This window comes from Streptomyces sp. SM11 (assembly GCF_002910905.1).
Taxonomy (GTDB): Bacteria; Actinomycetota; Actinomycetes; order Streptomycetales; family Streptomycetaceae; genus Streptomyces.
Genome location: NZ_NEUE01000158.1, coordinates 24846 through 67417, shown reverse-complemented (window position 1 = coordinate 67417; position 42572 = coordinate 24846). Strand labels below are relative to the sequence as shown.

40 protein-coding genes and 2 pseudogenes (1 of these 42 only partly in view) are annotated in these 42572 nt (G+C 70.8%); 19 read left to right on the top strand and 23 right to left on the bottom strand.

The window, feature by feature from the left end:
- From B9S58_RS14030 to B9S58_RS13995, 8 genes and pseudogenes are all read right to left on the bottom strand, one after another.
- Nucleotides 1–159 (bottom strand): annotated as a pseudogene (locus tag B9S58_RS14030) (PfkB family carbohydrate kinase) (it extends 772 nt beyond the left edge of the window).
- Nucleotides 156–1145, bottom strand: a complete 990-nt coding sequence (locus B9S58_RS14025; RefSeq protein WP_103532446.1) for a zinc-dependent alcohol dehydrogenase family protein — start codon at nt 1143–1145, stop codon at nt 156–158. Before B9S58_RS14025 ends, B9S58_RS14030 begins: the two are co-directional and overlap by 4 nt.
- A complete protein-coding gene (locus B9S58_RS14020) occupies nt 1142–2032 on the bottom strand; it encodes a carbohydrate ABC transporter permease (protein WP_103532445.1) in 891 nt (296 codons plus the stop codon). The genes B9S58_RS14025 and B9S58_RS14020 overlap by 4 nt, the downstream gene beginning before the upstream one ends.
- The gene (locus B9S58_RS14015) at nt 2029–2991 is read right to left on the bottom strand and encodes a carbohydrate ABC transporter permease (RefSeq protein ID WP_103532444.1); all 963 of its coding nucleotides are present in this window, start codon (nt 2989–2991) and stop codon (nt 2029–2031) included. The genes B9S58_RS14020 and B9S58_RS14015 overlap by 4 nt, the downstream gene beginning before the upstream one ends.
- On the bottom strand, nt 2988–4355 hold the full coding sequence (locus B9S58_RS14010; RefSeq protein WP_103532443.1) for a sugar ABC transporter substrate-binding protein: 1368 nt from the start codon (nt 4353–4355) through the stop codon (nt 2988–2990). Before B9S58_RS14010 ends, B9S58_RS14015 begins: the two co-directional genes overlap by 4 nt.
- 135 nt (nt 4356–4490) lie before the next feature.
- Nucleotides 4491–5252: a DeoR/GlpR family DNA-binding transcription regulator gene (locus B9S58_RS14005; protein ID WP_103532442.1), complete on the bottom strand. Its 762-nt coding sequence runs from the start codon at nt 5250–5252 to the stop codon at nt 4491–4493.
- Between the two features lie 347 nt (nt 5253–5599).
- Nucleotides 5600–6172: pseudogene (locus B9S58_RS14000) on the bottom strand ((2Fe-2S)-binding protein); the annotation flags it as partial.
- A 115-nt stretch (nt 6173–6287) separates the two neighbouring features.
- Nucleotides 6288–7490 (bottom strand): erythromycin esterase family protein, encoded by a 1203-nt coding sequence (locus B9S58_RS13995; RefSeq protein ID WP_103532441.1) that lies wholly within the window; start codon nt 7488–7490, stop codon nt 6288–6290.
- Between the two features lie 58 nt (nt 7491–7548).
- Here B9S58_RS13995 and B9S58_RS13990 point away from each other — a divergent pair, with 58 nt between their 5' ends.
- The gene (locus B9S58_RS13990) at nt 7549–8328 is read left to right on the top strand and encodes a TioE family transcriptional regulator (protein WP_103532462.1); all 780 of its coding nucleotides are present in this window, start codon (nt 7549–7551) and stop codon (nt 8326–8328) included.
- Between the two features lie 9 nt (nt 8329–8337).
- Here the strand turns inward: B9S58_RS13990 and B9S58_RS13985 are convergent, their stop codons facing one another.
- Together B9S58_RS13985 and B9S58_RS13980 are read right to left on the bottom strand one after the other, a co-directional pair.
- Nucleotides 8338–9996 (bottom strand): acyl-CoA dehydrogenase family protein, encoded by a 1659-nt coding sequence (locus B9S58_RS13985; RefSeq protein WP_103532440.1) that lies wholly within the window; start codon nt 9994–9996, stop codon nt 8338–8340.
- Nucleotides 9997–10069: 73 nt separating this feature from the next.
- Nucleotides 10070–10675, bottom strand: coding sequence for a TetR/AcrR family transcriptional regulator (locus tag B9S58_RS13980; protein ID WP_103532439.1), 606 nt, complete (start codon nt 10673–10675; stop codon nt 10070–10072).
- Between the two features lie 73 nt (nt 10676–10748).
- On the opposite strand from B9S58_RS13980, the gene B9S58_RS13975 reads away from it, so the two are divergent.
- Together B9S58_RS13975 and B9S58_RS39055 are read left to right on the top strand one after the other, a co-directional pair.
- Entirely contained in the window at nt 10749–12266 is a 1518-nt protein-coding gene (locus tag B9S58_RS13975) for a class I adenylate-forming enzyme family protein (RefSeq protein ID WP_103532438.1), read from the top strand.
- A gap of 384 nt (nt 12267–12650) precedes the next feature.
- Nucleotides 12651–12863, top strand: a complete 213-nt coding sequence (locus tag B9S58_RS39055; protein ID WP_258044485.1) for a hypothetical protein — start codon at nt 12651–12653, stop codon at nt 12861–12863.
- A gap of 22 nt (nt 12864–12885) precedes the next feature.
- Here the strand turns inward: B9S58_RS39055 and B9S58_RS13965 are convergent, their stop codons facing one another.
- Nucleotides 12886–13431: a GNAT family N-acetyltransferase gene (locus B9S58_RS13965; protein WP_103532437.1), complete on the bottom strand. Its 546-nt coding sequence runs from the start codon at nt 13429–13431 to the stop codon at nt 12886–12888.
- Between the two features lie 196 nt (nt 13432–13627).
- On the opposite strand from B9S58_RS13965, the gene B9S58_RS13960 reads away from it, so the two are divergent.
- From B9S58_RS13960 to B9S58_RS13915, 10 genes are all read left to right on the top strand, one after another.
- A complete protein-coding gene (locus tag B9S58_RS13960) occupies nt 13628–14884 on the top strand; it encodes an ATP-grasp domain-containing protein (RefSeq protein ID WP_103532436.1) in 1257 nt (418 codons plus the stop codon).
- Nucleotides 14881–15714: a Rossmann-like domain-containing protein gene (locus B9S58_RS13955; RefSeq protein ID WP_103532435.1), complete on the top strand. Its 834-nt coding sequence runs from the start codon at nt 14881–14883 to the stop codon at nt 15712–15714. Before B9S58_RS13960 ends, B9S58_RS13955 begins: the two co-directional genes overlap by 4 nt.
- Nucleotides 15711–16826 carry a PLP-dependent cysteine synthase family protein gene (locus B9S58_RS13950; protein ID WP_374935675.1) on the top strand — a complete coding sequence of 372 codons (1116 nt, stop codon included), beginning with the start codon at nt 15711–15713 and terminating at the stop codon, nt 16824–16826. Before B9S58_RS13955 ends, B9S58_RS13950 begins: the two co-directional genes overlap by 4 nt.
- Entirely contained in the window at nt 16823–17881 is a 1059-nt protein-coding gene (locus B9S58_RS13945; RefSeq protein ID WP_103532434.1) for a dipeptide epimerase, read from the top strand. Before B9S58_RS13950 ends, B9S58_RS13945 begins: the two co-directional genes overlap by 4 nt.
- A complete protein-coding gene (locus B9S58_RS13940; protein WP_103532433.1) occupies nt 17878–19143 on the top strand; it encodes an MFS transporter in 1266 nt (421 codons plus the stop codon). The genes B9S58_RS13945 and B9S58_RS13940 overlap by 4 nt, the downstream gene beginning before the upstream one ends.
- 14 nt (nt 19144–19157) lie before the next feature.
- On the top strand, nt 19158–19961 hold the full coding sequence (locus tag B9S58_RS13935; protein ID WP_103532432.1) for a bifunctional 2-polyprenyl-6-hydroxyphenol methylase/3-demethylubiquinol 3-O-methyltransferase UbiG: 804 nt from the start codon (nt 19158–19160) through the stop codon (nt 19959–19961).
- A 63-nt stretch (nt 19962–20024) separates the two neighbouring features.
- Complete coding sequence (locus tag B9S58_RS13930) at nt 20025–21632, top strand: ABC transporter substrate-binding protein (protein WP_181009305.1); 1608 nt, start codon at nt 20025–20027, stop codon at nt 21630–21632.
- Nucleotides 21629–22582 (top strand): ABC transporter permease, encoded by a 954-nt coding sequence (locus tag B9S58_RS13925; protein ID WP_103532431.1) that lies wholly within the window; start codon nt 21629–21631, stop codon nt 22580–22582. The genes B9S58_RS13930 and B9S58_RS13925 overlap by 4 nt, the downstream gene beginning before the upstream one ends.
- Nucleotides 22579–23364 (top strand): ABC transporter permease, encoded by a 786-nt coding sequence (locus tag B9S58_RS39050; RefSeq protein WP_107494937.1) that lies wholly within the window; start codon nt 22579–22581, stop codon nt 23362–23364. The genes B9S58_RS13925 and B9S58_RS39050 overlap by 4 nt, the downstream gene beginning before the upstream one ends.
- Nucleotides 23361–24878 (top strand): ABC transporter ATP-binding protein, encoded by a 1518-nt coding sequence (locus B9S58_RS13915; protein WP_103532430.1) that lies wholly within the window; start codon nt 23361–23363, stop codon nt 24876–24878. Before B9S58_RS39050 ends, B9S58_RS13915 begins: the two co-directional genes overlap by 4 nt.
- Nucleotides 24879–25183: 305 nt before the next feature.
- Here B9S58_RS13915 and B9S58_RS13910 read toward each other — a convergent pair whose 3' ends face one another.
- The 3 genes from B9S58_RS13910 to B9S58_RS13905 form a co-directional block, all read right to left on the bottom strand.
- Entirely contained in the window at nt 25184–25624 is a 441-nt protein-coding gene (locus B9S58_RS13910) for a hypothetical protein (RefSeq protein ID WP_103532429.1), read from the bottom strand.
- Nucleotides 25621–25824 carry a hypothetical protein gene (locus B9S58_RS37495; RefSeq protein WP_181009303.1) on the bottom strand — a complete coding sequence of 68 codons (204 nt, stop codon included), beginning with the start codon at nt 25822–25824 and terminating at the stop codon, nt 25621–25623. Before B9S58_RS37495 ends, B9S58_RS13910 begins: the two co-directional genes overlap by 4 nt.
- A gap of 125 nt (nt 25825–25949) precedes the next feature.
- The gene (locus B9S58_RS13905) at nt 25950–26882 is read right to left on the bottom strand and encodes an alpha/beta hydrolase family protein (RefSeq protein WP_374935674.1); all 933 of its coding nucleotides are present in this window, start codon (nt 26880–26882) and stop codon (nt 25950–25952) included.
- 81 nt (nt 26883–26963) lie between these two features.
- Between B9S58_RS13905 and B9S58_RS13900 the strand changes: the two genes are divergently transcribed.
- From B9S58_RS13900 to B9S58_RS13885, 3 genes are all read left to right on the top strand, one after another.
- Complete coding sequence (locus B9S58_RS13900; protein WP_103532427.1) at nt 26964–27533, top strand: TetR/AcrR family transcriptional regulator; 570 nt, start codon at nt 26964–26966, stop codon at nt 27531–27533.
- A gap of 522 nt (nt 27534–28055) precedes the next feature.
- Nucleotides 28056–28436 carry a MerR family transcriptional regulator gene (locus B9S58_RS13890; RefSeq protein ID WP_308457903.1) on the top strand — a complete coding sequence of 127 codons (381 nt, stop codon included), beginning with the start codon at nt 28056–28058 and terminating at the stop codon, nt 28434–28436.
- Nucleotides 28433–30034, top strand: coding sequence for a peptide chain release factor 3 (locus tag B9S58_RS13885; protein ID WP_103532425.1), 1602 nt, complete (start codon nt 28433–28435; stop codon nt 30032–30034). The genes B9S58_RS13890 and B9S58_RS13885 overlap by 4 nt, the downstream gene beginning before the upstream one ends.
- A 302-nt stretch (nt 30035–30336) precedes the next feature.
- On the opposite strand, the gene B9S58_RS13880 is transcribed toward B9S58_RS13885, so the two are convergent.
- The 3 genes from B9S58_RS13880 to B9S58_RS13865 all read right to left on the bottom strand — a co-directional run bounded on the left by B9S58_RS13880 (nt 30337) and on the right by B9S58_RS13865 (nt 34007).
- Entirely contained in the window at nt 30337–31077 is a 741-nt protein-coding gene (locus tag B9S58_RS13880; RefSeq protein ID WP_103532424.1) for a spermidine synthase, read from the bottom strand.
- A 41-nt stretch (nt 31078–31118) separates the two neighbouring features.
- Nucleotides 31119–32804, bottom strand: coding sequence for a ribonuclease J (locus tag B9S58_RS13875; RefSeq protein ID WP_103532423.1), 1686 nt, complete (start codon nt 32802–32804; stop codon nt 31119–31121).
- An 801-nt stretch (nt 32805–33605) separates the two neighbouring features.
- Nucleotides 33606–34007, bottom strand: coding sequence for a MerR family transcriptional regulator (locus B9S58_RS13865; RefSeq protein WP_103532422.1), 402 nt, complete (start codon nt 34005–34007; stop codon nt 33606–33608).
- 380 nt (nt 34008–34387) lie between these two features.
- Between B9S58_RS13865 and B9S58_RS13860 the strand changes: the two genes are divergently transcribed.
- The gene (locus B9S58_RS13860) at nt 34388–35890 is read left to right on the top strand and encodes a SulP family inorganic anion transporter (protein WP_103532421.1); all 1503 of its coding nucleotides are present in this window, start codon (nt 34388–34390) and stop codon (nt 35888–35890) included.
- Nucleotides 35891–35910: 20 nt separating this feature from the next.
- Here B9S58_RS13860 and B9S58_RS13855 read toward each other — a convergent pair whose 3' ends face one another.
- Entirely contained in the window at nt 35911–37767 is a 1857-nt protein-coding gene (locus B9S58_RS13855) for a KedN5 family methylcobalamin-dependent radical SAM C-methyltransferase (RefSeq protein WP_146063502.1), read from the bottom strand.
- A 302-nt stretch (nt 37768–38069) separates the two neighbouring features.
- Entirely contained in the window at nt 38070–38297 is a 228-nt protein-coding gene (locus B9S58_RS13850; protein WP_103532419.1) for an MbtH family protein, read from the bottom strand.
- Nucleotides 38298–38383: 86 nt separating this feature from the next.
- Between B9S58_RS13850 and B9S58_RS40190 the strand changes: the two genes are divergently transcribed.
- Complete coding sequence (locus tag B9S58_RS40190; RefSeq protein ID WP_103532418.1) at nt 38384–38596, top strand: adenylyl-sulfate kinase; 213 nt, start codon at nt 38384–38386, stop codon at nt 38594–38596.
- A gap of 363 nt (nt 38597–38959) precedes the next feature.
- Here B9S58_RS40190 and B9S58_RS39045 read toward each other — a convergent pair whose 3' ends face one another.
- Nucleotides 38960–39091, bottom strand: coding sequence for a hypothetical protein (locus B9S58_RS39045; protein ID WP_018955476.1), 132 nt, complete (start codon nt 39089–39091; stop codon nt 38960–38962).
- Between the two features lie 74 nt (nt 39092–39165).
- On the opposite strand from B9S58_RS39045, the gene B9S58_RS13840 reads away from it, so the two are divergent.
- Nucleotides 39166–39576 carry a DUF6027 family protein gene (locus tag B9S58_RS13840; RefSeq protein WP_103532417.1) on the top strand — a complete coding sequence of 137 codons (411 nt, stop codon included), beginning with the start codon at nt 39166–39168 and terminating at the stop codon, nt 39574–39576.
- A 19-nt stretch (nt 39577–39595) separates the two neighbouring features.
- Here the strand turns inward: B9S58_RS13840 and B9S58_RS13835 are convergent, their stop codons facing one another.
- The 3 genes from B9S58_RS13835 to B9S58_RS39040 form a co-directional block, all read right to left on the bottom strand.
- Nucleotides 39596–40474 carry a dimethylarginine dimethylaminohydrolase family protein gene (locus B9S58_RS13835; protein ID WP_258044483.1) on the bottom strand — a complete coding sequence of 293 codons (879 nt, stop codon included), beginning with the start codon at nt 40472–40474 and terminating at the stop codon, nt 39596–39598.
- A 49-nt stretch (nt 40475–40523) separates the two neighbouring features.
- Nucleotides 40524–41777, bottom strand: a complete 1254-nt coding sequence (locus tag B9S58_RS13830; protein ID WP_103532415.1) for a sulfotransferase — start codon at nt 41775–41777, stop codon at nt 40524–40526.
- The coding region (locus B9S58_RS39040; RefSeq protein ID WP_258044482.1) for a class I SAM-dependent methyltransferase at nt 41770–42572 on the bottom strand (803 nt) is incomplete at its 5' end. The genes B9S58_RS39040 and B9S58_RS13830, both read right to left, overlap by 8 nt.

Genomic DNA, 42572 nt, shown 5'->3' with positions numbered 1-42572 from the left:
CCGCCCGCCGAGCCGGGCCAGACCCACCGCGACGTTCGCGGGCGCGCCGCCCGGCCGGGCCGCCAGGACCCCGGCGTCACCGCCGGCCGGCACCAGGTCCATCAGCGCCTCGCCGAGCACGAGGACGGAGCCGGGTCCTGAAGGGGACGTGTCCGTCACGACTCCACCACGATCTTGCGGCCGATCCCCGCCCGGAAGCGCTCGGTCGCCTGCGGGTACTGCTCCAGCGGCAGCCGGTCGCTGATGAACACCGAGGCGTCCAGCACCCCGCTCGCGAAGAGCGCGGCGGCCCGCTCGTAACTGTGGAGCACTGCCATCGAACCGGTGATGGTGATCTCCTGGTTGTAGATCCGGTACGGCTCGATCACCGCGGTCGTGGCGTAGTCGGAGACCCCGAACTGAAGGAACGTGCCGCCCTTGGCGACCCTCCCCAGACCGTCCTGGATCGCCCCGGCGTTGCCCGTGGCGTCGATGACGACGTCCCACCCGCCCGGCCGGTCCAGCTCCTCGGCACGGGCGGCCGAGCCGGTGCAGCCGAGCGTCGTCGCGGTGGCCAGCCGCTGGGCGTTGACGTCCAGCATGTCCACCGACGCGGCGCCGGTGCGCTTTGCCAGCTCCAGCATCATCAGCCCCATGGTCCCGGATCCGTAGATCAGCACCTGGGCCCCGAGATTGCCGCTGAGTACGTCGTAGCCCCGCACCGCGCAGGACAGCGGCTCGATCAACGCCGCGTCCCGGACGTCGATGTGCTCCGGCAGACGTACGCAGTTGGCGACCGGCGCCACCGCGAACTCGGCCGCGCCCCCGGGCACGGTGACGCCGATCGCCGCCCAGTTGTCACAGAGGTTGCCGCGGCCCGAACGGCAGTAGCGGCACTCGTGGCAGTGCAGCGAGGGGTCCACGGCCACCCTGTCGCCGATGGACAGCTCGGTGACGTCCGCACCGAGGCCGACGACCTCCCCGGCGAACTCGTGACCGGGCACGATCGGCAGGGTCGGCGCGAACTCTCCCTGAAGGATGTGGAGATCGGTACCGCACAGCCCGCACGACGCCACCTCGACGACCACGTCGCGGGGACCGGGCGTGGGGTCCGGGACGGTGGTCACGGAGACCTTGCCGGGCGCTTCGACGACGGCTGCCCTCATTTGACTGCTCCCAGGGAGAGGCCCTGGACGAGTTTGTCCTGGGCGGCGTAGCCGGCGACGAGCACCGGCAGGGACACGACCACCGACGCCGCGCACAGCTGGGCGAGGAAGAGGCCCTGGGTGGTGACGAAGGTGGTCAGATGGACGGGTGCGGTCCCGGCGACCACGCCGGTCAGCACCCGGGCGAACAACAGCTCGTTCCAGCTGAAGATGAAGCAGATCAGGGCGGTCGCGGCGATACCGGGACCGGCGACCGGGGCGACGACCCGGCGCAGCACCGTCGGCAGCCGGGCCCCGTCGACCTGCGCCGCCTCGATGATGGAGACGGGCACGTCCGCGAGGAAGGACTGCATCATCCACACCGCGATCGGCAGGTTCATCGAGGTGTAGAGCAGGACCAGCAGCCAGATGTTGTCCAGCAGCCCCGTGTTCTTCGCGAACAGGTACACCGGCAGCAGCCCGGCGACCACCGGCAGCATCTTGGTGGACAGGAAGAAGAACATCACGTCCGTCCACTTGCGCACCCGCCGGATGGACAGCGCGTACGCGGCCGGAAGCGCGAGCAGCAGCACCAGCACGGTCGAGAAGAACGAGGCCGCCAGCGAGTTGACCAGCGGGGGCCACGGCGTCGGGCCGCCTCCGCCGCCGAAGAACGTGCGGTAGCCCTCCAGCGTCAGCGCGGCGGCGAGCGACGGCGGGTTGGTCGCCGCGTCGGCCTCCGCGTGGAAGGACGTCAGCACCATCCACAGGGCGGGCAGACAGAAACCGATCCCCACGACCCAGGCGACGATGCCCAGGGCGGCCGAACGCCGACGGGCCTTGCGCGTCGATGCGTTGACGGATGCGGACGCGGATGCGGATGCGGATGTCACGGTCGAGGCGCTCATGCGCGGCTCGCCTCCTCACGGAAGAGGGAGGAGACCACCCGGAGCGCGAAGGTGGCGATGATGATCGTGCCGATCACCACGACCACACCCGCGGCGGACGCCAGCCCGTACTCATGGGCCCGGTAGAAGGTCTCGTAGACGGTGTACGGGAGATTGGCGGTGCCGAGACCGCCGGAGGTGATCGTGAACACCGCGTCGAAGTTCTGCACGATGTACACCGACCCGAGCAGGATGCCGAGTTCGAGGTAGCGGCGCAGATGCGGCAGGGTCAGGTAGCGGAACATCTGCCAGGGTCCGGCCCCGTCCAGCCGTGCGGCCTCCATGATCTCGGCCGGCCGGCTCTGCAGCCCGGCCAGCAGGATCAGCATCATGAACGGCGTCCACTGCCACACGAGCGAAGCCTCGATGGCGATCAGCGGCATCTCGGACGTCCACTCCGGCTGCGCGATGCTCTCGATGCCGAACAGCTCGCCGAACCAGGTGAGCGCCCCGTTGAACAGTCCGTACTCGGGGTTGTAGAGGGCGTGCTTCCACAGCAGCGCGGCCGAGACCGGCACCAGCAGGAAAGGAGTGATCAGCAGGGTGCGCACGAACCCCCGGCCGAAGAAGGCGCGGTCCAGCAGCAGGGCGAAGACGAGCCCCAGCGCGACACTGACGATCACGACGGACGCGGTCAGGACGACGGTCGTCACGACCGATTCGCGCAACGCCTCATCGGTGAACACCGACGTGTAATTGGAGAAACCGGTGAAGTGGCGCTTCTCCGGCTTGAGGGAGTTCCAGTCGAAGAGCGAGATCACCAGGGTTGCCACGAACGGCAGTTGGGTGACGGCGATCAGGAAGATGAGCGCGGGCAGCAGGGGTGCGCGGGTCGCCCAGGCGCGCCGCCGGTTGCTGCCGCCCGGCTTCTTCGCCGGAGCCGGCCGGGACGTGGCCGCTCGGGTGGCGGTGACGGTCATCGGTATGCCTCCGCGACCTTCTCGGCCAGCTTCTGGGAGGCGGCGAGTGCGGAGTCCACCGACTGGCGGCCCGCGATGGCGGCGCTGATCTCCCGCGCCACCCGGGTGCCCAGATCGGTGAACTCCGGTACGCCGACGAACTGGATGCCCGCCGTCGGGCGCGGCTGGGTGCCCGGATTCCCCGGATCGGCCTCGGAGATGGCCCGCTCGGTGACATCGGCGAACGCGCCCGCCTCCGCCCGGTATTCGGGGTTGGCGTAGGTGGAAGCCCGTTTACCCGCAGGGACGTTGGACCAGCCGCTGGTGGCCCCGACGAGCTCCTCGTACTCCTTGCTGGAGGCCCAGGACACGAACTTCCAGGCGTCGTCGGCCTTCTTGGACGCCTTCTGCAGACCCCAGGCCCAGGTGTAGAGCCAGCCGGAGCTCTCGGTCCGCTCGACGGGGGCCGGGACGTAACCGATCTTCCCCTTCACCGGGGAGCCCTTCGCCTCCAGGGACCCGGCGCCCGCCGTGGCGTCGTACCACATGGCGGTCTTGCCCTGGGTCATGTTGTTCAGACACTCGGCGTACCCGGACTGCGGGGCGCCGAGCTCTCCGTGCTCCCGCACGAGATCGACGTAGAACTTCGTCGCCTTCTTGAACTCCGGTGCGTTCAGGCGCGGTTCCCAGTCCTCGGTGAACCAGGTGCCGCCCATCGTGTTGACGACCGTGGTGAGCGGGGCGATGACCTCCCCCCAGCCCGGCAGCCCGCGCAGGCAGATGCCCTTCATCCCGGGCTCAGCCCCGTCCGTGCGCTCGGCGAGCTTCGCCACCTGCTCCCAGGTCGGCTTCTCGGGCATCGTGAGGCCGTGCTCCTCGAAGACGTCCCTGCGGTACATCAGGAAGGACGACTCGCCGTAGAAGGGCTGGGCGTAGAGCTTGCCGTCCTCGGCGGTCAGCGATTCCCGCAACGGTCGGAGGATGTCCTCCTGGTCGAAGGCGGTGTCGGCCGCCGCGTACACGTCGAGGGGGTGCAGCCAGCCGTTCTTCGCGAAGAAGGGCAGCTCGAAGTTGCTGATGGTGGCGATGTCGTACTGACCGGCCTGGTTGGAGAAGTCCTGGCTGATCTTGTCGCGTACGTCGTTCTCGGGCAGCACCGTGAAGTGGACCTTGATGCCGGTCTCCTCCGTGAAGTGCCGCGCGGTCAGCTTCTGCAGTTCGACCATCTGCGGGTTGTTCACCATCAGTACGTTCAGTGCGTCGCCGCCGCCGAAGGCGGTCCCGCCCGCTCCGGCGCAGCCGGTGGCGAGCAGGGTCAGGGCGGCGGTCATGGCGCAGGCCCGGCCACGGACTCGTGGTCGGCGGCGGCGTCCTGGATGAGGCATGGGGGCTCCTGATCAGTCGTAGCGGCTCGGTGATCGGGTCGTTGTGGGCATGGCGAGCCAGGCCCCGGCGGTGAGGGTGGAGCGGATGTGGGGGTGCGGGAGCCTTGGGGGCGGTGGTACAGGCGGTGGGCCCGGTCAGACGCGGATGACCTGGGGGCCCAGGAGGGAGTAGCGCTGAGCCTCGGCCGAGGGGAGTCCGGCGTCGGTGACGATCGCTTCGAAGTCGCCGACCCCGGCGAACCGGCAGAAGCTCACCGCCCCGAACTTGCTGTGGATCCCGGCGAAGATCCGGCGCCGAGAGCTGCGCAGCGCCTGCGCCTTCACCTCGGCGACGGCGGGGTCCGGGGTGGTGAGGCCGTACCCGCGGGAGATGCCGTTGGCCCCGAGATACGCGAGGTCGATGACGAAGTCCGCGAGCATCCGGGAGGCCCAGTGGTCGACGGTCGCCATCGTCGAGCCCCGCACCCGGCCTCCCAGCAGCAGCACCGAGGTCTTCTCCGCCCCGGCGAGGGAGGTGGCGACGGCCAGGGAAGCGGTGACCACGGTCAGCGGCCGGTCCTGGGGAAACGCCTCGGCGACGAGCTGCGGGGTGAAGCCCTCGTCGACGAAGACCGTCTCGGCGTCGCCGAGCAGATCGGCGGCGGCTGCCGCGATCCGAGACTTCTGCGGAACGTTACGGGTGGTGCGGACGGCGAGCGTGGTCTCGAAACCGGCCGACTCCACCGGGTAGGCGCCGCCGTGGGTCCGGCGGACGAGTCCGTGCTCCTCCAGCACACGCAGATCGCGGCGGACGGTCTCCTTGGCCACCTCGAACAGCTCCGCCAGGGCGTTCACTCCGACCGACCCCTCCCGCCGGGCCGTCTCCAGAATTCCCCGACGGCGTTCCTCGGTGTCCACGGCGCACTTCCCTGGTCGCTGCTGGGCCCGTTGCGGGCGGGGCCCGCTCGTCCGTTCGGGCTCATGTGTCGTTTGTACAAGCAGTCCCAGGGGCACGACCAGCCGCTTCACCAGATCCCCTCGGCCCGTTCGCGCCCGTTTCCCGGGTGTGACACCGCTGGTCACGCCCAGGACGGCCGCCGATCCGGTCGCCCGAGCCGCCCGCTTTCCCGTGATCACCGCCCGAATGGCGCCCGAAGTGCGGAGCCCCGGCCTCCGCGGTGCCGGGAAGAGGGCAGGGGGCACCGGAGGGGCGGGGCCGGGGACGCAGGAGGGCCGGGCGCGGGGCGCAGCCGGAGCGGGGCAGGTCAGGAGAGCATGGCGCTGTCCTCGCCCTCGCTGCGATGGGGCCGGGTCACCGCACCCCTGCCGGGTGTCTCCGGACAGCACCGCTTGGCCCGCCGCCGGAACGGGCCGATCGGCCCGTCACCGGAAGCCGGCCGGGGCGGCTGCTGGCACTGCTTGTGATGCCAGATCGGGAAATCGGCGGCGGTGAACTCGCAACTGGACCGGAGGACGGGGCGGTCCAGGAGCAGGGCCGCTGTACGGCTGACGATCCGGGCCAGCCGGGGCGGCAGCCGGCCGGGCTCGTCGAAGGCGATGCGGTTGAGCTGCCGGAACTGCATCCGGTTGGGCCCGATGGCAGTCGGCATCACCATCGTGCACATCCGCAGCCCGAAGCGCGGCGTGTGGACGTCGGCGTGCAGGCAGCCGAGTTCCGTAGCCGTCCACCGTCACATCGACGGTGAAGTCGCCCACGAACGGCGCCGACTCGTGGGCCGCATGGAGACATGGAACGTCGCGTCGTCGTATGCCACAGGGCCGTCGATCTCAGCCTTCGCCCAGCCGTGCAGGGTGGCGAAGTGCCCGAGGCCGACCGATCCCCACGCGTCCGAAGGTCCTGCCCGTCCCGGAAATCTCAGAAGTCATGGTGTGATCAACAACGGCCCTGTCCACCTATTCCTGGCCGGACCGGATTCACCTGTCCGGGCGTGCTCAGTCCTCCGGGATGTCCTTCATGAACACGACTCCGTCGATGCGGGACAGGTGCGTCGGGTCGAGCGGCGCGTAGCCGAAGTACGGGGACACACGCCGTACGGGACCCGTGGCGCCGACGGCGGCGGCCAGCTCGGAGGCGTCCACCAGGAAAGGCTCGTCCGGGAGCGCGTACAGGATTCCTTCGAGGGTGTCCGGCGGCGGAATGTCGACCCCTTGGTGCCGCATCGTGCCGAAGGCGGTGGCCAGGAAGCCGTACTCCTCGCCCAGACGGGCGTGCACGATGGAGCCCGCGCTCCACCACTCCAGCGGCAGGCCGCCCATCCGCATCGAGCTCATGTCCCGCTGGAGATGGCCGTTGTGGGCGTGCGCCAGGACCGGCCCCCGTTCGGCGAGCGCGAGGAGATTGGCGGCCATCATCTGATCCCGCAGGCCCGTCAGCCGTGCCAGTCGGCCCGGTGAGGTGTCGGCCATCCAGTAGTGGTACCGCAGCAGACCCGAGGCGGCCCGCGCGTGCAGGAGCGCCCGGTCGAACGCGTCCCGCGAGGCCACCGCGATCAGGTGCGGCGTCCACGTGTCGAGCAGCGTCCCCAGGTCGTCGGCGAGCAGCCGCAGTTCCCGGGCCTCGGCCGACCGTCCGAAGGACGCGGACGGATCCAGCATCGCCGCGGGGTCGGTCCACCGGTCGTCGGCGCCGATCAGGCGGTCGAGCGTCTCGGCGGTGCAGGGGAGCAGGCCCGGGTCCACGTGGTCCGCGAGACAGTGGTGCAGCGAGGTGAGGGTTTCCCGGGGGCTCGCGGCGTAGGCCATTTCCAGCGGGCCGTCGAAGCCGGCGAAACGGAGCTGGTCGGACGCGGGCCGGCCGTCGTTGAACGCGCGCATCCAGCTCACCAGTTCACGATTGGCCGCCGACGCCCCGAGACCGTGACCGAACCCCCGCTCCATCACCTCGTCGAGCGTGTCCGCGCCGGCCGTTACGTGGTCGTCCACCAGCAGCCCCGCCACGCAGTCGCTCTCGATGGCGATCGTCCGGTAGCCCTCCCGCTCGACGAGCTGCCGGAAGAGCGCGTTGCGCAGGCGGAGCGGGGCGTCCACCCCGTGGGTGGGCTCGCCCAGGGTCAGTATCCGGGGCGGGGAGGCGAACAGCCCCATGACGGAGGCCGCCTCGACGGCGTGGGCGATGTCCTTGATGTCGTTGGCCATGGCTTCAACCGTATCGTTGAACCCTCGGTTGAAACTTTTCCGCTATATCATGGGGCTCATGCCGCAGAACCCTCAAACAGGTGAGCGCCTCCGGCCCGTCGACCTGGCCCGTCGGCACCGACTGTCGACGCAGGCCGTCAGGAACTACGAGGCGGCGGGGATCCTCCCGGCCGCCGGGCGCACACCCCAGGGCTATCGCACCTACACACCGCTGCACGCGCTCGCCCTCGACGCGTTCCTCGCGCTGGTTCCCGGACATGGGCACGGGACCGCGACGTCGATCATGCGGGCGGTGAACCGCGACGAGCCGGAGGAGGCGTTCCGCCTCGTCGACGAGAGCCACGCCCAGCTCCTGGAGGACCGGCGGACGCTGCACGCCGTAGAGAGGGCCCTCCGCGATCTGGGACCCGGCATCGCACCCGCACCCGACGACGCGTCGAGCCCCGGCGACATGTTCGTGGGACCGCTGGCGGGAAAGCTGGGCATCAGGCCCGCCACACTCCGGAAATGGGAGCGTGCCGGGCTCGTCGCCCCGCGCCGCGACCCGCGAACCGGGTACCGGGTGTACGCCGGGACCGACGTACGGGACGCCGGGCTGGCCCACCAGCTCAGGCGGGGCGGCTACCGGCTGGAGCAGATCGCACCGCTGATCGCCCAGGTCCGGGCGGCCGGCGGCCTGGAGCCGCTGGCGGCCGCCCTGCACGACTGGCACGCCCGGCTGGCCGCCCGCGGGCGGGCCATGCTGGCCGGGGCCGCCGAGCTGGACGCCTACCTCCGCGATCGTGGCGGAGGCGGAGCGGGACGGCCGCCGGGCGTGCACCGTCCGCAAGCGACGTGAGGGGGAGGGTCAGGCGGGCAGCCGCCCCAGCAGCGCCGCGAAGTCGGTGCCCGCGGGGAGCGTGCCGAAGGCCAGCCCCCGGTCCCCGGCGAGGCGGGACGCGCAGAACGCGTCGGCCACCGCCCCCGGAGCGTGCCGCACGAGGAGGGAGCCCTGCAGCACGAGTGCGGCCCGTTCGATGACCCGGCGGGCCCGGAGCTGGGCGTCCTCGGGACGTGCCAGCTCGGCCCGCAGCTCCCGCCAGGCCGCGTCGAGGCGCGCGTCCGCCCCGGCCGCGGCCCCGATCTCGGTGTGGAAGGCCTCCACGGACTCGGGTTCACGTGTCAACGCCCGCAGCATGTCCAGAGCGTTGACATTGCCGGAGCCCTCCCAGATGCCGTTGAGCGGGGCCTCGCGATACAGCCGCGGCATGCCGGACGCCTCGTCGTAACCGTTGCCGCCGAGGCACTCCAGGGCCTCGGCGACCGCGGCGGGCTGCCGCTTGCACACCCAGTACTTGCCGATGGCGGTGGCCAGGCGCAGGAAGGCGCGTTCCCCGCCGTCGCCCCGGTGCGCGCGGTCGGCGGCCCCCGCCAGGCGCAGGGCCAGGGTCGTGGCGGCCTCGGACTCCAGGGACAGGTCCGCGAGGACGTTGCGCATCAGGGGCTGATCGATCAGCTTCGCGCCGAACACCGAGCGGTGGCGTGCGTGGTGGGCCGCCTGCGCGAGCGCGGCACGGGTGCCCGCGGCGGAACCGAGCACGCAGTCGAGCCGGGTCATCGTCACCATGTCGATGATGGTGCGCACACCCTTGCCCTCGTCACCGACGAGCCAGGCCACGGTGTCGTCGAACTCGGGCTCGCTGGAAGCGTTGGAGCGGTTGCCGAGCTTGTCCTTGAGCCGCTGGATGCGGAAGGTGTTGCGGCTCCCGTCGGGGAGCACACGCGGCACCAGGAAGCACGACAGGCCGCCGGGCGACTGGGCGAGCACCAGGAAGAGGTCGTTCATCGGCGCGCTGGTGAACCACTTGTGCCCCCGCAGCCGCCAGCTTCCGTCGGTCTGCTCGGCGGCGGTCGTGCTGTTGGCCCGCACATCGGTGCCGCCCTGCTTCTCCGTCATGCCCATGCCGGCCAGCAGGCCGCGCTTGGCGGCGGGGGCGCTCAGCCCGGGCTCGTACACCCGGCTGGTCAGCAGCGGTTCGTACGTCTTGGCGAGGTCGGGGGAGCGGCGCAGCGCCGGGACGACGGCGTACGTCATCGAGACCGGGCACAGGTGTCCCTGCTCCAGCATCGTGGCCAGCATGAACCCGCCGGCGCGGGCGACATGGGCCCCGGGGCGACCGTCGGCCCAGGCGGCGCCCGCGAGACCCGCGCGCACCGAGGCGTCCATCAGGTGGTGGTAGGCGGGGTGGAACTCGACCTCGTCGACCCGGTGGCCGAAACGGTCGTGGGTACGCAGCTCCGGCTCGTGGCGGTTGGCCAGGTCGGCCCAGTGCTGCGCCTCCTCGCTGCCGACGTAGCGGCCGAAGCGGTGCAGCTCGTCCATGTGCCACTCGGCGCCCTCGCGGCGTATCCCTTCGAGCAGCACCGCGTCGTCGGCGGTGTCGTGGCCGGTGAGCGGAGGCGCCTGGTTCGTCACCTCGTGCGTCACGGCGGTCGGGTTGCTGCGTGGTGCGATGGACGTGGGCATCGAATCTCCTCCGGGAGGCGGGACGGGTGGGTGGGGCACACGGAGTGCGGGGACGACGGATGCGCCAAGTGAGTCAGGGGCCCGCGCCCGCGCAGCGCAGGGCCACGGCGGTCAGGGAGGCGATGAGCCGGTCCGTGTCGTGCGCGGCCGAGGTGCTGAGCGGGTACACGAGTACCTCGCCGATGGCGCCGGTGAGCGCCGCGGCGGTGATCTCCGCGTCCTGGCCGGGCAGCAGGCCGGCGGAGCTCCCCTCGTCGATCACCGCGGCGAACAGGGCCCGGTAGCGGCGCCGGAAAGCGAGACGCTCCGCGCCGACCGCCGGTTCGGCGGGCGCCGCGAGCAGCGCGTACGCCAGGCCGTGGTTCTCCAGGGCACGGCGGGCGAACACCTCCACGCCCTGGCGCAGCCGCTCGACCGGATCACCGTCGCCCTCCAGCACTTCGCCCAGCACGTCCACCTCGCGCTGCGCGGCACGCCGGAAGACCTCCACGGCGAGCGCGGACTTGGACGAGAAGTGCTGGTAGACGGAGCCGGCGGCGATCCCGGCCGCGTCGGCGACCGCCGTCACCGACGCCTGCGCCCAGCCGACTTCCGCCACCACCTCGGTGGCGCGGACGACGAGATGCTCCCGGGCGGCTTCGAGCCGACGAATTTCGGCTGGGGTCTTGCGGTAGGCCATGAAAGAAGTGAACCATCATTCAAAGTTTCCCGCCACGGCCGGTTCCACCGGCCCGGCTCGTCAGGAGAACGTGATGCACCTCAGTGCTCTGCTGGACAGTGTGGCCCGCTCGTCCGGCCCCGAAGAGGCCGTGATCTACCGCGGACAACGGTGGAGCTACCAGGAGTTCGCCCACGCGGCCCGTCGCGCCGCGACCGCGCTGAGCGATGCGGGCCTCCGGCCCGGTGACCGGCTCGCCGTGATGACGTACAACACCCCGGCCTTCCTGTTCGCCGCGTTCGGCGCCTGGTATGTCGGCGCCACGCTGGTGCCGGTCAACCACAAGCTCCAGACCGCGGAGGTCACGCATCAGCTGAGGCACTGCGGTGCCCGGCTCGCGGTCGTCGACGCGGAGATCGGTGAACGCGCGACGGCCGCGGAGGCGGATGTGCGCTGGCTGGTCAGCCACCCGGACACCGCGGCGGACCGGCTCCCGGCCGACTCCTTCGAGGCGCTGGTGGCGGGGGCCGGGCCATGGGCCGGCGAGCCGGGTCCGGACGGCGACGTCGCGCAGATCCTGTACACCTCGGGCACCTCCGGCAGGCCCAAGGGCTGCGTCCACACGCACCGGACCATCGCGCTGACCGCGACGTACACGGCCGCCGCGATCCCCCTCCGCCGCGACGAGCGGTTCCTGATCTGCATGCCGATCTGGCACGCGTCGCCGCTCAACAACTGGGCCCTGGGCACGCTGCTGCTGGGGGCCACGGTCATCCTGCAACGCGAGTACGAGCCCCGAGGCATGCTGGAGACGATCCAGCGCGAGCGGGTCACGGCCATGTTCGGCGCGCCGATCGCCCTGATCGCCCCGCTGAGGGCCGTCGCGGACTTCGCCGACTTCGACCTGTCCTCCGTCCGCGCGTGGATCTACGGTGCGGGCCCCCTCGACGCGGGGACCGCCCGCCACCTCATGAAGGCGTACGGATCGGAGAACTTCCACCAGGTGTACGGGATGAGCGAGACGGGACCCGTCGGAGCCTCGCTCTCCCCGGCCGAGCAGGTGGAGAAGGCCGGTGCGATCGGGCGCGGCGGCATGCCCGGGGTGGATCTGCGGGTCGTACGCCCCGACGGCGCCGACGCCGAGGCCGGACAGACGGGCGAGATCTGGCTGCGCTCGGACACCCGTATGGTCGGCTACCTCGACGACGAAGCGGCCACCGCGGAGGTCTTCACCGGTGACTGGTACCGCTCGGGTGACCTCGGGCGGATCGACGAGGACGGTTTCGTCACCGTCGTGGACCGGATGAAGGACGTGATCATCACGGGCGGCGAGAACGTCGCCTCGCAGGAGGTCGAGGGGGCGTTGCGCGGCCACCCGGACATCCTGGACGTCGCCGTCGTCGGCCGGCCGCACGGTCAGTGGGGCGAGACCGTGGTGGCCGTCGTGGTGCCGCGCGAGGGAGCTCGGCTGGATCTGGAGGGCGTGCGGGAGTGGCTCGGGACGCGGATCGCCCGCTACAAGTTCCCGCGTGAGCTGGTGCTCCGCGACGAACTGCCGCGCACCGCTTCGGGAAAGATCACCAAGTATGTGCTCCGGGCCGAACTGGCCTGACGCACCCGGACGATGAGCCCGGCCCCCCTCATGCCCGGATGATGAGCCCGGCCCTCCGTGTCCGCCCCCGCGCGGGCCCGGCCGCGGCTGCGCGTAGGGCCGGCGGCATGGGCGATGGGGGGGGGGCGACGCGAGCACAGGGGGCCGGGGCGACCGAGGCAGGAGCATGTCACCCGTGCCGGAGTGAGCTGCTCGTTCACCCGAGGACCGAACGCGCCCACCGCGCCGCCGTCGACGAGGCCGTCACCGCGCCGCGCTACGGCACGCTCGGCGTCAACTGCTGGTCGACGTTCGGCTTCCTGCTCGGCTGCACGCCGGGGGGGCGCCCTTCCCGGCCACACCCGCCAGGAGATCGGCGGCGTCGGATTCGCGCACAACGCCTTCATGCCGGAGAACGTCGAGAAGACGGTGCTGCGGGCGCCGTTCGCGCCGTTCCCGCGCGGACTGCTCACCGGGTCCCCGTCGTTGTCCCCGCGCCCGCCGTACCACGTCACCAACCGCACGGGCGCTACGACGATGAAGCGCCTCGCCGACTACGCCACGGCCCCCTCCCCGGTGAAGCTGCCGGGCATCTTCGCCTCGGCACTGCGCGGCTGACCCGGGCCTTCCCCGTCCCGCGCTACGGCAGCGGAATCTCGAAATGCACGGTGCCCACACCAGGACCGTGCTCCCCGGTCGTGCGGGCGTCGAAGACCTCCTTCGCCATGCTGCGCCAGAACGCCTCGGCGCCCGCGACGTCGACGTTGGTGTGCAGGTAGACGCAGTCGTAGCCGGGCGTCCCGGCGGCGAAGGCGCAGGCCCGGTCCACGAGGGTGCGAGCCAGGCCGTGCCGCCGGTGATCCGGGTGTACGTAGACCCGGACGAGCTGTGCGGTGGTGCCCGACGGGTAGCGCTCGGCGAGCCAACGGGGGTGCGGCGGATGGGCCGGCCCCGCCGACCGGATGCCCGTCGTGGCGACGACCTCCCCGTTGTGCAGGGCGACCATCAGCACATGGCGCGGGTCGTCCAGATAGGTGCTCTCGAGGTCGATGACGTCCTGGTGCCACGCGGGTACGTAACCGTAGCCGAAGTCCCGGTAGAAGGTGTCGAGCATGACCCGGCGGGCACCTTCGGCGTCGGCCGGGGTCGCTGGGCGCACGGTGTAGGGGTGCGGGGGACGGTGCATGAGCTCTCCTGTGAACGATCGCGGTTGTGCGGAGGGGCGTGTCGGCTGCCGGCACCTGAAACGGTGCGGGGTGAGGAAGCCCCACTCCGTCAGGTGACAATGAAAACGATTATCGATAGTGTCCTGCTTGGTCAAGCGGCGACACGGTCGCCCTGACCGTGAGATGCCTCAACCGCGCTGTGTGTAAGGGGAGAACGTGGCTCATCTGCTGATGGTCGAGAGCTGGGTCGGATCCATGAGCAGACTGCTGCCACGGGCCGTTCGCGAGGCCGGTCACGAGTTCACCTTCCTGACCCGCGACCTGCACCACTACCTGCGTTCCGCCCCCGAGGGCACCGCGCACCCGCTCCTCGCGGCCCGCCATGTGCTCACCGCGGAGACCAACGACACCGACGCGCTGCCGTCCTTCGTCGAGCAGGCCCATGAGGCGCTGCGCTTCGACGGCGTGATCACCTCCTGCGACTACTACCTCCCGACAGCCGCCCGCATCGCCGGAACGCTGGGGCTGCCCGGCCCCACGCCCGAGTCGGTCGCGAACGCGTGCCGCAAGGACGCGACCCGCCGGGTCCTGGCCCGGGCCGGCGTGCCGGGACCGCGCTTCGCGGTGTGTGCGGACTGGGCCGAAGCCGCCGCCGCGGCCCGGGACATCGGCTACCCGCTGGTACTCAAGCCCGTGGACCTGTGCGCCGGGATGTTCGTCCGCCGTGCCGACGACGAGGCTGCGCTGGCGCACGCCTACCGCGCGCTCGCCGCCTTCCCCGTCAACGCCCGCGGCCAGCACCGTGCCCCCGTGGTGCTGGTCGAAGAGCTCCTCGACGGCCCTGAGGTGAGCGTCGAGACCGTGTCGTTCGGCGGGGCGGTGCACGTCATCGGCGTCACCGACAAGAGCGTCGGCGGCGCACCCGCGTTCATCGAGACCGGACACATGTTCCCGGCCGCCCTGGACGCCGCGGACACCGCGGTCGCGGAGGACACCGCGCGCCGGGCACTGGAGGCACTCGGCCTGGACGAGGCCGTCGCCCACACCGAGATCAAACTGACGGCCGACGGACCACGCCTGGTCGAGGTCAACCCCCGGCCGGCCGGCAACCGCATCACCGAGCTCGTCCGGCACGTGACCGGCATCGACCTCGCCGCCGCCTGCGTGGACGTGGCCCTCGGCCGCGAGCCGGACCTGCGCCGCCGCGCCACCGGACTGACCAGCGCGGCGATCGGTTTCCTGGTGCCGGACCAGGACGGAGTTCTGGAGACCGTCGACGGCGCCGACGCGGTCCGCGCGGCGGGGGGCCTGCTCGAACTCCAGCTCGCCGACGCCGGCAAGGCCGTCACGGCCGCGGGCAGCAACAACGAATATCTCGGCCACGTCATGGCCGGAGACGCCCGGGGCGCGGGCGCCCGCGCGAGCGTCGAAGCCCTCCTCACGCAGCTGCGCCCCCGGGTGGTGACCCGATGACCGCCCTCACCGGCGCAGGCCCCCTGGCCACCTCGTACGACGACCTCGAAGAGCGCGTCCTGGCCGGAGCCCTCGGCCCCGGCCCGCGCACCCAGCGGATCTCGGTGGCCTTCACCACCCGGCAGGCGGTCCGGCACGAAGGCCGCGGCTCCCGTTACCGCAACGAAGTGCTCGGCCTGCGCCTCGCCGAAGCCGTGGGCTCCTGTGCCGTCGAGCCCGGAGAGCTGCCCGACGGCGCCGTCGAGGACTGCGTCGGCGCGGACATCGCCGCACTGCTGGCACACGAGCTGGCGCCGGTCCGCGTCGCCGCCCTCGACTCCTACCTCATGCACACGCTGCCGCACACTCCCGCCCACGGCGCACACCCCTGCCGGCTGCCCGCCGGTACGTCCCTGGAGAAGTCCCGGGCGCGGGCCGAGGCCGTGGTCGAGCTGATCGACGCCGCGCCCGGAGCGACCGTGCTCGTGGTCGGCGTCGTCAACTCGCTGCTGGAGGCCCTGCGGTCGCGCGGACTCGCGTACATCCCCTGCGACCTCAAGGGCGGCACGACCGAATGGGGCGAGCCCGTACGCACCGACGCCCTGGCGGAGCTGGAGCGCTGCGACGCGGTCCTCGCCTCCGGCATGGTCCTCGGCAACGGCACCTTCGAGCCGCTGCGGCAGCGGGCCCAGCACCACGGCACGCCCCTGGTGATGTTCGCGCAGACCGGCAGCGCGGTCCTGCCCCGCCTGATCGGCTCCGGAGTCAGCGCCGTGTGCGCGGAGCCGTACCCCTTCTTCTGGCTGGACGGCGGCCCGGGGACCATCCACCGCTACGGGAGCACCCTGTGACCACGGCAGTCCTCGCAACCGCGGCCACCACGGGCAACCGGACCGCAGGGACCACGGGTAACCGGGAACTCCTCGATCTGCTCGGCCGGACCCCGCTCGCCCATGTCACCGTCGACCTGCCGTGCCCGCAGCCCGGTTTCTGGGCCAAACTCGAAGGGCTCGGCGTCGGCGGCATGAAGGCACGGGCCGCCGTCTCCATGCTCCTGGGCGCCGAGAAGCGCGGCGAACTACGCCCGGGCGCACCCGTGGTGGAGTCCACCTCCGGGACGCTCGGCATCGGGCTGGCCTTCGCCGGGCAGGCCCTCGGCCACCCGGTCGTGCTGGTCGGCGACATCGAGCTGGAGCCGTCGATGCGCCAACTGCTGCGCGCCCACGGGGCCCGCCTGGAGCTTGTCGACCGTCCGGAGGCCGAGGGCGGCTGGCAGGCCGCCCGACTGACCCGGCTGCGTGAACTCCTGACGCGGCTCCCGGACGCGTACTGGCCCGACCAGTACAACAACCCCGACAACAAGGCCGGTTACGCCTCCCTCGCGGCCGAACTGGTCGACCGGCTCGACCACCTCGACGTACTGGTGTGCAGCGTCGGAACCGGCGGCCACAGCGCCGGGATCATCGGCCCGCTGCGCCGCCACTGGCCCCGCCTGCGGCTTATCGGCGTGGACGCCACCGGCTCGACGATCTTCGGCCAGCCTGCCCGCGCCCGGCTGATGCGGGGCCTGGGCAGCAGCATCCACCCGCGCAACGTCGCCTACGACGCCTTCGACGAGGTCCACTGGGTCGGCCCCGCCGAGGCCGCCGACGCGTGCCGACGGCTGGCCCGTTCCTCCTTCGTCAGCGGAGGCTGGAGCACCGGGGCCGTCGCCCTCGTCGCCGCCTGGGCCGCCCGCGTCCACCCGGGCGCGGTGGTCGCCACGGTCTTCCCCGACGGGCCGCACCGCTACCTCGGCAGCGTGTTCGACGACGACTTCGCCGCCACCCACGGCATCGAACCGGCCACCGCCGCCACACGCCCCGTCGAGATACCGCACCCCAAGGCCGTGGAGGCCACCGGCTGGGCCCGGTGCGGCACGGTCACCGACCCGGTCGTCGCGCCCCCGGAAGAGAACCCGTGAAGGCGGCTCAGCGCACCGTGCGCCTGGAACTCACCGAGCCGCTGCGCATATCCCGCTCCACGATGGCGGCCCGCGAGGCCGTCTGGCTGACCATCGAGCACCAGGGACTGCAAGGTCACGGTGAGGCCGTCACCAGCGTGTACTACGGCCTGGACGCCGAGACCCTCGGGCGGCTGCTGCACGCGGAGTCCCCGTGGCTGGCCCGCTTCGCCGACCCCGAGACCGCCCTGGAGTCCCTCCGGGCCGGCACCGATAGGCCCGCCGCCCCGCCGGCCGTGACGGCAGCCGTCGAGGCGGCGCTGCTAGACCTCGTCGGCAAACGCGCGGGCCTCCCTGTCCACCGTCTCCTGAGCACCCACGGAACACCGCCCTCCGCCGCGACCGCCCGCACCATCGGCATCACCACACCGGAACGGGCCGGAAACCAGGCGCGACGCCTCGTACGGGACGGATTCTCGATCCTGAAGATCAAGGCCGGCACCCCGGACCCGGCCGAGGACCTGGCCCGCGTACGGGCCGTGCGCGCCGCCGCCCCCCACACCCGGCTGCTGCTGGACCCCAACGGCGCGTGGACCGTCCAGGAGTCCGCGCGGCTGCTTCCCCTCTACGCCGAGCTGGGCGTCGAGGCCGTCGAGCAGCCGCTGCCGCCCGGCGATCCCGAGGCGCTGGCACAACTGGCGGAACACTCGCCGCTGCCGGTCATCGCCGACGAGGACGCGACCGGCTTCGAGGACGCCCGCCGCCTCGCCGGACGCGTCCAGGGAATCAACGTCAAACTCGCCAAGTGCGGCGGCGTCGGCGCCGCCCTCCGCATCGCCGAACTGATCGCGGACACCGGAACCGAGCTGATGCTCGGCTGCCTGACCGCCAGCACCCTCGGCATCGCCCCCGCAGTCCACCTCGCCGACCGAGCCCGCTGGGTCGACCTCGACGGTCACCTGCTGCTCGCCGTCGATCCGTGGACGGGCATCGGCGGCGGCGACGGCACGGTACGCGCCGGCCGAGGCCCGGGGCTCGGCGTGCGCCGGAGTCGCGCCGAGAAGGCTCCGGAATGAAGACGTGGCACGAGATACGCGGCTTCCCGCTCGCGATACGGCTCCTCCTGGTCAACCAACTGGGCGTCAACACCGGTTTCTACCTGCTGATCCCGTACCTCGCCCTGCACATGGGCGAGAACCTCGGAATGTCGGCGGCCGTCGTCGGCATCGTGCTCGGCGTGCGCAACCTCAGCCAGCAAGGGCTGTTCCTCATCGGCGGAACGGCGTCCGACCGGCTCGGAGCGCGCGGTGTCATCATCACCGGATGCGCCCTGCGCACCGTCGGCTTCGGACTGTTCGCGCTCGGTGACCAACTGCCCGTGCTCCTCGCCGCTTCGGTGCTCAGCGGCCTGGCCGGGGCACTCTTCAACCCGGCCGTACGGGCCTATCTCACCCTGGAGGCGGGGGAGCGCGGGGCGGAGGCGTTCGCCCTGTTCAACGTCTTCGCCACCACCGGCGCCCTGATCGGACCGCTGCTCGGCAGCGCCCTGCTGCTGGTCGACTTCCGCGCCTCGGCACTCACCGCGGCCGGGATCTTCGCGGTGCTCACCGTCGCCCAGGCCCTGGTGCTCCCGGCCCGGCACGTCGCGCCGACCGGGAACAGCGTCCTGGCCGACTGGCGCGAGGTGATCGGCAACCGGGGCTTCCTCGCCTTCGCCCTGGCCATGGTCGGCATGTTCACCCTGGAGAACCAGCTGTACCTGCTGCTGCCCGACGGGGCCCGGCGGGCGACCGGCTGGGAAGGCGCGGCCGGACTCGTCTTCCTCGTCGGCGCCCTCGCCCACCTCGGTCTTCAGCTGCGCATCACCCGCGCACTGAAGGGGCGGGGAAGCAGGGGGCGCTGGATCAGCGCCGGACTCGTGCTGATGACCCTCTCGTTCGTACCGCCGATGGCCGTATCGGGAATCGGTACGCCCCCCGACGGCCTCGCGGAGACAGCCTGGCGCGCCCTGCCCGTCCTGGCCGGTGCCCTACTGCTCCACCTGGGCGTGATGACGGCCCAGCCGTTCGTGATGGAACTCATCCCCGGCTTCGGCCGGTCCGAACTCACCGGCACCTACTTCGGCCTCTTCTACGTGGTCTCCGGCATCGCGGCCGCCGTCGGCAACGCCCTCGTCGGCTGGGCCATGGACGCCGGCGAGCGCGCGGCGATGCCGTGGCTGCCGTGGGCGTGCTGCCTGGCTGTCGGCCTCACCTCCGCCGCCGGCGTCGCCCGGCTGCACCGTCGCCGGGTCCTTCCCACCCGCCCCGTACCCACAACCGCACCCGCGTCAGCATGAGGAGCGCGCCACCCATGACCGCCACCACGAACCTCCTCACCGACAACCCCGCGCTGTACGAGGCCCGCTTCCCCGACCCCGGACGAACAGCCGGGCGCTGGACCGAGGACTGCCTCCGCCGGTACGGGGCCCCCGGCCTCCGTGTCCTGGACATCGGCTGCGGCACCGGCCGCGACGCCGCCCACCTGCACCGCTCCGGCCGAACGGTCACCGGCGCCGACCTGTCCGACGCGATGCTGGCGTACGCCCGCGTCCAGTACCCCGGCCCCCACTACATCCGGGCCGACCTGCACGGATTCGACGCGGGGGAGCGTGCCTTCGACGCGGTGGTGTGCCTGGACAGCGCCCTGCTGTACTGCCACACGAACGACCAGCTCGACGGCTTCCTGACCTCCTGCCGCCGGTCACTGGCACCCGGCGGCCTGCTCGTCGCCGAAATGCGCAACGGCTCCTTCTTCCTGGGCCGCACGGACCTCCTCGACACCCCGGCCGTCAACGGATTCACCTGGCAGGGCACCGCCTACCGCTCCACCACCACCCTGTCCGTGGACAGAACCGCCCAGTTGCTGCGCCGCTCGCGGGTGTGGACGGCCGACGACGGCTCTCCGCCTGCCGAGCAGCGCTCCGCGTGGCGCCTGCTCTTCCCCCAGGAGCTGCGCCACGTTCTCGCGGCCCACGGCTTCGAGGTGCTCGCCCTGCACGACGGGCCGGGCCCGCGTACCGAACCGCCCTGGCAGGAGGGTGACCTGCCCACCGGGACGGCCGACGGCGACCGGCTGCACCTGGTCGCCCGTCTCACCCCCGCCTCCCGCCCCTGAACACCCCACGCGTCCATCCGCCCGAGCGCCGCAGCAAGGAACACCGCTATGAACGAAGCTGCCATGAACGAAGCCTCCGTGAACGAGGTCCCCGTGAACGACCCACGCTTCCCCGGCCTGCGCCGCCGGGGCTTTCTCGCCGCCGCCGCCGCCGGCGTCGGCTTCGGTGCCCTCGCCCTCGCCGGCTGCGCGGGCACCGGGCCGACCGCGGACAACGCCGGGGGAGGCGGCAAGCCCCGGCGCGGCGGACGGCTGCGCGCCGCGTTCGCCGGCGGCGGCGCGAGCGAGACGCTCGACCCGCACCTCGCCAACCTCTTCGCCGACGTGGCCCGCGCCAAGGCCCTCTTCGACAAGCTCGCCGACTACGGCCCCGACCTGTCCGCCCTGCCGCGACTGGCCACCGCGTGGGAGCCCAACGCCGGCCTGGACCGCTGGAAGGTCACGCTGCGCGAAGCCCGCTTCCACGACGGCAGGCCGGTCACCGCCCAGGACGTCCTCCACAGCTACCGGCGCATCACCGACCCGAAGAAGGCGTTCCGCGCCAAGGCGTCCCTGGAACCCATCGACCTCGAAACCAGCCGAGCACCGGACGACCGGACCGTCGAGTTCGTCCTCAAGCGTCCGACCGCCGAATTCCCCAACGTGCTCGCCGCGTTCGGCGCGTACATCGTGCCGGAGGGCGAGCAGGACTTCGACCGGAGTCCCGTCGGCAGCGGCCCCTTCCGCTTCGTCTCCTTCGCCCCGGGAAAGTCCGCCGCCTACAAGCGCAACGAGGATCACTGGGACGGCGCCCCCTACCTGGACGAGCTGGAGTTCGTCGTCGCCAACGAGGAGTCCGCCCGCGTCAACGCCCTTCTGGGCGGCCAGATCGAGTACGCGCACGAACTCAACCCGGCCACTGCCCGCGCCCACGAGGGCAAGGGACAGATCGAGATCATCCGGCTCCGCAACAGCGCCATGCAGTCGTTCGCGATGAAGACCGACCGGCCGCCCTTCGACGACCGACGGGTACGGGAGGCGTTCTTCCTGATCGCCGACCGTGGGGAACTGGTGGACGGCGCCCTGTCCGGTGCCGGAGAGGTCGGCAACGACCTGTTCGGCAAGGGCTACGAGTACTACGCCGCGAGCCTGCCCCAGCGCGAACAGGACCTCGACCGGGCCAAGGCGCTGCTCAAGGACGCCGGGGCCGAGGGCCTCGAAGTCACCCTCGACACCTCGCCCGTCGCGGCCGGGTTCACTGAGGCCGCCACCATCTTCCGCGACCAGGCCGCCAGGGCGGGCGTCACCATCAACGTCAGGACCGGCAGCAAGGACAGCTACTGGAAGGACATCCTCGACTCCGGCACCATCTGCTCCTACCGCTCAGGGGCCATGCCCATCGAGGCCCACATCTCCCAGCGCCTGCTCACCGGCTCCACCACCAACGCCACCGGGTGGCACCACAAGGACTTCGACGCCCTCTACCAGCAGGCGCAGTCCACCAGGGACAAGACCGCCCGTACCGCCGTCTACGAACGCATGCAGCGCCGCCTGCACTCCGAGGGCGGCTTCCTGATCTGGGGCTTCGCCGACTGGATCCTCGGCACGGCCCCGGGCGTCCGGGGCGTCGAGACCAAGGCGCCGGCCAACTCCCTCGACTGGGCGCGGTTCGACAAGGTATGGCTGGCGTGAGCGGACCACGGACCTGGATCGCCAGGCGACTGCTGCTCGGTGTGGCGCAGACGGCGGCCGTCGTGCTGCTCGTCTTCGCCCTCACCGAGGCGCTGCCGGGCGACGCGGCCGTCGCCCTCGCCGGCGACCAGCCGGACCCGGAGCGCATCGCCGCCATCCGCGAGGCGATGGACCTCGACCGGCCCGCCCACGAACGCCTGGCAGAGTGGGCCGCCGGGCTGCCGTACGGGGACTTCGGCACCTCCCTGGCCTCCGGGCGGCCCGTCAGCACGTACATCACGGACGGCTTCGGGCCGACCCTGCTGCTCGCCGCCCTGACGGTCGTGCTCCTGGTCCCGATCGGCGTCGGCCTCGGGGTCCTCGCCGCCCGCCACGAGGGCGGACCCGTGGACCGGTTGGTCAGCTCGGTGACGCTCGGCGTGTACGCCGTGCCCGAGTTCGCCCTCGGTGTGCTGCTGGTGAGCGTTCTCGCGCTGCGCCTGGGCTGGCTCCCGCCGACCGCCGTCGGATACGGCACCGACCTCCTCGCCCATCCGGCCGCCCTGGTGCTGCCCGTCCTCGTCCTGCTCTCCCGCCCGGTGTGTTCCCTCTCCCGCCTCGTACGGGCCGGCATGATCGACGCGCTGGACTCGCCGTACGCCGCACACGCCCGCCGATACGGAGTCCCCGGCTTCCGTATCCGGTACGGGCACGCCCTGCCCAACGCCATGGCACCCGCCACCCAGCAACTGGCCCGGACCATCGACTGGCTGCTGTGCGGAGTCATCGTCGTGGAAGCGCTGTACGTGATATCCGGGCTCGGCACCGTCCTGATGAACGCCGTCGCGGAACGCGACGTGCCCGTGGTCCAGGGACTCGCCGTCGTCTTCGGCGTCGCCACGGTCGTGCTCAACCTCGGTGCCGACCTGGTCGCGCGCCGTCTCGCCCCCCGATCGGAGGTGGCCGCGTGAAGTCCCGTTACGCACTGGGCGCCGTCGTCGTCGGGATCCCCCTCGCGCTGGCCCTCCTGGGACCGATGTTCGCAGGGGGGCCCGGGCCTCGCGCCGCCTCGTTCACTCTCGGCGACGGGCACTGGCTCGGCACCGACTTCGTCGGCCGGGACGTCTGGCGCCAGGTTCTGCTCGGAGGGCGCTCGGTGGTACTCGTGGCGCTGGCCGCGACCGCCCTGGCCTACCTCGTGGCGTTCCCCGTCGGGCTCCTCAGCGCCCTCACCCACCGGACCTGGCTCGAAGAACTGCTGATGCGCCCCCTCGACGTCCTGCTCGCCGTGCCGTCCCTGCTGATGATCCTGCTCACCGCCGCCGTCTTCGCACCGGGCACCGTCGGGCTCACCCTGCTGGTGGCCCTCGTCAACATCCCCGACGCCGCCAGGATCGTACGGGCCGCGGCGGCGGAGGCGGCGTCGCGCCCGGTGGTCGAAGCACTGCGCATGCAGGGGGAGACGTGGTGGCGCACGGCTGTCGGCTACGTCGGCAGGTCCCTCACGCGTACGCTCGCCGCCGACGCGGGCGTACGGCTGACCGGTGTGCTGTACCTCGTCGCCACCGCGGCGTTCCTCGGCGTCGGTGTCGAGCCGGACGCGGCCGACTGGGCGGTGATGGTGGACCGCAACCGCACCGGACTGTACGTCCAGCCCTGGGCCGTGGTCGTGCCCGCCCTGCTCATCATCGCCCTCACCATGGGGACCAACCTGCTCGTCGATGCCGGACTGAAGAAGAGGAAACGGACGTGAACCCCGCGAAGGCGGTCGCCGAGATCGAGAACCTGCGGGTGCTCGTCGGCGACCGGGCGATCGTCGACGGAGTGAACCTCCGTGTGCTCCCCGGCCGGATCACCGCCCTCGTCGGCGCGTCCGGCAGTGGCAAGACGACCACAGGTCTCGCGCTCCTCGGGGAGTATCCGGCCGGGGCACGCGTGAGCGGTGCCGTACGCGTGCCGGACGGCCTGGTCGGCTACGTCCCGCAGCACCCGGGCGCCGTACTCAATCCCGCGCGCCGCATCGGCGCCCTGCTGCGGGACATCGCCCGCACGCAGGTACGCCACCTGCCGCGGCGAAACCGCCGGACCGCCGTCCGCGTGCGGGTCCTGCGAGCCCTGGCGCTGGCCCAGCTCCCCGACGCGGCGGCGATGCTGCGCCGTTTTCCCCACCAGCTGTCGGGCGGCCAGCAGCAACGCGTCGTCCTCGCGCAGGCGCTGCTGCTCGGCGCCAAGGTGGTGGTGGCCGACGAGCCGACCACCGGTCAGGACGCGCTGACCAAGCGGGGCATCGTCGACCAGCTCGCCGCCGTCTCCCGGGAAGGCATCGGCGTCGTCCTGCTCAGTCATGACCTGGACGTCGTGCGCGCACTCGCCGACGAGGTTCTGGTCATGCGTGACGGGCATGTGGTGGAGTCCGCGCCGGCCGAACGCCTGTGGCTCGCACCACGGCACCCCTGGACAACCGAACTCCTGGCGTCCGAGGCTTCGCCCGCCCGTATCGAGCCGGCCTCCGAGGGCGCAGAGGTCCTCCGCGTCGGCCCGCTGGCGGCACGTCACGGCCGAACAGCGGTGCTCCGCCTGCCCGAACTCACCCTCCACGCAGGCCAATGTCTCGCAGTCGTCGGCCGCTCGGGCAGCGGGAAGACCACCCTGGGCCGCTGCCTGGCCGGCCTGCACCGGAATCACGACGGCGCGATCCACCTCGACGGCATTCCTGTGCCGCGCAGCCTGAGGGACCGCACGCGTCAACAACTCGCGGCAGTCCAGTACGTCTTCCAGGACGCCGGGGCGTCCTTCGACGAACACCGCCCGGTGCTGTATCAGGTGGCCCGGACGGCGGTGCGGCTACGAGGGACGACCGAGACCGACGCCCTGGCCGAAGCTCGGGCCACGCTCGTCGGCCTCGGCCTCGCCGAAGACCTCGTACACCGTCGCCCGGGCCGCCTGTCCGGCGGCGAACTCCAGCGCGCCGCACTGGCCCGCGCCCTGCTGGCCCGACCGCGCGTGCTGATCTGCGACGAGATCACCTCCGGCCTGGACACGGTCACCCGCCGGTCCGTTCTCGACACGCTCGCCGGGCTGGTGCGCGAGCGGGGCGACCTGTCCCTGGTGCTGATCACCCACGACCTCACCACAGCCGCACTGGCCACCCGCATCGCCGTACTGGAGGCGGGCGTCCTTGTCGAGGAGGCACCGGCACGGCAGCTGCTCACCGCTCCGCGGCACCCCTTCGGCATCCGGCTGACGGAGACCTCGGCCATGGATTGAACGCCCGGGCGGGCGGCGCGCTCTTCCCCGGTGAACCGGTCCCCGGCGGGATTCCGGGGCTGGTCCGGCCTGGGTGTGACCTTGCCGTGGAGTGCGATGCGGGCGTCCCGCTCCGCCAGAACCGCCGTGGTGCGACCCAGGAGTGCACACGCAACTCTCGGGGGACCATCCCCACCGGCGTGGGGAGCAGGAGGACGGGAAGAACCCGCCGTTGAATTCCAAGCGTGTGCGGGGAGCAGCACGCGTACCGGTCGATGTGGACCGACGGGTTCAGCCCTGCGCCAGTCTGACCCGGTGATTCCCGGTCAGCGGCGGCCGGCGGCAAGGATGACGAGGAACTGGCCGCCGCCCGGTTCGATGTCGGCGGTCACCGGCAGCCCCGGTACCAGTCGGGAGAACCGGTCCACCAGCCAATCCGCCGCTTCCTGCGCGTCCTGCCTGGTCGGACAACGGCCCACCATCTCGCGGCCCCCCTTGCGCTCCAGCCGGGAGGCAACAGCGATCAGCGGCGCGGGTTCGGCCACGTACGGGCGGTCCGGCCAGGCGATGAGCACCTTGACCGCGCCCTTGCGGGAGTTGCATCCGCGGTGCGCGAGCCGCTCGGCGACCTTGGCCTTCCGGTCGGCGGTCCGGCTGTCGACACTGGGCCCCTGCAGGTCGTTCACTGACTTGTCGGGGTCGACCGGTTCGTCGCATACCCAGCATCGCCAGCCATCGCGCTCGGCCACATCATTGAGAAGGCTCATCCGAGCAAAATAGCGCCCTTGGCCGTCTCCCCGTGCACCAGGGCGCGATGGCCGACGCCGTCGTTGCACTTGCCGACGATGGAGCCGCGATCGGAGACAGCCCGCCGCAGCGCTCGTAGGGTGCTCGGATGCCCGGGCCGTGCCTGGCTCGCCGCGATGGCAGGGCTGACCTCCGTCGGTGCCGCGGCGGTGGTCATCACGGATTCGGGCGTTCCTCGAAAACGTGCGGCGGATTCCGTGCCGGCGTCGGCCGTAGCGGTCGGTGTGGGCCGGTGGGACCGCTCCGCCCGCACCCGGCTCGGTCGGCAGCGCGATCCGGCCGGGTTCACCTGTCGGCGATCCTCCACGTGCAGTCGTCGGCCGCAGCGGCGTTGCTGAGGGCGGTCCACGCGGTGTCGTTGAGCTTGAAGGCGTCGTGGAGGTAGGCGGAGATCGCGTCGGCGACGAGGGCGACGCGGGCGGGGGCCTCGTCGGTGGTCTCGGCGGCCATCTCGCCGGCGAGGCCGCCCAGGGTGTGCTCGCCCTCGGCGATGGCGAGCAGGCTCTTCGGCGACGGGCTGAGGTGGTAGGCGTCGGTGAACCACTCCGGTCCACGGGTGGAGAGCTGGGACCGGTCCTTGCCGCCCGCGACGACCAGGGCCGGGGTGGTCATGGTGGAGTAGTCCGGCCTCATGAACGGAAGGTGTTCGGCGGCGAACGGGGTGAGGGTGTCACCGGTTCCGGTCGCGGCGATCAGCACGCCAGCCGAGACCGCGGAGTGGGAGAAGTCCTCTCCGGGAACGCCGTCGGCGTCGAGCACGCGCGCGCCGAGGATCACGCCGGCTGTCTGGGCGCCCCAGGAGTGGCCGACGACCGCAATGCGCTCGTGGTCGGCGCGGGTCCCCAGGCCGCCGGCCTGGAGGAGGATGTCGCCGATGCCGTCGAGGACCGCGTGGAGATCGGCGATCCGGACACGCCAGATGGTGGCGAAGCGCGGGTCGTCCCACGTGATGCCGTTGCGGCGGGAGTCCAGGTGGGTGGGCTGCACGACGATGAATCCGGCGGCTGCCCACCGGTCGACGAGGGGCTCGTATCCGTCCAGGGACCATGCGTTGCCGTGGGAGAACACGATGACGGGAAGGTTCTGCCCCGACAGTGGGGCGGTGACCTTCACTTGGAGCTCGACACTGCGCCCGGGTGCGGGAACGGTGATGGGCTTGACCGCGACGATCCGCTGGTCGAGGTGGCTGGAAGACACGGGGCACCTGCACTTTCGCATGGGATCGCTCTGCCATACTTTGGCGGAGCGCCGTTCCGCCAACTTAGCGGAACATTGTTCCGCGAGTAAAGGGAGGGCCTTGTGCCGGAAGCGGTCGGAATACGCCAAGCGCAGGCGCAGCGCACCCGCAGCGGCGTGCTGGCGGCAGCATCGGCGGTCTTCGTGGACCAGGGCGTCCAGGCGCCCATCCGCGATATCGCCGAACGGGCCGGCGTCGGTGTCGGCACGATCTACCGGAACTTCCCGACACGGGCGGACCTCGTCACCGCCGTCTACCGGCACCAGATCGACACCTGCGCCGCACTCGCGCCCCGGCTCCTGGAGGAATCGGACTCCCCGTTCACCGCCCTGGCCCACTGGGCGGACGCGTTCGTGGAGTTCCTGGTGACCAAGCACGGTCTCGGTGCGGCCCTGGGATCCGGTGATCCAGGGCTGGAGAACCTCCACGCCCTCATGCTCGACACCCTGGTCCCGGCCTGCGCACTGCTGCTCGACGCCTGTGTCGCCGCCGACGAACTCAGCCCCGGCATCACCGCCTACACGCTGATGCGCGCCATCGGAAACCTCTGCATCACCGGCCCCGACTACGACCGGGCCGACGCCAAGCGCATGGTCGCAACCCTTCTCGCCGGTTGCCGTCGCACGGCATGACGAAAGGGCCCGGCCGCCTGCTGCGTACGGCATCAACACGGTGTCCGGCCTCCGCTGCGACGTGTCCGCCTCCGGAGGCGGCGCACATCCGTGACGGGCCGAGCCGCCGGACCGCGGAGACCGAGCGGGTGTCTGCCCGATACGCGCATATTGCGGCGCAGTACAGGTACGGCCTGTTCCGTCACCTCGGCAACGTGCTGCCTCTCTGGCCGGACCACCTCACGGGGTGCGACGGTGGCTACGCCGACTTCGACGGGCGGCGGGTCCGCGAACTGCGCGACGCGGAACCGAGCCGCCCCGACGTTCTCGCCCGCGTGATCGACTTCATCCGTGACGAGCTGCGGACATGCGCAGTGGTGCTTACTGGGCGTCGGGGGTGCCCGATGTCAATCTACCCTTACGTCACGGTAGGTTTGTGTGTGGCAAAGTTGCCGGACGGGCGACGCGAGGCGGTGGAGCCGTAAGCGAGCGGCTGATGCGGATCGGCGAGGTCTCCGCGCGCACGGGCTGTCCCTCCGCACGATGCGTCACTACGAGAATGTCGGTTTGGTTGCTCCCAGCGGGCGTAGCCTGGGTGGTTTCCGTCTGTACACGGAGTCGGAGGTGCGTCGGCTGGTCCTGGTGCGTCGGATGCGGCCGCTCGGGTTCAGTACGGTCGACGTGCGGGCGTACCACGATGTGCTGGACCGGCTTCCCGGCCTCGGTGGTCCGGCGGCGGAGAATGATGAGCAGGCGTACGAGGAATTGGTGGCGAAGTTGCGGAAGTACTGGGTGCAGGCCGATGCGCGATGTGAGGACCTGCGTCGTGAACTCGGAACGGCGGAGGCGTTTGCCCGTTCCCTCCACGAGCAGTTGTCTCATCTGCTGGACGCGCCGGCGGCCGGATCGAAGGCCGCGCGGTGAACGTCACGAGCGAGTGGGTCGCCGGTGAGGCGGCCAGGCGGCGTACGTTCGCGGTGATCAGCCATCCGGACGCGGGCAAGTCGACGCTGACCGAGGCGTTGGCGCTGCACGCGCAGGCGATCACATCGGCGGGAGCGGTGCACGGCAAGTCCGGGCGCAGGGGTGTGGCGTCGGACTGGATGGAGATGGAGAAGGCCCGCGGCATCTCCGTGACCTCCGCCGTCCTGCAGTTCGCCTATCGGGACTGTGTGCTGAACCTGCTGGACACACCGGGGCACGCCGACTTCTCCGAGGACACCTACCGCGTGCTGGCGGCCGTGGACTGCGCGGTCATGCTGATCGATGCGGCCAAGGGCCTGGAGGAGCAGACCCGCAAGCTCTTCGACGTCTGCCGCCACCGCGGCATCCCCGTGATCACGTTCATCAACAAATGGGACCGGCCCGGCCGGGAGGCCCTGGAACTGCTGGACGAGATCGAGCGCGAGTTCCGGCTCAAGCCCACCCCGGTGAACTGGCCGGTCGGCACCGCCGGGTACCTGCGCGGTCTGGTCGACGTACGCGAGCCGGAGAGGATGCTGCGCTACACCCGCACCCCCGGCGGCGCGCACGAAGCCACCGAAGAGGTGGTTCCCGCCGAGCGGGCGGAGCTGGAGGAGGGGGCCGACTGGGAGCAGGCCATGGAGGAGCTCCAGTTGCTGGAGGCGGACGGCGCCGACTTCGACCGGGCCTCGTTCCTGGCGGGCGGCTCCACACCGGTCTTCTTCGGTGCGGCGGTCTCCAACATCGGCGTACGGCTACTCCTGGACGCCATCGTCGACCTCGCTCCGCCTCCGGGGGCGCGCGAGCTGGAAGGCGGCGGCAGCAGGCCCGTCGACGCGTCGTTCTCCGGGCTGGTGTTCAAGGTACAGGCGAACATGGACCCGGCCCACCGGGACCGGATCGCCTTCCTGCGGGTGTGCTCGGGCGTCTTCGAGAGAGGCGCGACCGTCACCCGCGCCGCGTCCGGGAAGCCGTTCGCGACCAAGTACGCCCACAGCGTCTTCGGCCAGGACCGCTCGATGGTCGACACCGCCTACCCGGGAGACGTCGTCGGGCTGGTCAACGCCGCGGCGCTGCGCGTCGGGGACACCCTCTACGACGGTCCGCCGGCCGTGTTCCCGCCGATGCCGACCTTCGCTCCCGAACACTTCGCGGTCGTACGACCGGTCGACATCAGCCGCTCCAAGCAGTTCCGCCGTGGTATCGCACAGCTGGACGAGGAGGGCGTCGTGCAGGTCCTCGTCAGCGACACGCGCGGGGACCAGGCGCCGGTCCTGGCGGCGGTGGGGCCGATGCAGTTCGATGTCGTGTCCGCCCGAATGGCCGGGGAGTTCTCCGCCCCCGTACGCCTTGAGGTGCTGCCGTACCATCTGGCGCGGGCCACCGACGCGGCCGGAGCGGACACCCTCAACCGCTCCCAGCTGGTCAAGGGCGAGGCGCTGACCAGGATCCGCGACAAGGCACAGCTCGCACTGTTCCCCGACCGCTGGCAGGCGAACTCCTTCCAGCGGCAGTTCCCCGACGCCAGCCTCCACACGCTCCTGGCGGCCCACGAGTAGCACGCCCACAGGCGGCCCTGTTCCGGCTCCAGGACCCACCGGACCTTGGTGCCGCCGAAGCGGCCGGTGCGGTGGCACCGAAGGCCGGCCGGGACGACGGTGCACGGCGTCGGACCTGATCGGCGCGGGAAGCAGGGTTCCGTGCCGGTCAGGAACCGGTTCGTGGGCAGGATGCCGTACGTGCACGTGGGGATTCCGCAGAGGAGGATGCAGGCCGGGTCGGGGAGCTCGGGCGGAGCGGTGGAAGGGGGACAGCCCGGTGCGGCGCGGCGTGCGCCGACCGGCGTATCCATGCGGGGCGGTCAGGCCTTTCGTTCTGCGACGCCGGCCTTGACGGCCACGTAGACGGTGTTGGTCGAGGTGCCGCCGCGCAGCGGGTTGGGGAACTCCACCACGTGGGCGGCGGCGCTTCGGAAGCCATGAGTGAGGAGGGAGACGAACTCGTCGTCCGGCGGGTCGTTGGACCACAGGGCGAAGACGCCTCCGGGGTGGAGGAGGCGGGAGAGGGCGCTCAGGCCCGCCGGCTGGTAGAGAGCGGCGTGGCTGGGGTGCAGCACGTGGCGGGGGGAGTGGTCGACGTCCAGCAGGATGGCGTGGAAGAGGCGGCCCTCGGTCTGCGGGTCCAGCCCGTGGCCTTCCGACACCATGGCGAAGAAGTCGCCGTGCACCAGCCGGCAGCGGTCGTCCGAGCCGAGCGCGGTGCCCAGTGGCACCAAACCGCGTCGGTGCCAGTAGATGACCTCGCCGAGGGTGTCGACGACGATCAGGGAGCGGACGCCCGGCTCCTGAAGGGCGGCGTGTGCCGTGTACCCGAGGCCGAGGCCGCCGACGGCGACATGGAGGCCGGGGTGGTGCGCGAGTGGGGCGAGGCCCAGTCGGGCGAGGGCGATCTCGCCCTCGGTGAAGAGGCTGGACATCAGGAACTCGTCCCCGAGCTTCACCTCGTACACGTCGTCTCCTGACAACGGGTCACGTCGGCGCCGCAGGCTGATGTCGCCGATCGGAGTCGGCTTCCAGTCGAGTTCCTCGAAGCGGGTGGTCATGGTGGGGGATCTCCTCCGGCCGGCGGCGCGGTGTCGCGGTGTCAGGCGTCGATGACGACGGGGATGATCAGGGGCTTGCGTCGGTGGCTGCGGAAGGCCCAGGAGGCGACGGCGCGAGCGATGCGCTGTTCGAGCTGGTGGTGGTCGCCGATGCCCTCCTGCGCCGCTGCGGCCAAGGTCTTCTCGATGAGCGGGATCACGGGCTCGAAGGTGGTGTCGTCGTGCTCGAATCCGCGGGCGAGGAAGTCGGGCGCCTCCGCGAGTGCTCCGGTGTCGGCGTCGACGATCGCCACGATGGTGACCACGCCCTCCTCCGCCAGGACGCGGCGGTCCTTCAGGGACGCCTCCGTCGCGCCTCCGACCGTCATCCCGTCGACGTACACATAGCCGGCCGGGACCTTTCCGGTGATCGAGGCACGCCCGTCGACGAGGTCGACGACGACACCGTCCTCGGCGATGATCACGCGGTCCGGTGCGACGCCGGTGCGGACGGCCAGGTCGGCGTTGGCCCGCATGTGCTTCCACTCACCGTGGACGGGCATGACATGGCGGGGCTTGACGATGTTGTAGCAGTACACCAGCTCACCCGCGCTGGCGTGGCCGGAGACGTGGACCTTGGCGTTGCCCTTGTGGACGACGTTGGCGCCCCAGCGGGTCAGCCCGTTGATCACCCGGTAGATGGCGTTCTCGTTGCCCGGGATGAGGGAGCTGGCGAGCAGGACGGTGTCGCCCTGCCCGATGCGGATCGAGTGGTCGCGGTTGGCCATGCGGGAGAGGGCGGCCATCGGCTCACCCTGGGAGCCCGTGCAGACCAGGGTGATCTTGTGGTCGGGCAGCTTCTCCAGCTCCCTTGCCTCGACCACGAGGCCCGGCGGCGTCCTCAGATAGCCCAGTTCGCGGGCGATACCCATGTTGCGGACCATGGACCGGCCCACGAAGGCGACCTTCCGCCCGTGCTGATGCGCTGCGTCGAGGACCTGCTGGATGCGGTGGACGTGGCTGGCGAAGCTGGAGACGATGACCCGGCGCGGGGCGGTCCGCATGACGTGCTCGATCGCGGGGTTCAGCTCACGTTCGGACGTGGTGAAACCCGGCACTTCGGCGTTGGTGGAGTCGGTGAGGAACAGGTCGACCCCTTCCTCGCCGAGCCGGGCGAAGGCCCGCAGGTCGGTGATGCGGTCGTCCAGCGGGAACTGGTCCATCTTGAAGTCACCGGTGTGCAGGACCATGCCCGCGCCGGTACGGATCGCGACCGCGAGGCCGTCGGGGATGGAGTGGTTGACCGCCACGAACTCGCAGCCGAAGGGCCCGAAGTCGCGCCGCTCCCCTTCCTTCACCCGCACGGTGACGGGCTTGATGTGGTGCTCCTTGAGTTTGGCCTCAAGGAAGGCGAGCGTCAGCTTCGAGCCGATGACCGGGATGTCCCTGCGTTCACGCAGCAGGTAGGGCACGCCGCCGATGTGGTCCTCGTGTCCGTGGGTGAGGACCACACCGACGACATCGCGCAGACGGTCCCGGATCGAGGTGAAGTCGGGCAGGATCACGTCGACGCCGGGCTGGGTCTCCTCGGGGAACAGCACACCGCAGTCGACGATCAGCAGTTTGCCGGCGTACTCGAAGACGGTCATGTTGCGGCCGATCTCCCCGAGACCGCCCAGGGCGACGACCCTCAGCCCTCCTGCGGCAAGGGGAGGGGCGGGCTTCAGATCAGGATGTGGATGGCTCATACGCTGACGCTACCGGAGAGTTACGGGGATGATCCATTATGGGCGGCACTCGGGCACCCTCACGGCCCACGTGAGCGGGAGCGGGGGCTCGGAGCCGTCACCGACATGGTCAGGCAGCTCGCGGCGAGCCGACCAGTGCCCGGCCACGGCCGACGCGTGGCTTGAGTGGATCGAGAGCTTTCTCCATCGTCAACAACACGTGTCCTCCGGGGACGTCCACGGGTACCGTGCCCGGGTGTGTGCGAGCACGGTGCTGTCGATGGTGATGACCCGGATGTTCAGCAGAGACGATCGCGCGTGTGTGATGGTCACCCGGCCGGCCCCCGTCAACGTCCGCCATCCCTGCCGGACGGTCGCACCGCCCTGACCGAACACCGCATCCGTTGTTCCGTCATGGGTTCCTGTCACATGGGTCGAACGGAGTGGTCGCCCACCTCCCTCGACTCGTGCGTCGCTCCGTGTGACCGCTGGTGGGCGCGGACTCGGGAACGGGCATCCGCGGCCTCCCCGCCTGAGGCAAGTCATGCGACGCGAGGGGTCGGAGCGCGGGACGCACGTGTACCTACCCTCACGAGAGAGTAGCGTGAAGGGCGCCGCTGACCTCCATGTCGTACGTGGTCCGAAGGGTTGTCGTTCACGGGCACGGAGATCCCGACTGCGAGATGTGCCTCGATGTCCGTCAATCGTCGCGCACGAAGGTCGGCGATGGAGGGCCCACCGTCTCCGCGGCTCGCGGATGGACGGGGCGCTTCGGACGGAAGTCGGTGCGGGGAACTGTGTCCCGTCCCGAGAGCCGCGCCGTCAGGACTTCTGGGCGTGGAGCCTGCGACGCAGGGTGGCGGCGAAGTCCTCGGCCGCCAGGAGCTGAGCGCGTAGCGTCTCGCAGCGTGCGTCGGCCACCATCCGGTACGAGTCCAGTCGCTCATGCAGACGCTTCCGCTCCTCGTCTGTAGGTGCATCGTCGGCCGCGATGCGGTCGACGATCTCCAGGAGGTCCCGCATCTCCTCCAGCGAGAAGTCCAGCGGCTTCATGCGGCGGATCACCATCAGGCGGTCGACGTCCGTCTCGGTGTACAGACGGAAGCCTCCCTTGCTGCGGGCGGAGGGGATGACCAGGCCGACTTCCTCGTAGTGCCGGATCGTGCGGAGCGACAAGCCGGTCCGCTCAGCCACCTCACCGATCTGCATCTGCCGCTCTGCCATCTCCGCGCCTGCCTCCTCTATAAACCGGCTGCTCTTCGGACGTTCGAAGAGCAGCCAGCATACGTGTCCAGAATCACATGATCCGCAGACGTATTTACCTGCATCTCACAAGCCGCAACTCGCACTCTGCCCTCACGTCAGGGTACGATTGCGCAGTGGGCCGAACCCGCTGGGCCGACCTCGCTGACGCTTGAGCCCCGGCCAGGGCCTCACAGGCTTGTCGGGCAATGATGCCCGATTGCCAGCCACGAAGGCTGCCGCCCGATCCGGCAGAGCCCCATCGGCGCCGGGCTGCCGGGATTCCGCCCCCTGTGTGGAGTCGAGAACGACGCGTGCGTGTCCAGACTGGTGGATGTGTGCGCCCGAACAGAAACGGTTGCATGTCTACACCGCTGTCCGCTGCTCCCAAGCTGCGCATGTCCAAGCCGGACTGGCTCGCCTCCCCGAAGGTCTTCCGCACCGAGGTACTGGCCGGCCTCGTCGTCGCCCTGGCGTTGATTCCCGAGGCGATCTCCTTCTCGATCATCGCGGGTGTGGACCCGGCGATCGGTCTGTTCGCCTCGTTCACGATGGCTGTGGTGATCTCCGTCGTGGGTGGCCGCAAGGCCATGATCTCCGCCGCCACCGGGGCCATGGCCCTGGTGATCGCACCCTTGAACCATGAGTACGGGCTCAGCTACCTGATCGCCGCCGTCATCCTCGGCGGCCTGATGCAGATGGCTCTGGGCGCGCTCGGAGTGGCCAAGCTGATGCGGTTCGTCCCGCGCTCGGTGATGGTCGGCTTCGTCAACGCCCTCGCCATCCTCATCTTCATGGCGCAGGTGCCCGAGATGCGGGACGTCCCGTGGGCCGTCTACCCGCTGATCATCGGCGGTCTGGCGCTCATGATCTTCTTCCCGAAGATCACCACGGTGATCCCCGCACCTCTGGTCGCCATCGTCACACTGACGGTGATCACGGTCGCCGCCGGCATCGCTGTCCCCGACGTCGGCGACAAGGGGGATCTGCCGTCCTCACTGCCGGTGCCGGGTCTGCCCGATGTGCCGTTCACGATGGACACCCTGACCACCATCGCCCCCTACGCGTTCGCGTTCGCGCTGGTGGGACTGATGGAGTCGCTGATGACCGCGAAGCTCGTCGACGACATCACCGACACCCACTCCAACAAGACCCGCGAGTCCATCGGCCAGGGCATCGCCAACATCGTGACCGGATTCTTCGGCGGCATGGGCGGCTGCGCCATGATCGGCCAGACCATGATCAACGTGAAGACCTCCGGAGCCCGCACCCGCCTCTCCACCTTCCTCGCCGGTGCCTTCCTGATGGTCCTGTGCATCGCGTTCGGGCCGGTCGTCTCGGACATCCCGATGGCCGCCCTGGTCGCGGTGATGGTCCTGGTCTCCTTCGCCACCTTCGACTGGCACTCCATCCAGCCCGGGACCCTCAAGCGCATGCCGGTCGGCGAGACCACCGTCATGGTCGTCACCGTCGCCGCGGTGGTGGCCACCCACAACCTGGCCATCGGTGTTGTTCTCGGCTGCATCACCGCGATGGTGATCTTCGCGAAGAGGGTCGCCCATATCGCCGAGGTCTCCGGGGTCGTCGACCCGGACGGCAACCAGGTCGTCTACGCGGTCACCGGCGAGCTGTTCTTCGCCTCCTCCAACGACCTCGTCTATCAGTTCAACTACAAGGACGACCCCGACGACGTCGTCATCGACCTCACCGACGCCCACATCTGGGATGCCTCCTCCGTCGCCGCCCTCGACGCGATCGAGACCAAGTACGCCCAGCGCGGCAAGAAGGTCACGATCGTCGGCCTGAACAAGGCCAGCGCTGAGATGCACGGCAAGCTCGCCGGCCAGCTCACCGCCGGCCACTGAGACCGACGGGCCGACCCGGGCTACCGGATCTCGAGGCAACGACCGGCGAAGTACGTCGCGAGTTCGTGGTTGTCGAGGTAGTCGTCGAACCCGACGCGAAACGCGAGCGTCAGTTCGACCGGCGAGGGTTCATCGTCGAACGGCCGGCTCGCGCGGATGGCGTCGAGAACGTGCGGCATCGCGTACTGGAACCGCAGGCCGCTGCGGACGTAGTGCGGCAGGCCGTCGATGCTGCGCACCTCGGCGTCCTCGGCACCCGCTCCGGAGTAGATCGGGCGGGTCGCACCGTCGTAGCGGAAGATCTCGTTCAACAGCGGCCTGTGCCGCTCGGGCACCTTCGGCAGGATCGCCTCGTCCCACCACCGCTGGAATATCGGCGCGAACCGGGGGTCGGCGTAGAGCTTGTGCAGCGACTCGACGACCAGGCCGGAGTCGGTGAACTCGCGGCCGTGGCCTAGCAACTCGGCGACGGCGGGATCGGCCGAGTCCTGGAACCAGTCCGACAGGATCAGCAGTGCGGCGCTCTGGCTGAGCCCGGCGAGCTTCCGCAAGGGTATCCAGATGTGCCGGAAGTACATGTTCTCGCTCATCATCCGGGCCCAGAACATGAACCGCTGCATCATCGAGTTCTCCGCGACCGTGACGGTGCGGTTGGCGAGAACGTACTCGAAGTCGTCGTTGTCGCCGCGCACGGTGACGAAGCCGTGCTCCTCGCGGTTCTCCGCGTAGTTCGTGTTGGGCAGCAGCAACAGTGGGTAGACGGCGATGCGGGACACGTGTTCGGACAGCCGGTCGTAGCCCGTCAGGAAGGAGTCGACCGTCTCACCCGGCGCGCCCCAGATCAGCTCGGCGTAGGCGTCGAGTCCCTCCGCCGCGAGCCATGTCGCCAGGTCCTTCCACTCGTTGAGCCGCATGTTGCTTCTGCCCATGCCACGCAACGCCGTGTCGTCCAGTGTCTGCAGAGCCACAGTGAACGAGCTCTGGAACCCCTCGGCCTTCATCCGGCGGATTATGTTGTGGAACGTTTTGGACTTGTTCTTGGCCCACGACGTCTCCAACGACTGCGGGAACCCGTATTTCTCCCGCGTCCTGACGAGATCCTCGACGAACTCCGCGTCCGGCTGTCGCATGCCGAAGTTCGAGTCGCACAACACCACCGTCGGAACCTGGTGATAACCGAAGATGTCGAGTTCCGCGCGCAGCCGCTCGCGGGAGAAGTCGCGCATCCTCTGGCCGACCGCGCCACCCCAGTAACAGAACGAGCACTTGTACGGACAGCCTCGGTTGGTCTCCATCAGCGCAACGTCGTAGGGGAACCGGCCATGGTTGTCGAGCAGCGGGATGGCCCCGGTGAGAAATGGCGACGGAATGATGTCCAGGTCGTCGATGCGCGGTGCCTCGGCAGTGGTGTGGACCGTGCCTTCCTCGTCGCGATAGGAGATTCCCGGCACCTGCGTCAGGTCGTGCGGCGACCCCTCCTCGATGAAGGCGAGCAGCAGGTCCCGGAAGGTGAACTCGCCCTCGCCGTTGGCGACGACGTCGACCTCGGGAAAGCGCCGGAAGACGCGTTCCGCTTGGTGGGCGACGTGCGTTCCGCCGAAGACGACCCAGCCGTCCGGGCGCACCGACTTGTAGGTCTCGGCGAGCGCGCCGAACTGGTTGAAGTTCCAGCCGAGGACCGAGAACGCCAGCACGTCCGGCGCGACCCCGGAGAAGATCATGCGCGCCATCGAGCCGAGCGATTCCCCACCACGGAAGTTCTGTATTCCCACGTCGAACTCGGGTCCCACCACGGGATCGGCCTGTGCTGCGGCTGTCAGATAACCGGCGGCGAGCGGCATCGATTCCTTGGGCATGTCCCAGGCGCCCTGTTGCACGATCAGCGCGCGCCCGTGCTTTTCCCGTGAACGTGGTCGTGGTCGTGGTAACGGAAGTATGGACTGACTCACTGTTCTTCCCCTATGCCGCCAGGCCGCCAGGTTCCCGAGGGCGATTCACGCCGTACACCGTGTGAAATGTAGTTGTCCAACTGGCTCCGACGTTCAGCCGCGGAAATCAGCGCGGCGCACGCTCACCGTCGAGGCGTTCGACGGCGGGTGGGCGGACGTGGAGTGCGACGCAGGTGACGAAGCTGCCGACCACCGCCGCCACTGTGAAGACCGTGTATCCATCCGGTGGCTCACCCGGTCGAGTCGTCCATGGCGCGGCGCAGGGAGGCCGGACGCAGGTCGGTCCAGTTCTCCTCGACGTAAGCCAGGCACGCCGCCCGGCCGTCCGGGCCGTGCACCACTTGCCACCCGGCGGGCACCGGAGCGAACTCCGGCCACAGCGAGTGCTGGTCCTCGTCGTTGCGCAGCACCCAGAACACTCCGTTGTCGTCGTCGAACGGGTTGGTCGTCTCAGCCATGCCGCCTCCCGGTCGCCGCACGGTACAACGCGCCGCCGGGTGGTCAACACTCCCGTCCTCCAGCACGATGACCCCCGACGAAAGGGGTGCCGGGCCATCCGCGTGGCGGGAGGACCGTCCGGTTCACCGGTCTGCCAGGCTCGGACAAGTCCGCGGCCGCCGCGGCGCCGGCACTGCGGATGCCCGGGCCGGCGCAGGTGCTGGACGGGGATGCTCCGCGACGCGACCTGTTCCCGGACTCGGGTTCTGGCGCACGTGACCGGAGCGAGAACGCGCGGCGGGCCGGGGTACCGGCATGATGATGCCGGCCCGGCAGGGCGTCATCGTGCCGGTACCGGTGATCGCGTCATACCGGGAGCCCGTGACAGGTGCGCGCCGCCCACGTGGCGGCTGGGATCGGCTACCTGGAAGTGTGGGTGGACCGCCGCTGGAGGTGCGCGTGCGGCGCGACGTGAAGGGACTTGTACGCCAAGGCGAACGCCGGTCGGATCTCCGGGATATCCGGAATGACCGGGGTGGACGATCCGTACGAGCCGCCCGGGACATCCCAGCCGCGGTTGCGTACCGACCGCCACGGCCTCGGCGAGCGCGTGGCGGGCCTGCTCGGCCTCCTACGCGAGGATGCCCCGGCCCGCCCGTGCGGGAGGACCGGGGCGGTTCGGTCAGATGCGGTAGCCGAGGCTGCGCAGCTGCTGACGGATCGCCTCGTCGTCGGCCGTTGCGGTGCCGCTGGTCGCGGCGCCCGAGTCGGCCGGAACGAGGGCGAGTCGCTCCTCACGAAGGTTCTCGTTCACTGGTTCTCCTTTCCTGACTTCGGTGTTCATCCCTGCCCGGTCGGACAAGCTCGGTGCCGCCTTAGGGTGGCGACATGGATGGCGACATGGATGACCTGGCCTACGACGTGACCGGTACGCCGGCGGTTCGGCTGCGCCAGTGGGAGCGGTGCTGGCCACCGGACGACCCGCATGCCAACTTCAAGGCCGAGGTGGTCGACTACGGGCTCCTCGATCCGCTGGAGACCGTGTGCGGCATGTCCCGGAACCTGGACATCCCGGTCGGCGCGATCGTCCGGTACGTGCTGGCGAAGTGGGCCACCGGCGGTAGCGGCGGCCTGCTCGAACTCGGGCCGGTGATGGTGCCGCGCCTGTGGGAGCCGATCGCGGCCGCGGAGGAGGCCGACTCCGACGAGCAGCGGCTCGCGGCGTACCACCAGCTCCGGCAGATGATCTCCTGGCTGAAGGTGCCGCTGGACGACCCCACGGTGTACCCGGCTCAGTAATCGGCCGAGTGACCGGCTCTCAGTGCTCACGGAGCACCACCCCGGTCACGCAGCCGATCCCGCCGGCCGCCCGCAGGTACTCGCCGATGTCGATCTCGTCGACGGCCACACCCGCCCGCTCCAGCGTCCGCCGGATTCCCGGACAGCCCGCGGGCATCAGCACCTGCCCCGGCGCGAGCACCAGCAGGTTCATCCCGCGCCGCACCAGCAGTTCCTCGTCCGGCGGCAGCGCGATCACCCGATAGCCGTACTCGGCGAGCAGTGTCGCCAACTCCGGTGGGCTCGCCACCCGGTGGATGACGGCGGTGGACGAGTCGAGGAACACCACCGTCCCCAGCAGGTGCTGTACGCCCGGCACCAGTGGCACCGTCACCACCCGCGCCCCCAGTCCCTCGACCGCCGAGGCGACCTCGGCCGCGCCGGCCGCGTTCGTGCGGAACCCGGTGCCGACGATCACCGTCGACGGGTCGATCCACAGCGCGTCGGCGCCCTCGAACACGGCGGTGCCCGACACCGTGCGCAGGATCGGGAACCCTGCCCCGGCCAGCGCGAGCGCGGCATGCCGTTCCTCACCGGCCCGCTGCGCCGAGGCCATCCGTGCCACCACCGCCCCGGCCGGGGTCATCCAGAACAGGTCCCGCGCGAACACCACGTTCGGCGTCGCCTCGGGGGAGGCCAGGTGTACCTCGACCCCGTAGCCCCGCAGGCGGTCCGCCAGCGCGTCGCACTGCGCCCGCATCGCCGCCGGATCCACCGGCCCGAGCATGAGCGAGGCCCCCGGCCGTCGCACCGCGCCGATGCTGTCCGGCGGGCGGACCAGCAGCACCGACCGCAGTGCGGCCGTCTCCGACCGGTACCCGCACGGCGCCCACACGCCCCCGGCCGCGACTTCGTCCACGTGCGACGCCACCCGGGGGACCCACCCCGGGCCGCCGTGGGTGCTCAACTCAGATCCAGTGGTCGTCACGGGCATAGCCGAGCCTCTCCGCCATCGCGAGTACGTCGGGGCTCAGCGCGGACCGGATGTCCTCCTCCCGCGCTCGCCACCGGCCGGGGCGTGGTGCGGCGGTGGACACGGTGGCGGCGATGCCGTCGGTCGCGGCCCGCTTCAGCGGCCCGTCGAACGGGATCCCCAGCCAGTCCGCGATCCGCTCGACGGTGTCCGCGCGGCCGTGCGGACCGCTGATCAGGCCCTCGAATCGCACCGTGTGGTCCGCCCCGTGCGCGAGCACCGCACGGTGACTCGACCACCACTGGTGGGCGCAGACCCGGGGCAGGGCGGCGGTGGTGTACGCGGGCCAGCAGGGTGGCAGGTCGAACTTCCACCAGTGCCGGTCGGCCGGCCGCACGTCGGCGTATCCGGCGATGCGCAGCGGCTCGTCCAGCCGGTACGCGTGGAACCCGTGGTGCAGCCACCCGTCGACCAGGCCGTTGATCGACGCGGCCGGGTTCCTGGTCAGGTGCAGCACCCGCAGGCGCGCGTTGGGGAACACCGCCTGCAGGAAGCCGAGCCGGTAGGCGTTGCCCGGCGTCTTGATCATCAGTGGCTTCGTGGCGAGGTCGTGTTCGTCCGCGGGCCGCCACGGACGGGGGAGGACGAAGGGCGGCTCTTCGAGCAGCAGGTCACCGGGCGGCCCGGCCGGTCGTGGTCCCGGTGACCGCCCGGGAAGGTCGTAGTACCACGGGTTCACGCCGGCCTTGCCGATGAGCGCCCGTGCGAACCGGGGGAGATCACGGTCCAGTACCGCCTCGGCGGTCCGCACCAGGTCGACGGGATCGAGGTCCAGCCCCGGCCACTGCACGAGAAGCCGCCACGCCGCGTCCACCGCCAGGTTCTCCACGCCGGTGCCGGGAGAGCCCGCGTCCAGTGCCAGTTCCGCCTCGAACAACGCCCGGGACCGTGGTTGGAGCCCGTGCCAGTGCGCCGCGTCCAGCATGTCGGATCCGGTGCCGCTGTGCGGGTGGTCGAGGCCGACCAGCCGCAGCAGCGGATTCAGCTCACCGCGCAGGTGAAGCAGGTGCGGCGAGGACCGCAGCAGCTCGGCGAGCATGCTCGACCCGCCCCGCGAACTCGACGCGACGACGACGAGATCGCGCACCTTCGCGCGGAAGTGCTCCACCGGCGTGCCCCGCAGCGGCCGCAGCACCTCCAGCCCGCGCACGACCTGGGCGACCGGGCGATCCACGGCGCGGCTAGGCATGGTCGGGTTTCCGCACCGAGTACACGCACCACCGCCACCGGTCGCGCACCGAGCCATCCGGCAGAACCTCGAACGGGTGTACGGCGCGTACCTCGCGCGGCGCGTCGTAGTAGAGGCGGTAGATCTCCTGCCGGTTCGCGGGTGTCGTCTCGTGGGTGTCGATCCACCGGTCGATCGACTCCCACAGGAAGTACTCCTCCATCCGCACATCGGTGAACCCGCCGCCGGTGAGCAACGCCCGGAAGTCCTCCTCACGGAACATCTGGTACAGCAGTGGCTGCTTCTTCTTGAACACGCGGAACATCCAGAACGCGTCCACGTCCGCGTACGGCACGATCTGCCCGACGATGAACTGCCCGCCCGGCCGCAGCACACGGAAGATCTCCGACACCGGCCGCTCCGGCTGAGGCAGCAGATGCAGCACCTCCCGGGTGACCACGAGGTCGAAACTGGCGTCGGGGAACGGCAGGTCGTAGACGGAGCCCTGGTGCACCACGTCCAGCCGGGTGGCGGCGAGCGCGGCCATCTCCGGGGTGAGGTCCAGCCCGACCGTCTCGCCGACCCGGCCGCGGAACGCGCCGCCGACGACACCGCTGCCGCAGCACACGTCCAGCATCCGCGCGTCCGGCGGCACCGCGCACAGCTCCGCGTGCTTGCCGAGCAGGTCCTCGTCGGTGAGCCAGGAGCACGAATCGTGCCAGTCCTTCGAGCGGATCCCGAACTGCCGCTGGTAGACCGCGTAGTCGACCTCGACGGCCCGGGTCCGGGAGCGGGCCGTCCGCCCGGCCAGCCGCG

Coding starts and splice junctions, on each gene's coding strand:
- B9S58_RS14025 (WP_103532446.1), bottom strand. CDS start 1,145: ATGAGGGCAGCCGTCGTCGAAGCGCCCGGCAAGGTCTCCGTGACCACC.
- B9S58_RS14020 (WP_103532445.1), bottom strand. CDS start 2,032: ATGAGCGCCTCGACCGTGACATCCGCATCCGCATCCGCGTCCGCATCC.
- B9S58_RS14015 (WP_103532444.1), bottom strand. CDS start 2,991: ATGACCGTCACCGCCACCCGAGCGGCCACGTCCCGGCCGGCTCCGGCG.
- B9S58_RS14010 (WP_103532443.1), bottom strand. CDS start 4,355: ATGCCTCATCCAGGACGCCGCCGCCGACCACGAGTCCGTGGCCGGGCC.
- B9S58_RS13995 (WP_103532441.1), bottom strand. CDS start 7,490: ATGGCCAACGACATCAAGGACATCGCCCACGCCGTCGAGGCGGCCTCC.
- B9S58_RS13990 (WP_103532462.1), top strand. CDS start 7,549: ATGCCGCAGAACCCTCAAACAGGTGAGCGCCTCCGGCCCGTCGACCTG.
- B9S58_RS13985 (WP_103532440.1), bottom strand. CDS start 9,996: ATGCCCACGTCCATCGCACCACGCAGCAACCCGACCGCCGTGACGCAC.
- B9S58_RS13980 (WP_103532439.1), bottom strand. CDS start 10,675: ATGGCCTACCGCAAGACCCCAGCCGAAATTCGTCGGCTCGAAGCCGCC.
- B9S58_RS13975 (WP_103532438.1), top strand. CDS start 10,749: ATGCACCTCAGTGCTCTGCTGGACAGTGTGGCCCGCTCGTCCGGCCCC.
- B9S58_RS39055 (WP_258044485.1), top strand. CDS start 12,651: ATGCCGGAGAACGTCGAGAAGACGGTGCTGCGGGCGCCGTTCGCGCCG.
- B9S58_RS13965 (WP_103532437.1), bottom strand. CDS start 13,431: ATGCACCGTCCCCCGCACCCCTACACCGTGCGCCCAGCGACCCCGGCC.
- B9S58_RS13955 (WP_103532435.1), top strand. CDS start 14,881: ATGACCGCCCTCACCGGCGCAGGCCCCCTGGCCACCTCGTACGACGAC.
- B9S58_RS13940 (WP_103532433.1), top strand. CDS start 17,878: ATGAAGACGTGGCACGAGATACGCGGCTTCCCGCTCGCGATACGGCTC.
- B9S58_RS13935 (WP_103532432.1), top strand. CDS start 19,158: ATGACCGCCACCACGAACCTCCTCACCGACAACCCCGCGCTGTACGAG.
- B9S58_RS13930 (WP_181009305.1), top strand. CDS start 20,025: ATGAACGAAGCCTCCGTGAACGAGGTCCCCGTGAACGACCCACGCTTC.
- B9S58_RS13910 (WP_103532429.1), bottom strand. CDS start 25,624: ATGAGCCTTCTCAATGATGTGGCCGAGCGCGATGGCTGGCGATGCTGG.
- B9S58_RS13905 (WP_374935674.1), bottom strand. CDS start 26,882: ATGCGAAAGTGCAGGTGCCCCGTGTCTTCCAGCCACCTCGACCAGCGG.
- B9S58_RS13890 (WP_308457903.1), top strand. CDS start 28,056: ATGCGTCACTACGAGAATGTCGGTTTGGTTGCTCCCAGCGGGCGTAGC.
- B9S58_RS13880 (WP_103532424.1), bottom strand. CDS start 31,077: ATGACCACCCGCTTCGAGGAACTCGACTGGAAGCCGACTCCGATCGGC.
- B9S58_RS13875 (WP_103532423.1), bottom strand. CDS start 32,804: ATGAGCCATCCACATCCTGATCTGAAGCCCGCCCCTCCCCTTGCCGCA.
- B9S58_RS13865 (WP_103532422.1), bottom strand. CDS start 34,007: ATGGCAGAGCGGCAGATGCAGATCGGTGAGGTGGCTGAGCGGACCGGC.
- B9S58_RS13860 (WP_103532421.1), top strand. CDS start 34,388: ATGTCTACACCGCTGTCCGCTGCTCCCAAGCTGCGCATGTCCAAGCCG.
- B9S58_RS13850 (WP_103532419.1), bottom strand. CDS start 38,297: ATGGCTGAGACGACCAACCCGTTCGACGACGACAACGGAGTGTTCTGG.
- B9S58_RS13840 (WP_103532417.1), top strand. CDS start 39,166: ATGGATGGCGACATGGATGACCTGGCCTACGACGTGACCGGTACGCCG.
- B9S58_RS13830 (WP_103532415.1), bottom strand. CDS start 41,777: ATGCCTAGCCGCGCCGTGGATCGCCCGGTCGCCCAGGTCGTGCGCGGG.